The organism is Mucilaginibacter angelicae (genome assembly GCF_042434235.1).
GTDB classification, from domain to species: Bacteria; Bacteroidota; Bacteroidia; order Sphingobacteriales; family Sphingobacteriaceae; genus Mucilaginibacter; species Mucilaginibacter angelicae.
Genome location: NZ_JBHLTS010000020.1, coordinates 1 through 57,671 on the forward strand (window position 1 = coordinate 1; position 57,671 = coordinate 57,671).

A 57,671-nucleotide genomic window follows, 5' to 3' on the forward strand; every position below is an offset into this window, starting at 1 on the left:
CCGATGATAAACACCCAACCTCAAGAACTCCTTCAAAAACATGTACACCCGACATATTATACGCCGCATTCCCTTCTTCCAACTGGCACAATACCCACAAACGCCGCTGCGCTGAAGACATCACATAACTCTCGCTCTCCCTTACTTTCGATATCTTTGTATATGTTTCATCACGTATCTGGTTAATGTATTTGATCAACTCCAACTTATTGCTCCGGATTAGATTTTTCAATCTATCGTCAATAAGTCCCTTTCGTGAATCAATAGCAAGGGTATCCCCTTCCACAGAAATATTAACATCCAAAGCCTGCAGTTCCAGAATCAAATTTTTAACGGTATCCATATATGTATATATCGCCAATAATACAATCCACGCGTTAATTACCGAGGCACTATTTCGATAATTAATACCAATAAATCATATCTAATCCGGCTCAATTCAAAGTTTAAAGGTTATACAAAATCAAACTTAATTGCGCTAATCATCAGGTCTTATTATCGTTAATAAAGCCGATAACAAAACAAAAAGACAATACAAATGCTTAACAATGAATTAACTCATTGCAAATCATTCTTTAATTTCAGGAATATACTTTAACCGCAGAGTTTATCTGGAGAATTCATAGGTATAGGTAGTTTAGATGTTTATTTAAAACAATAATAAGAAAAAAAATAATAATAAATAAGAAAATATTTTTTTCTTATTTTATCTCAGGAAAAAGTTACCGATATATCATCAAATACTTATCTCATATTGTTTCGTACGAGTAAGGAACAGCTCATTGATCGAATTCTATTCCGGTTTCATCGATCAGTTTTTGCGGTATACTCCCCCGGTACTCAATGAGTTTTGGATCATTCAACTCCGTTTTAGTGATATTTTCAAAAACGAGCTTTTCAAAATAACCGCCCAAGTTGTCATTTACCTTTACAAAATCTTTTAGATCGACAAATGGAATGTTTCCGGTATCCATAGCATGTTGCCGTTTGTATCGGTCAACATTGACAGAAATGACGGCATAACAATCTTTTTTCCCGGCACAACGCTCCGTTTGGTTCTTGCTTAAAGCAAAACGTCCATTGTCATCCCATTTGGGCTTGACCTCAAGGTAATAAATCGGATTCCTGTCTTTATAGATGATGTTCGATAGGACTCTCTCCGGCTCCACTTAATTAAAAGCCCTCAGATTTTTTCTGAGGGCTTTTTTTGTGCCTATAGAAACCAGGCTCTTTATTTACAAATGAGCAGGTTTGGAGGGGCGGAAGTACAGGTGTTTGAAAGAAATAATGTGAGGGCTTGTGCGATTCCCCTCTTGAGAGAGCCTGTCCCGAAACTAATTCGGGAGGTGGAGGGGTCTGTTTAACAAAGCGACAATACATCCGGCGCTGCATCGCGCCGGTAAGGTGAATTTTTTATCAAAGCCAATTGATTTTGGAGCGATCAAAAACGTTTTCATTTCAAATTGATCGTTATCGGGAACTGAATATCGACTATAGCTATCATCTTCTTTCCACCTCCGTTATCAACATTAAATGATATATTGCAATGATGGCAGATTTTTTCATATTAATTAAAGACTGGGTAATTGCCTTAGGCGAAAAACATGAGGTTGACCCCTTATTGCTGGGCTGTCTTTATTTGGTCAGTAAAGTATGCTTCGTAATTTTTATTGGCTGGGTAATTAAAAACCTAAGGGCAAAAAGGGCTATCATGATGCCGTTGTTGCTGGCCGCTGTTAGTTTCAGCATACCTTACCTTTACCTGGTCATTGCCGGGCGCAATATCCCCGTTTGGGTATATGTATTTATTGTGCTCATGTTTATGTATGGCGGATATAACATCTGGAAAAAAGTTAAATTGATTTGAAAGCTAATATCCCGTACTAACAATTTTATATACACGAGTGGCCCCCCGCCCATGACAACGTTGATACTTTTAAAATGAATAACGCGGGGAAAACATTTCTTTATTAAAAAAAATTTTCGGATCGTCGCTTTTGTCGATTTTTCTTCGTATATTAAGTTATGGGCAAACCAATAGAAACCTTTAGTAAAAAGGAACGGGAAAAGAAAAAGTTTAAAAAGCAACTCGATAAGAAAGACAAGGCAGAAGACAGGAAGGCAAATTCAAACAAAGGAAAGAGCCTGGAAGATATGATGGCTTATATTGATGAAAACGGCAATATTACCACAACTCCGCCCGATCCGAATAAAAAGAAAACAATGAATGCCGAAGATATCCAGATCGGTATCCCCAGGCAGGAGTACCTCGCTCCTGCCGATCCGGTACGGAAAGGCATTGTTGCCTTTTACAATGAATCCAAAGGTTATGGATTTATCAAAGATTTGGCCACCCAGGAAAGCATCTTCGTACATGCCAATGGTTTAACGGAAGCCATCCAGGAGAATGACAAGGTAACCTTTGAAACCGAGCAGGGAGCTAAAGGCTTAAATGCGATTAAGGTGAAAAAGTAATAAATACCTGGTTAAAGCTATGTGCTTACCGAAAGAACGATTACTAAGTATTATCGCCTTTCCTGCAGCGGGTTATAGGCAACCAGGTATTGTAATTCATTAAGCCGAATATCTTTGAGGCTAAGGGATGCTGTGGCCGGCAACATTAGTTCGGCCTCTACCTGCGCCAGCATAGAAGCAAGTTTTTCGGCACCCGCTTTAACAGAAACGCTGGCATAGTATTGCTTTTCAATTGAGTTTTTATCAGCCTGGCTGGCCAACCTGACCTGCCATGGCTTTTCGGATTTAAAACCGTTTTCAGCTGCAATATTCCTAAGGTCGAAAAGGTATTCTTTTACTTCTTTACTGATAGCTACCTGCATTTTACTTCTTTTTGTTATTTGTTTATTAGCCCGGTGCTTTTTTTCGCCTGGTTCCGGGATATGTAAATAAAAAGCATCCGGCTTTAGGGCCGGATGCTTTTACCAATGTGATATTTGATGATTAGATTACTTTAACATTGATTGCATTAAGACCCTTACGGCCCTCTTCTACATCGTAAGATACCTGATCATTATCACGGATCTCATCAATTAAACCTGTAGCGTGAACGAAAATTTCGCTCCTGTTATCATTTTGTGAAATAAATCCAAAGCCTTTTGCGGCATTAAAAAATTTCACGGTACCTTCTTTTTGCATTATATCTTTTTTAATAAGTAGGCAAGATACAAATAAAATTCGTTATTTTATCTAAAATTTAAATTTATTAACAAAAAATTAAATTCTTAATAACTTGCGTGGGTATGCTACGCACCCGGCAAAGAGCGTGGCGTACTTGTGACTTTCACTTTCAAATTAAAAGTCACGGGTACCTGGCCCACAATAGCCAGTGCTGCAATACTCACGCCGGTTGGGAGTTTGTTTAAGTTATTGGTTTGATAGGGTTGCTACGTTCCCGGTCATTTTTACTGGCCAGCTTTTTTTTCCTGTCGTTAAGGAGGCTAACTATGGCAAATATAAATACGGCCAACATTGCCAGGATCTCTTTGGCGTCTCTTTTGACAATGCCGTCCACCATGCAAATGGGGCCAAGCACTGCCATGCAAATAAGGGTCGGTTTTCTCGGCAAAAGGATGGCCATGATAAATAATTTAAAAGGTTACCAAAATCGGGGTGTATAATAGCTTACTGTACAGCAAGGTCTGCTTCAATATTTATTTCATTATCAGCTTTTACCTTGTCCCAAACGTGCATTTTTACGTGATAGGTTTCCCCGGCTACCATAGGTCTTGCAATGGTGATATCTCCGCGCAGTTCGGTAGCGTTTGCAGGCGGATGGCCCTGATCGCCGGCAAACAGGTCGTCGGCCTTAAGCACAGGTGTTCCCTTTTTATCGGTCACCAACAGCATCATTCCCGGAAAAACCTTGTTGTCCTTAAGCTGATAATTGTTTACGCCAAGCGCAACTATAGCTATACGGGTATTTATTTGTACTTTATTGTCGGTCATACGTTTATTCGCCGGATCAATCAATAAAACGTCCTGCACAATAAAGCCATTGTAGCTGAATGATAAACCGGTGCGGAAGTCTTTTTTGGTGCCTTTACTATAGTTGCATCCGGGAAATAGTACGCAGCTTAGTATCACTATAAACGGTATCGATAAGGTTTTTTGTAGGTTTTTCATAAGCGTGTAAACATATTTGTTTTGAAACTCGCCAAACATGATCGCCACAGTTAGCAAGGCTGGCACAATTGCCTCACAAAGAAACATAGCCCATCCGAAAGCTACTTTCGCGTATGTTGCAAATACTTTCGAATTTGTTACATTTTTACCAGTAGCAACGGTTTTGCTTAAGAACTATAAGAGCATGTTTAAAACGGTTCAACATGATTCTTATAGTGGATAAATGTACCACTGCGACGATTATATTATTAAAAACCTAAACTAATGTGTATGTAGCGTCCTCAACGAGCTTGGCGTACCTGTAACTTTCACTACCAGTAGGCTGAGAAGTCACGAGTACTCTGCCCACAATATCCGTCGCTGCATACGCGCCAGTTAGGATGAGCTTTTAATACTTTCCCCACCAGTTTTATCGAATAGTTGCCTAACGCATCGGTAATTTGTATGTTTGGCAAAAGATTTTTTTCTTTATTTAAAACTTAAACTTTTTCACGCTACTCCATTCAATGAAAAATTTCCATTGCCGCTTTTTGATCTTGCTTACATTGATCTGCTCATGCAAAAAAAATCCGAAAGAAGAACCATCACCAAATATAACCTTAAACATTATTCAACAAACACAATCAGCCCTGTTTTCCGGCCGAATAGATAATTTATTACTAAGTAATGTAAAAGAAACTGGCTTTATCTGGTCCGCTAAACCAGATCCGGCAGCAGGCTTAGCCAGTGTTTTTCTTTACAAGAATGACTCCCCCGCCCTTCAGTTCGAATATAATGTACTATCAGGTCTTACCAAAGATTCTACTTATTATGTAAAGGCTTTTTACGTCGACAATGCAAACACTTATCACTACAGCCAGCAAACTCCATTCAAGTCAAACGGAACCAAACAACCAGGATTAACATATCTAACAAAAACCTATACCTGGGGCGATGAAGTGGAGCTGACAATGGATGCACTCAACAATAGCGACTTGAACAGTATCAACATCATCATCAATAAAACCACCATCATCCACCCTACCCGGATAAGTAATACTAAAATCTATTTTAACGTAACAAATGACATAACGAACGGGTTCAACCTGCTATCCGTCGCAGTACTCGGCCAGGAAAGTAACATGATCGGCCTATCATTAACCCCTCCTGTAATTACGCCGACAGACGACGTCAATTTGATAGTTGGCAAAACGCTCACCATAAACGGCCAGTTTTTCAACCCGGTCCTTTCTAAAAACATGGTGTCCATTGGAGCAAGCAAGCTAAACGTGGTATCGGCAACGGCAAACAAACTCGTAGTGGAATATAACAGCGCAACAATCTCACAGTCAGGGACTCTATCAGTTCAAACTGGCGTTAACCTGGCTGCTTATTCAACCGCCGATTATTTTATCTATAAATATCTGAGACCAAAAAAATCATTCCCCGGAGAGGCAAGGGAAAACTCGGTAGCAGTAACATTGAATGGTAATATTTACACAGGGCTTGGTAAAAGCAGGGCCACTAATCAATCATTAAAAGATTGGTGGAAGTACGATCCGGCTGCAGATGTTTGGACAAGAGTTGCCGACTGTCCGCAACGTGCACTTGCTGTACGCGTATTTTCCATAAAGAACAAAGCCTATATCGGCCTTGGGCTTTTTGATGATTATCCCTCTAATGCGTTTTATGCCTACAATCCCGCCAGTGACACCTGGACTATGATCAATTCGTTTCCGGGAACACAAACCCTTTACGGAGCTTACTTTAATTCCGCTCAATACGGTTATATCGTAGGTGGCGAACAGAGAACACCCTCTGCCTTTATTCAGGTCAATGACGTGTGGAGGTTTGATCCCGCAAACAACAGCTGGAAAAAACTCAGCCCATTTCCCGGCCAGGCGCGCGAAATGGCCAGCGGCTTTACGATAAACAATAAAGCATACATAGTCGGCGGAGTTGTTCAGGCACCATTCGCAACTTCAAAAGAAGCATGGTCCTTTGACATGACCACCGAAACATGGAAACAGATCGCGAGCATACCATACGAAGCCGGAAGTAACGGACAGTTCCTGTTCGGTTTGAACAACAAAGGCTATGTTGGCGGCGGCAATACCAATGATACCGACGGCGTCAGCTCATTCGTTTATGAATATGACCCTGCTACCGATACCTGGACGAAAAAGGAACAAATATTAAATGCAATAAGGTATGGGACAGCTTATACAACTATAGCCAATACCGGATACGTTATCTGCGGTTGGTCGAACACTTATCCATATAGCGAAGGTTCGCAATCTTTCTTTGAATTTATCCCATAAGTAAAACATGGGATAATTAATGCTTAATTTTGGCAGCAAACGGCTATTGATGATCATGCAGCCTGATGAGGAGTATCTTGGGCGAATTAGGGATCTGTTTTTAAGTATTTCCTCTAAACACCAAGACTGGCCCCATTGCTGGTGCACGCGTGTCGCGTGTACCTTGTTCGTTTGGTTTTGAAATGATATTTAACGAACTTGTAACTTCCCCCAACTGGCGCGAGTATGCAGCGTTGGCCAAAAAGCGTGGAGTACTCGTAACTTTTTACTCGCGTCTCGTCGTTTGACCTTCTCTAATTAAACAACAAACAAAGCTGAGCAAAGCAGCACAGGCTTCGTTAAACGCTAACAAAGCCCGTACTTTTTAATGAAACCAGCAAACGGGCGGAACACTGATTGCCGTACAGGTCACCCATTACCGCACCATAGGAAGATATTTCTCCCTGTTTTCAATAATCACCCAGATAAGCACCGCCCAAAGCACGAGCACCATGGGCAATCCCGAAGATAAAGAGATAACGGTTAACAAAATGCCAACCATAACCGGGAAAATGATCACCGCACCTAAAGCCCTGGAACGGGGAATAATCACCAGGATGCCCCCGATGATCTCGGCTGTACCTACAAGTGGCATCAGCCATTTGATCTGCATAATAGCGCCGAACATGGCCATGGCGGTTTTCGGCATGTCTTTAGGTACGGGCATGTAATTCAAAAACTTGTTCAGGCCGGCATTGATAAACATCAGCCCGAATAACAGGCATACAATGAACAGGATTGTCTTTTTCATCATTTATGTGGTTTAATTGTTTTTAAGTTAATAACAGCAGTCTTACACCTTCACCTTTTTCCAGTTCCCTTTTTTGAAATAATACCAGGAAACCAGGGCTAAAAGCGCTTCGGCGGCCGGCACCGCGGTAATTGCACCTGCCGAATGCATACCAAAGCCTTTGGCGAGTAAATAAGCTAAAGGCACCTGGAAAAGCCAGAAGCAACCGAAATTGATCCAGGTAGGCGTTTTGGTATCGCCGGCCCCGTTTAAGGCCTGGCTCATAACCATGGCTATGGCATAAAATATAAATCCCGAACCGATGATCCTGAGCGCCGTACTCCCGAAATTCAAAATAATAGGTTCGGTTGTAAATATGCTTATGATGGGGCGGGCGAAAAACAGGAACAGCAGCATAACGAAACTCATCAATATGGCATTATAGCGCGCTGTAAGCAACACGCTTTGAGCAGCTCTGTCAACACGGCCTGCACCTAAATTTTGCCCAACTAAGGTTGCGGCAGCATTACTTAATCCCCAGCAGGGTAAAATAAAGAAAACGAAATTCCGGAAAGCGATCTGGTAGCCGGCCGAGGCTGCTGTGCCACCGGTTTCCGCAACCAACCTTGTCAGGATGATCCAGCTGCCACTTGCAATGATAAATTGAAAAGTTGCAGGCCAGGCAACAGTGATGATAGTCTTTACAATCGCAGGATCCCAATTAAAGTGAGCCCAACGAAACTTCAGAATGCCGCTGCCTTTAAACAGGTGGTATACCTGGAAAGTCACCCCGCAACTCCGTCCAATTACGGTGGCCATGGCAGCACCTTTTAATCCGAAAAAGTGAATAAAAACCGGACAAAGAATAATGTTGATGGCGCTTGCGATCCAAAGGCTTTTCATCGCCATGGCAGCATCACCCGCACCGCGAAAAATTCCGTTGATCAGAAACAACAGGATAATAACCAGGCTGCTGCCCAGCATGATCCGGGTAAAAATAGCGCCGTCCCTAACCACTTCTTCGCTTGCACCCATCAACTTTAAGATCTCAGGTGCACATAAAACTCCGGCCAGGCTAACCAAAATAGTGGTGATCAGACAGATTACCAGCGACTGGGCGCCGGCATGGGCCGCAGCTTCAGGTTTCTTTTCGCCGATCCTTCGCGCTACTATTGCTGTTGCAGCGGTGCTTAAACCGATGGCGATGGAATAGACAATAGTAATCACCGACTCTGTTAAACCTACCGTGGCTATAGCATTTTGCCCAAGTTTACCTACAAAGAACATATCCACGACCGCAAAAACGCTTTCCAGGCTTAATTCCAGGATCATTGGAATAGCCAATAAAAAGATGGCTTTCGGAATACTGCCTTGCGTATAATCCTGTTGCTCGCCATTAAGGGAAAGCTTAATGGCGTTCCAGAGTTTCGAACTTGTGATCTGTATTGTACTCATCGTTATTTACTTATTTAAAAATTTTGTACGGTTGCCTGTTTACTTTGTTGTTTTTAGTAACACGATCCTAATTGATCATAAACTAAATCAACGATACAAAGATGTGATGCATGCAGGTAATTCGCAGCGTGCAAAAGCGACAATCCCGGGGGTAATTCGCGACAAAATTATTTCGGCAGCATGTCTTAGTGCACAACATCCAAACTGATGCGGATAAAGGGCGTGAGTATGCAGCGCCTACTAAGGGCGTGGCGTACTCGTGACTTTCACAACTGTATCGTCCTAAAAAAGTTTACAAATATTTCTTATAAACGGGCTTACCATCAAAACTTCCACCTTCAGCATATATTTCCTATCTTCATGTCAAATACTCATTTAAACCACATGACTAAACCTGTCTTTGCCCGACTGATAATCCCAGTCCTGCTGCTGTTTTTTGGGGTTTTACTACTGTTTTCAGGCTGCAAAAAGGATGCGGCCAAAAAGCAGGCTGGCCCTGCCTGCTATGATTATATGACGATAGACTCGAACATGAGCTTCCCTGAGGCGGCTTATGCCAATTATTACTATTACAACAGCCTGCACCAGTTGATAAGACATGTGGTTACCAGCGGAGGCGCCGTTGCCTGGAGCGATACTTTTGCCTACGATCATGGGCATGTGGTGAAGTCGTGGATGTCGCTGGGCAGCAACAGTTTCGCTAATTATTACACCCGTAACGAGTATGACTATAACGATACGCTGATGAACGCCAGCCGGTATTACCTGGGTAATAAACTTATAGTACACAGCGCATACACTTACGACACCAAAGGGCGGCTGGCCAGCTACGCTCAATATTCGGACAATACCTCCCTGCAAACCGATGGCAACTATATTGATAATTTGGTGTACGACGACAACGACAATTTAACCGAACTTACCGACCAGTACGGTAACGTAAAAGCGCGCTACGGTAATTACGACGACAAGCCCAACGTAAACTACAGGATGCCCTACGACTGGGCCTATGATATATTCAGTTATTTCAATCCTTTCTCTAAGCATAACGTCGGCGTTCAGCATTTCTACATCTATAATGCCTATAGCGGTAAAACGGATACCAGCAACCATACTTTTACCTACACTTACGCCAATGGCAAGGTTGCGACAGAAATTATCGACGGAAGCGTTTTAATGAAGCTGAGTTCGTTGTGTAAATAAGATTTGTCATGTGTTGGGTATTATAGTCGTACTATAAAGCAGCGCCGACAAAGAGCGTGGCGTACTCGTGGCTTTCACGTACCCGACATAATAGATTCAGGAACGGCCAACGAAACTATCCGGCCATAAGCAGCCATCCTCACCAACTCAGACAGCGAAGTAAAAAAGTGATTTTCCCCTATATTTTCGCATCTTAAATTGCAAACATCAGCCTCAGCCTGATTATCTTACGGGATTATTAGGATTGACTGAATGACCCGAACGCTTTTACTCTTTTTACTGGCCCTGTTACCCATGGGCGGCTTTGCACAGCAGTTTACGCTGATAGTTATTAAAGAAAATGCCCAACCCGCCGATGGTGCCACCGTTAAACTGATCCATGCTAACCGGAAGGTCAGCGTGATCATAAGTAATGCCAGCGGCCAGGCCCGGTTTGATAATATCCCGCAGGGAACATTTAGCTTTTCAGTAACTTATACCGGTTATCGGCCTCAAACCACGCGCAGCTACACTATTTCAGGGAATATAAAGCAGGATACCGTCCGTATGCAACCCGTCAGCACGGTACTGAACGAGGTGAACATCACTGCCAAAACACCGCCGGTGGAGGTAAAGCAGGGGAAAGTGATCGTCAACGTAGAAGCCTCGGTAACTAACGTAGGCGCTACGGTATTGGAGGTGCTGGAGAAATCGCCGGGTGTGATGGTTGACCGTAATGGCGGCATCTCTTTACAAGGCAAGCCAGGGGTGCTGGTGATGATAGATGGTAAGCCTACCTATCTCTCCGGCGCCGATCTCAACAACCTGCTCAGCAGCATGAGCTCCACCCAGGTTTCGCAGATTGAGCTAATTGCCAATCCCACCGCACGGTATGATGCCAATGGAAATGCGGGGATCATCAATATTAAAACCAAAAAGAACCGGCAAAAGGGCTTTAACGGATCGGTTTCGGCCACGGTGGCGCAGGGTGTTTACTTCAAAACCAATAATACCCTGGCGCTCAATTATCGCGCAGGGCGCATCAGCACTTTCTTCAATTACAATATCAGCGATCAGAAATATCTTACCAACCTGTACGCGCTGCGCAAATACACCAACGCGGGCGGGGCAACCACTTCAACACTGGAGCAGCCCTCACACTTCACCGGCACACTGCTGAATAATACTGCCAAAGCAGGGCTGGATTATGACGTTTCGCCCCAAACTACGCTTGGCATTGTGCTTGGCGGAACCATGATCCACCGCAAGGGTAACAACACGGCTTCGGCGCGCTGGCTTAACTCAACCGGCGCGGCAGATTCAGTTATCGCTACCGATAATGCCAACAACAGCCGGTTTAAAAACGGGCAGGTAAGCCTGAGCCTTCGCCATACCATCAGCAAAACCCAGGATATCAGCGCCGATGCCGACTGGCTGCACTACAACATTGCCAGCGACCAGAATTTTAACAACCGCCTGCAAACCACCGGCGGCTACAACGAATTAACGCGCGCCAGCATCCCCACGGGCATCACCATATTCTCGGGCAAGGCCGACTACACGCTCAAAACAAAAAACGATGCCCAATGGCAACTGGGCTGGAAGTCGGTACACAGCAGTACCGATAATGCCGCTGCTTATCAAAACTTCAGCTCAGACCAATGGACCGACGACCTGACCCGCAGTAACCATTTCCTTTATAGTGAAAACATCCATGCGGCCTACGCACTGTTGGAGCGCAAGTACAAGGCTATCAGCTACCAGGCAGGCCTGCGTTATGAGCATACCGATTATCATGCACATCAACTGGGCAACGTGCTGCAAAAGGACTCGGCTTTCTCGCGCAACTATGGCAGCTTTTTCCCCAGTGGTTATTTCAGTTACCAGGCTGATACCGCCAACAACTTCACGCTAACGGTAAGCCGCCGTATTGATCGCCCGGCTTATCAAACGCTCAACCCCTTCTATTTCATCATCAACAAGTACACCTATCAAACCGGCAACCCGTACATCCTGCCGCAATACAGCTGGAACCTGGAGCTGAGCCATCAATACAAAAACCTGCTTACTACTACAGTGTCATACAGTAACATCAACAACTACTTTTCGCAGATATTTTTGAGTGACCCTGCACAAGCGGGCATTCTGTTGTATACACAGGGTAATGTGGGTCGCACGTACATCATTGGCGTATCCGAAGCCATCACAGCATCACCTACCAACTGGTGGACGCTCACAGCACAGGCGCTGTACAATTATAAAAAGCTGAGTGGCTTTAACGGCAATCATTACACATCGGATATTAACCAGCTTAACCTCAATGCCAGCAACCAGTTCACCATTGGCAAGCGTTTTACCGGAGAGCTATCAGGCTTTTACACTACCCGTGCCCGAAACGATGTGCAGGAACGGCTGTACCCTACCGGGCAAATGTCGGCCGGCCTGGGCATGTCGGTATTTAAAAAGAAGGCTAACCTGAAGTTGAGTATGCGCGATGTATTTTACACCAGCGCTATGGAAGGCTTAACGCAGTTCCCTAACGCCACCGAATATTTTAAGATTAAGCGCGATAGCCGCGTAGTGGTGCTTGCGTTCACTTATCGCTTCGGCAAAACCTACAAAACGGTTAAGCGCGATAATGGTGCCGCTGATGAAATGCAGCGGGTAGGAAATGGATAAGGAATAAGACTATCGCAGGCCACCCTGTTCTTCATAAATATCCTTAAACCATCATTGGCGCGTTGCGCATGGAGTATTTTGTTGCCTCCGGCTTAAGCCCTGAATACCGTAAAAAAAAATCGGAGATGTATCGTTAACCGGATTTTTCACGTAATTATATCAGAATCTATTACCTAAATTAAAAGTCATGAAAAAATTCCTTATCATCTCCCTCTTACTATTTATCATCAATGTGGGTTGCAAAAAAGAAAATGTCGGCGGCGGCGGCCTTTGTGCCTGTTCACCGGCAAGGGGGCCGGAATTGAACTTAGTCATCAAAAATAACGCAGGTGATGACCTTTTAAATGATAAGACCACAGGAGCGTATATAAAAACCCAGATCGCCGTGTACCGGAAGGATGGAAATAGCAAGATCATTCCTATGGATTTCGCGATCCGGCCTGCGTTTTCTTATGGCGATCAAAAATTCGGCTTCAACTCTTTATACCTTGGCAACCTGAACTTTTTGCAAAAAACACCGGCTGAGGTTGTTTACCTTAAACTGGGCGAAAAAGAAGCTCAGGAACTTCACATCCAACTCAATCAAGGTAAATATGCGGTAGAAAAATTACTGATCGGTCAGAAAGAAGCCGTGAAAGACTCCGGCGCTGTAGCAAACTACGCTGATATTTTCTATTTAACTGATTAACTATTTGACATCCCATAGCACAAGCCGCTTTATAAGTCAGTCCATGAATTTGCATGCGGGAGACGCATGTGATGCGTCTCTACATTTTAAAACAATTAGATTTAAGCGGCCTTTAAAGAAATGTAACCCGCTGGCCTGATTCAGCCCATGCATCAATTCCTCCCAATAAGGGACGGATGCGTTTTAAGCCAACTTTACGTAATTTCTCTGCATATCTTGCGGCAGTTATTTCATTCGGGCACGAGCAGTAAATAACAATCTCTTTATGTTCTGCGTACCGGTCGGCAATATCATTCAAACTGCTTTCATCGATGGGGACTGAGCCCGGTATAAACCCATTTTTTGTGCGCTGATCTATCGGACGTGCATCAAGGATCACAGGACTCGATTCCCCATCCAACAATTCAATCAAATCATTCACAGTTAGCCTATCCGTTTCAAACTGTTTGATAAGGGTATAACGCCGAAGCCATTTGAACAAAAGGTATAAGCCGAATAAAACGACGACAAATAAACCTCCCAGCTTACCATAATGACTTAATGCAGAGATCAAACCGTCAACTTCATGCCGAAAAACTGCACCCAGCGTTACTGCCGCACCAATATAAATAAGTGCTGCGATGGATGAAAAGAAAACAAATAATGTTACCTGCATTGCATAAACTCCCGCAACAACGGGTGCAAGTGTCGACAGGCCCGGAACAAATTTCAAAATAGTTAACGCAGGGGCGCCGTAGCGTTCAAAAATATCGCCGGTGCTGCGAACACAGGTATCCGGTGAAATAGAAATTTTACATAATTTCCCAAGGATACCCGTTCCGTATCTCTTCCCTGCAAAATATAATATGACGTCACCTGTTAAGGTACCCAGCGTTCCTGTTAAAATTAGTATGATGATATTCGCTTCGGTTGGAGGCGTAACGGCTGTAGTTACGATCAGCACTGCAAACGCAGGTAATGGTAACCCTACGCTCTGTAAAAGAGTGATAAGAAATACCAGCCAGAGCCCATAGGTTTGTATTAAGTCAACTAATGCATTCATACTTCAATTGCAGCTAAGATATGATACTTAATTTGATTGATCGGTCCGATTTTGCTGATTAACCATTATTTGACATCAAAAGTACGAACAGTAGCGTTAAGCAAATATTAAACAACTTGTGTTAATGGGACTATATTAGAACAGATCCTTTTAGATATTTGCCTGGAAACTGACTTGTAGTGCATAACCGGGAATTACATTGCATGTAGATCACAAGGCACAGCCTTGCGGCGGCGAAAAACGCTTGCGGTGGCGAGGGAAATTAATCATTAACTTTAACCTCACTTATCATGTTCTTAAAAAAGTCAAAAATTTTGTTATCGAGATAGAAAAAATCTATGAACCAAATTCCATCTCTGCATGAAAGGATAAAAGTCTCCTCATCGGTAATTTTTAACCAAACAATATTGACATCTTCTTCGTCAAAAAAAAATTCAAAATCATTATCCAAATCCATCCTCCCATCCCTAAATAAATGATATTTGATAAACCAATAATCTGCTTGGAAACCTATTGAAAATTTATCATACGGCTCTACTTCTAAATCTTCAAAAACGACTAATTTATTTGCCAGTGCTCTCAGCCTTTTAAAAACATTCAAACTACTAATACTTTGATTTACAATATAATTATATTTAGGCTCCTGGGCTTCTTTTTCCATTTTTATAGTACGTGTGTTTATATGAATTTGATTTATTGGGTTTATTATGAGTTATACAGATTTTTTTCTCCCTTTGTTGTCAAACGTTGTTCTCTGCGCATAGTGCCGGGATTCATCTCGTCTTAACTGTGTATGATGAGTTCCTCGTGCTTCTTCGTCAATTTTAGTATTACCAGCTTTCGTTTTGGTTGTTTTGAGCGTTTCGCCTTTCTCATTAACCTGCATATAAACTTCTTTTTCGATCTTAGTAGCAACTTTCTCTTCACCGACTACTGCCTCTTCAATAACTTTTACATCCTTGGCGATTTTTTCTTCTTCAGCCAATTTTCCAAGCCCCGGTATTATACCGGCGAAACTCACGGCAGCACCGTGTTGATTTTATTCGGTATTTGCATATTCAATACTTAGCAAACAGACCACAAGGCACAGCCTTGCGGCAATGAAAAACGCTTGCGGTAACGGGGGCCTTGTTGCTTAAGATAATACTCTAATGTTTTTTAACATTCATTTGATATCCCTGTATGGGATCAGGCGTATAGACCTCAACATAAATAGGTAGTCCTGAACAGATATTTAACGTACCTTGTAATGATGGGTCCATTAGCATTGGTTCAATTTGTTTTTTAGAAGCGACGAACTTTATCTTCTGACAATGCAAACCAACCTTTGAAAACAAAGAGTTATTACGCAGGTCACCGCTACATAAGAATACAGCATTTTTCATTTTTAACATTGCTGTATAACTCGTGTCTTTTGTTCCATGCCATTGATCTATAAAGATTTCTAAGTACCAATATTTCTTACGGTTGCTAATATGCAATCCATAGAACGATACCCCTTGCTTGTAGTACTTACTATTAGACTTAACAATAGCTTGAAGTAAATTCCCTAAACAATTCTGTACTGATACTTCAGAAACGTTTTTATAGACAGCTATGCTATCAGTATTTAGCATATGTCGTCTTCCAATTTGTTGACCATATAAGCTCGTATTTAGAATAAGTGCAATAACTGACATTAATATAATGACTCCTGATTTCATGTATGTCTAAGTTAGTTATTCCTTGGAGTTATTTTAATCTCATCTAAACTTACCGGCTCATTATGCCCAACAGGCTAAGGATAAAGAGCATAGCCAAAATGAAAACACCAAACCCCGCTGAATCCGTTTGCAAGATCCCTGCAGGTTATAAGTTCTTAAAGTAAAGCAACGCGGGGATATTTTAATTATCTTTACTATACAATCTGTCTCATAACCAATAATAATACATTTTCACTCAACTCATTCTACAGTCATGAAAATCAAAAAAAAGCTTCTTTTGGGATTCGGCCTTTTGTTTATCGTTGTGCTGATTTTTGGTGCTACCTCTGTTTACTATATTGAAGTAATATCCGAAACTTCAAATGTTACCCTGAAAAACAATTATAAAACATTAACATTTACCCGCGAAATGCGCTCTGTTTTAGATGAAAATGATTTACCATTACCGTCCGGCGCGTCGGGCGTATTTAATCAGGCACTTCAGAAACAGGAAAATAATATTACAGAGCCGGGTGAAAAAGCGGCAACTTCCAGTTTGCGACAGGCCTTTACTTTGCTCATTGAGCCCTCATCAGGTTTAAATCAAAAGCAACAGGCAGAACGAACTGCACGCCTGCAGTTGAAAAAGATCGAGGAGCTAAACATGCGTGCAATTGAGTTTAAAAATGGATATACTCATTTAACAGTAAACAAAGCAACCTTATATCTTGGGACCATGGTATTTATTACCTTTTTTATCCTTTTTATATTAATTGTTAATTTCCCCGGATTTATACTGAACCCGCTTCGCGAACTGGCAGACGGTCTTGATCAGGTTAGTAAAAGAAATTATGGCACCCGGCTTAAATTTAGTGCAAGTGATGAGTTTACCCAATTGGCCGAGGCATTTAATACAATGGCTGAGAACCTTGGCGATCAGGAAAACGCCGATCTTACTAAAATAATCGCAGCAGAATTGCGGATAAAAATATTGATTGAGGAAATACAGAACGCAGTGTTAGGAATCAATGAAAAACAGGAAATCCTGTTTATTAATCATGAAGCTAAGAGAATCCTAAACCTTGGCGAAAAGTCGCTTATCGGTCAATCTGTTTTGGAGTTAAGCAAAAACAACCCTTTGCTAAAAACAATCCTGGAGAATGATGATGTTGAAGACCCTTTAAAAATCAACCAGCATAGCAATGGATCATATTTTCAACAAAAGAGCCTCGAAGTTGTAGTGCCCAATTTAAAAACAGATCTTGACTCATTACAAGTTGCGGGCTATTCTGCCGGAAAGATTCACTTTTTAAAAAAAGTAAACAGCTAAGCCAAATCAGTAGTATATCATTCCTTGTTGGTTTTCCATAATGGTTTCTTTGCAATTCCTGATTTGTCCGGAATCAGCAAAAATCTGTTTACAGGTGCCCATCGCCATAATTAAGCAACAAGCATTACCAGTATTTAAACAATTGCTTAAATACTGGTAATAAATATTATACTTACATTTTCATGCCGGCCATATTATCGCTTCCATTTTTAAAAACAGCCTCGCTATTTAGCAAATAAGCCCCCTTAGTTACCACAATATCCCCGGCATTTAAGCCCGAAAGAACAGACGTATAACTTTGATTACCATTGCCCGGTTTGATCATCCTGGCAGAAAAACTACCGTCCGGGTTTTTAACCCACACCTGGCTACCTTTTCCATCGGTTAAAATAGCTGAAACAGGTACCGCTAAAGTATGGTTGTTACCACCGGCAATTGCAATGTAGGCCAGCATCCCCGGGCGGATCAATCCTTGCGGGTTGGGTATACTGATCCTGATCAAATTGATTTTTGAGGCATTGGACAATTCCGGGTTGATAAATTCAACCTTGCCATTAATGACCTGTCCGCCCAAATCCGGAAAGGAAACGCTTACCCGGTCATTTTCTTTATAGCTGTTTGTTTCACTGGCATACAATTGCGCTTCTACCCATAAACTGTTTAAGGCTTGTGTTTTTAATACAGGCATACCTTCGCTAACGTAATCACCTTCATGTACCAGTATTTCGCTAACTGTTCCACCAACTTTACTCAATATGGTTGTTGTTGCAGACACTTTGCCGGAAGCCGCTATACTCCTGATCTGTGCAGGCGAAAGGCCCCAAAGTTGTAGTTTATTTTCGGCAGCACTGATGAGCTGCTGATAATCCACATCGGGGTTATGCAGCACTTTTTGCTGCTGTTTGGCCAGCAAATATTCCTTTTCGGCTTCCTGCAGATCTTCGCTGTAGATCGAATAAACCGGCTGGCCGACCGATATTTTCTCGCCGGTTGTTCTGACAAACAATTGCTGTATCCTGCCTGCCAGTCTTGCACTCAACTCTTCCGATTTATTATCGTCGGTGGTAACTGTTCCGGTCAATGTTTTTTCATTGCCGGTATTTTCTTCCCTTACCGTATCGGTTTGTATACCTGCCAGTTGAATCTGTGTGGCTGTCAGCCTGATCTTACTCGCAACCATATCCATATCATTACCGGTCATTTCTACTTTGATCAGTTTCATACCGCAGATCGGGCAATTGCCCGGATGGTCTTCGTGGATCTGCGGATGCATAGAACAGGTATAATAAGCTTTATTCATTGCCTTAGCAGCAGTACCGGTAGTTTTCGGTTTTTGGGTGCAGGCTGTAAAAAGTATGGCGATCAGCACAACAAAAGCTAAGAAACCGGCTGCGTTTAATCTTAAAAAATATTTCTTATTCATGGCCTTGCGTTTTAATAAAACTTTCGCTGTCTGTTAAATATTGTGCGTTGGATGCCAGGCTATCCGTTACAGATAAACCTTTTGTAATTTGTATTTCGTTGCGGTTTGTAGCCCCTGTGCTTACCTGGTGAGCCTCGTATGATGCACCGTTTTTTAGCCATACAATTCGGGTTCGTCCCAAATCAACCAGTGCAGATCGAGGGATCCATAAACCATTTGTACTGCCACTTTGTATGGTAGCCTTGATGATACTGTTCACTTTCAGCCCGTGATCCATATTATCGATATAAACCCGGATGCTGGTTGTTTTATCACCTTCCTGTAAAGTTGGCTCTATAAAATTAACCTTGCCCGTGATGGTCTTACCCGGTAGGTCCGGCAACGTGATCGTAACAGCCTGATTTAATTTCAATCCGGCTAAATCAGAGCGATCAATTTTTATAATTGCCCAAAGTTTGTGTGGATCTACTACGTTAAACAAAGTTTGTCCTTTTTCAACATACATACCCTCTTTTACAGATAGCGGCAGGTTACTTGCAAAACCGGAAGGCGCTTGTACCGGTGCTGCGCCTGCCATCTGGCTATGGGGCGTATCATGCACGTGCCCCTCGTAAGCGCTATAGACCGGCAAACTGTAAAAAGCCTTCCCGGTTTTAATTACCTGGTTAACCTGTTCAGAGGTCATGCCCAGTAATAACAATTTCTGTCTTGCGGCATTGATTAACCCAGCCTCTTGTGCCGAGTTTTTTGCCAGGTAGATCAAATCTTGCTGGGCAGTAACCATATCCGGGCTATAGATATCAAAGATGCGCTGCCCCCTATGAATTTCCTGGAAAGCATATTTGATGTACAACTTTTCAATGCGGCCCGAAAAACGGGAAGCAATATTATTAAAAGTCCGCGTATCAAAATCAAGGTAACCCTGGGCCTGGATAGTTGTTGGTATTTCCTTTTGCTCAGGCACAATAGCATTAACAGTTGACAGTACCGAAGAATTAACCGGTTGCAAAACGGTATTTAAGCTGATACCGGAGCCTTCACTGGCCTGGCCTGATTTTTTCACAAGCGCCATGCCACAAACCGGACAGCTGCCCGGATGATCTTCCAGGATCTGAGGGTGCATTGGGCAGGTATATTTTACATCAGTTTTAACCTGTGCCTTAGCCGGCTCCTTTTTCTGATCAGAACAGGCAACGAAAAACAACATGCCTGATATCAGGCCAATCGTTATGATTTTAATACTTTTCATTTGTTCTGGTTGTTTGGTGATAATGCTGTGATTTCATTTTCCCGCTCATAGGCAACCTGTAAGGTTAAAAGCTCCTGCAAACGATCTAAGGCATTCATTCTGGATGTTTGCAGGTCCTTAATAACAATTAACACAGATGGCAAATCGCCGGTATTCTGATCATAGGCCAGTAATGCCGTTTTATAACCATTCTGCAGGGCCGGAATAATATGCTGCTGATAATTGCTCATCTGCTTTTTCTTACTCAGCATATCTGTTCTTATTCCGGCCAGTTGCCCTTCGGCCTGGTTCAGCACATCCATTTTTCTCTGCTGTAACTCCTGTACTTCATAGCGGATGCCTTTCAGGTTAGCCTTATATTCTTTAGAGGCCCAGGGAACGATAGGGATCGTGACAGATGCCATTAAGATATATTGGTTAGCATAACCGCCATAGCTGAGCATATGTGCGGTCTGAATTCCGAAGTCGGGCTTGCGCTTGCTGTATTCAACCTTGGCATTTAATTGCTGCAACTCAATATTCCGGTTAAGGCTTTTGATGTCGCTCCGGGTATTGGCCAGTGCCGCGGTATCGGTCAGCGCCGTTTCATAATTAGTTAACACAATGGTGGTATCCACGGTAAAAGCGGTTTGCTTATCCCGGTTCATCAGCGTATTGAGCATGATATTCCGCTGGCTGATCTCGCTGTTTAATTGATCACGGGTATTGTCCAGCTCGTACAGATCTGCTTTGGCTTTGTAAATATTACTCAGTTTTTCCTTGCCATAGGTCAACCGGATATTGGCATCTTTGAGCATATACTCCAGCAGGCTTTGCGTATGCTGTAATAGCGCCAGTTTTTTTTCCAGCACTACCCGTTCATAATAATATTGCTTTGCCTGTGCAATCAGTTGATTCTTAAGATAGTTCTTATCCTCGGCTGTTACTTTGGAGATCCCCTTCATGTAATCTTCTTTGGCCTTCAGCTTTGCCGGATTGGTAAACATTTGTTCGGCCTGGATCATGAATGAACCACCATTGGGGCTAAATTGATAAGGTACCTGGTATTGGCCCGCGCTGATCTTCGGCGCATCCAGGCTTTTTGCCCCTGTTGCGTAGGCATCCTGCGCACTAACTTTTGCATCATAAGCCTGCAATGCCGGGTTGCCGGCTACACGGGCTATAACGCTATCCAATGGCAGGCGCTGTGCCTGCGCTTTTTGAGATAGGTATGCAAAACAGGTGATCAGCATAGCTATAATATGATATTTCGTTTTCATGTTTTTACTCCTTTACTTCTAATACTTCCAGCTTGCCATATTTTTTTAATTCGTACTCCTTTACCATCAAAAAGATGAGCGGGGTAACCAGTAAAATATGTGTGGAAGAAGTTAAAACCCCGCCTATCATCGGCAATACGATGGGCAGCATTACGTCACTGCCTGTCCCGGTTGCCCAAAGCACCGGCACCAGGCCAAACAGGGCGACACAAACCGTCATGAGCTTTGGCCGTAAGCGTTTCACCGCGCCATTCATCACATAAATCCGCAGATCTTCTTTCGTAATGTTTTCTTTGGAATTGCCTTTTAAGGCGATCAGCTGCTGCATGGCATCATTGAGGTAAATAACCATTACAATACCGGTTTCTACCGCAATCCCAAACAGGGCGATAAAGCCAACCGCTACAGCAACCGATAAATGCACGCCAAAAAAATACACCATATAAGCGCCGCCAATCAAGGCAAAAGGAATAGAGATCAGGCTGAAAAATGCTTCGCGGATGGAATGAAAGGCAAAATACAAACAGGCAAAAATAATGAGCAGTACAATAGGTAATACCAGTTTTAAGGTATGTTCAGCACGGATCAGGTTTTCATACTGCCCGCTCCATTCAATAAAATAGCCTTTGGGTAATGATTTAACCATGGTGTTCAATCTCTCCTGTGCTTCCTTAACTGTACTGCCCAAATCCCGGTCACGTACATTGAACAACACTGTTCCCCTTAACAAGGCATTTTCTGATTGTACCATAGCCGGGCCATCACTAATTTTTATATCAGCAACGGATGATAAAGGGATCGGGCCATTGTTAGGGGTTTGTACCAGCGTTCTTTTGATTGCGTCAAGATTATTGCGGTAATCCTGTGCCAACCGTGCGTTCACACTGAACCGCTGCCGGCCTTCTACCGTAGTGGTCAGGTTCATACCGCCCAGTGCGCTTTCCACCACTTCGTTCACATCATCTACGCTCAGGCCGTATCTGCCTATAGCTTCTTTATTAACCTGGATATCCAGGTATTTGCCGCCGGTAATCGGGTCAACGTATAAATCCTTTACCCCGTTAATGCCTTGTAACGCCTGTTTCATCTGGCCGGATAAGGAATAGATCGTATCCAGGTTCTGTCCGTATACTTTCAAACCTACATCGGTACGGATGCCTGTGGAAAGCATATTGATACGGTTGATGATGGGTTGGGTCCAGCCGTTCACCACGCCGGGTATTTGTAGTTTCGCATTCAGTTCATTGATAATATCTTCCTTTTTGATCCCCTTGCGCCATTCGCTTTTTGGTTTTAACAGGATAATGGTTTCTGTCATACTGATCGGCGAATTATCGGTAGCGGTATTGGCGCGACCAGCTTTACCCAAAACATTTTTTACTTCGGGAACACTTTTGATGATCTTATCCTGTACCTGTAAAAGCTGCTTGGCTTGCGCATTGGATACATCCGGCTGGGTAACCGGCATAAACAGGATTGTCCCTTCATCTAAAGGCGGCATAAATTCACTGCCCAAACTTAACAGCAAGGGTATACTGATCAATAAAGCAATTAGGTTGATCCCGATAGTTGTTTTACGCCAGGTAACGCACCAGTTAAGGATTGGCCGGTATAATTTTTCCAATGTATTGGTTAATGGGTTTCGGTCGTCTGTTCGCAATTTCCCTTTCAGGAAAAAAGAGATCAGCACCGGTGCCAGTGTTACCGCCAGGATAGCATCTATAGCCAGTATAAATGTCTTTGTCCAGGCCAGCGGGCCAAACAATTTACCTTCCTGCCCCTCCAGCAAAAACACCGGGAGGAATGAAGCCACGATAATGAGTGTGGAAAAGAACACCCCACGGCCCACCTGCTTGCAGGAGGCTTCTATAATTTTTATTCGTTCTGCTGTGGTCATGATCTTTCTTTTTGTTGTTCGACGGATAGGTTCCGGTGCGAGTTTTCTACCATGACAATGCCATTATCTACGATTACCCCGATAGCCAGTGCAATACCTGTAAGTGACATGATGTTAGAGCTGATACCAAAGGCATTAAGCAGGATAAAGCTGGCTGCTATGGTGATCGGGATCTGTATGATAATGCTTAAGGCGCTGCGCCAGCTGAAGAGGAACAGGATCACAATAATGGATACCGTGATCATTTCTTCGATCAATGTATGTTTTACAGAACCTACCGCGCTTTCGATGAGTTCACTCCGGTCATAAGCGATCTTGAATTTTACGCCTTGCGGCAAACCTTTTTGAATGTCGGCCATTTTGTCTTTCACCGCATGGATCACCTTATCAGCATTCTCACCGTAGCGCATCACCACGATACCACCAACGGCTTCGCCATTGCCATTCTGATCAAAAATACCAAGTCGCTCATCGCCGCCCATTTGTACGGTAGCTATATCTTTAATCTTTACCGGTATGGTATTGATCACACCGACCGGAATGTTTTCTACATCCGATAAGGTCTTGATATAACCCAGGCCTCTAACGATATAGCCGGTTCCGTTCATTTCAAATTTGCGGCCGCCTACATCATTATTATTGCTTTTTACTGCTTTTAAAACCTGCGACAAGGGGATATTATAGTAATTAAGCTTATGCGGATCAATATTAACCTGGTATTGTTTTTCAAAGCCGCCGAATGAGGCTACTTCGCTTACGCCAGGTACGGTTTGCAATCCCAGTTTTACATACCAGTCCTGCAAGGCGCGTTGCTCGCCCAGGTCCATACTTTTGGCATCCAGTGTATACCATAAAATATGGCCAACACCTGTACCATCAGGTCCTAAGGTTGGGGTGATCCCTTGCGGTAATAGCCGCTGGGCGTAGTTCAATCTTTCCAGTACCCGGCTTCGGGCCCAGTACACATCGGCTTTATCGTCAAAAACGATATAAACAAAGCTCATTCCGAACATAGAGGTAGCCCGGATTGCTTTCACTTTGGGGATCCCCTGCAGGTTACTTACCAGCGGATAGGTCACCTGGTCTTCCATGATCTGCGGACTGCGGCCCTGCCATTCGGTAAATACGATCACCTGGTTTTCCGAGAGATCGGGTATGGCATCAATGGGGTTTTCCTTAATCGCGTAGGCTCCCCATCCAAAAAGGGCAGCGGCGATAAGTAAAACAATATACCTGTTTTTTAAAGACAGGGAGATAAGTTGATTAATCATCGTAACAAGTTTTTAATAAGCCCGGAATGTATGCTCCGGGCTTAAATAAATTACATTTTCATTTTCATAGAATCTGTTTTCTTTTTAGCTGGTTCTTTTTTAACCAGGGTCATGCCGCATTTTGGGCATTTGCCTGGTTTATCACTCAGCACATCCGGGTGCATGGGGCAGGTATACTGCACCTTTGCGGGCTTAACCTTTTTAGTTTTGGTGGTGTCGGATAATGCATTGGGGGTATGTGCTGCAAAAACAGTTGCGGTTGAAAACAGGATGGCAACAGCCATTAACATTGCTTTTTTCATGAGTTTTAACTTATTATTTATGATTTGATGATTAATTACACATTTTATAATCAGGCGGGATCTACAGTTGACAGATAATAATTGATCCTGTACTGTTGATGAATAGCATCGTATACCAACAGGTCGCTGTCTGTTCTAAACCGGGCATCCAGAACATCAAAATGCTTTCCGCTCCTGTATATCTTTTTTAAATTTTCAAGGGTAAGCAGGTAAACCTGATCAGAGCCTTTTACACTGAAATAATGGGTAACAATAGGTTTAAAAAGATTGAGCTTGTTGCCCGGGCGCTGGCGTTCGTAGATAATAATTGCGCCCCTTTCCAGGACTTTATAATCGGAAATACGGAGATTTTTTAAGGCGACCAGTGAATCCTGAGCTGATGGGCTAAATTGAGTGTTAAAACTACGGGCTTGCACCAATGATTTTGATAAAATAAGGGCAAACAAAATGATTGAAAATTTGAAAGTTTTCATTTTAAAAAATATAAATATGTGGTTGCTGAAATTGCTCAGCAATACATTGATGGATAGAAAATATTAATAAATAGAATAGCCTAATTGGCCGGGATGGCAATTACGCAAATGGCGGAGAGAATACCGGAGGGTATTAAATTCTGTAGTTGGAGTAGAGGATGTAAAGCGGATTACGCCGGACAGGCGGGGCCTGGCTATTGTAAGCGCATACTTCTTTTAAAGTAATTCTTTCCAGCGAAGCAGGAATGAAAAATACTGGTATAATTAAAGCAAATGAGTTTTTAAAGGTCAAATCGGTTTTAGCCGAAAAATGATTGTCCTTTACTTTAATATTTGTTTCAATGGTTTTACAGCAATCATTATTACCAGCCTTGCTGTCCATTTTGGATGAGGAAGCAGCAGACAGGGATACATCGGCTAATTTACCACAGCAGTAAAACTTGTTTATGGTAACCCCATAAACAGATACTGAGTAAATCAGGGCGAGTAATATAACTGCTATCTTTTTCACGATGCTAAATTAAGGCAATTCCCCGATTCATTTTTATATAATTATGGTAAAATTTTATGGAATTATGGAAAATGCTATCTATTCATTTTCTGCTATTTTTTTAAAGCTTTGAACCTGCCCGGTGTTATACCGGTAACGCTCTTATATGAAATAGCTCAATAAAGATGCCGGGAATGCATTCAGAGCGTTTCTGTGGTTTATTGAATAGCCAAAAAGCATTATAGTTTTAATTGCTTTTGCAGCCTCTTTTCGCTAACCGCTATGTTGAATACCGCCGATAATACAAGCGCTTTCCAAACAGTGGGGTTCAACAGCAGCATCAATTTGTGATATACCCTGCTATCCTCCCCCATTTCACCGCATTTAATCATACCCTTATTATAAATACTTGTTTTCCAGTCGCCCAATGCATTTATGCAATCGAAATACTTAAATTGATAATTAAAGGATAATTTATGGTCATTTTTTAGAATTTAAACACAAATAACAATTTAAATTATTTCAATAAAAACAAGCAATTACAATATAAAAAAATAATAATTAAATCAATTTAATATAAAATACAAATCAAAAAATCAATTTTATATCATTTATCGTAAATCTTATTTAGGTTGTGCAATCGATTGTATTTTATAATAATTTTACGGTTACCCAATTAACCAATACTGCCGATCCGTCGGCTGCAATCTTTAACCAGCAAACCAATGAAACCAATATGAAAGCTTTACACGGTGGCCATAACAATCTCCATCAATCCACAGATGGACCGCCCACTACCCCTTGTATCCATTTAGAGTGTGAAAATTTTAATCAAACCCAATTATGAAAAAAAACCGACTTTTTATTAACTGGAGAACGCTGCTTTTACTGATCTGCATCAGCACGCTCTCTATGTCACTTTACGCACAGGACAAAAAGCTTAGTGGCAAGGTAACCGACGATAAGGGCTCAGCATTGATCGGTGCAACTGTAAAATTAAAATCAGGCCGTTCGGCAACATCAACCGATGCTAACGGCAAGTTTTCTATTAATGTGCCCGCCAATGAAACGGCTATCATCGTAACTTATCTTGGTTATGTCGACCAGGAAGTGCCCGTTAATCCATCAAGCGAAAACATCGTTGTAAAACTTTCAACCAATTCGCGCAGCCTTAATGATGTTATTGTGGTGGGTTACGGCACACAGCGCAAAAAGGACGTTACCGGTTCCGTGGCTTCCATAAGTGCCGCAAATTTGCAGGAAGTACCTGCCCCTAACGTTGTTGACCAGCTTAAAGGCCGTGTTGCCGGTTTGGATATTACCAGTGTAAGCACAACGCCGGGCGCAGTTGGCCAGATCCGCTTGCGTGGCGAACGTTCATTTGCAACGTCAAACTCAACTGCCAATAACCAGAACGGTCCGCTGTTTGTGGTTGACGGCATCCCGTTCATCGGCGGCAGCCTTAATGACATTAACCAGGACGATATTGTAAGCGTGGATGTATTAAAAGATGCATCTGCAGCAGCTATTTATGGTTCAAGAGCATCGGGCGGTGTAATTATTATTACTACCAAGCGGGGCAAAACCGGCAAAGCCATTGTAAGTTACGATGGTTATTATGGTATAAGCCATATTACCAAAGAGTATGATTTTATGAACGGCCCGCAATATGCTGCCTTTAAACGCGAATCAATTGCCGGTAATTCAAGTGCAACATCACCTAATACAACCGCCTATCCCTTTACCACGGCCGAGCTTGCAGGCATTGATAAAGGTACCAGTACCGACTGGCAGAAATTCATTTTCAGAAACGGTTTTACTACCGATAACCAGCTGAATATATCAGGCGGTAATGAGACTACCCAGTTTTCCATCAGCTCGGGATATCATAAGGAGAAAGGGATTCAATATGGTCAGGATTTTGATCGCGGTTCATTAAGGGCAGCTATTGACCATACTGTAAGCAGCCGGATTAAGGTTGGGTTAACTACTTTTCAAACATTAACACATACCAACGGAGCTAATTTATTTCCTTTATATAACGCGGTAACCATAAGCCCCTTAACTTCGCCATATAACGCAGATGGCTCAATTAACCTACTGCCTATGACCGGCTCTGTGGATCAGCCAAATAGGGTCAATCCTTTAACTATCCAAAACAAGTACATTCAAAACACCAACAGGAAGCTATACTCATTCAATACTTTATACGGCGAGATCAAGATCATTGATGGTTTAAAATACCGCTTTAATGCAGCCTTAACTTACGGCCAAAACCAGGGTAATAACTATTTGCCTGTAAATACAGCATACAACACGGCTACATCGCCAACGCAAACCAACGAAAGCGTGGCCAACTCCGAAAATTACACCTGGCTGCTTGAAAACATCCTGACCTACGATAAGGTATTTGCGCAAAAACATCATATCACTTTCACCGGTTTATACAGCACCGAAAAAGACCATAGCCAGGGCCTGCAGGTATATGGCGTAGGTATGCCTGCAGATTACCTGCAGAGCTACAACCTTTTCCTGGCTAACCAGATCAACTTTTCGGCAACCAACCAGCCAACTTTTTCAGATCGTGGTTTAATATCATACATGGCCCGCGTAAACTATGCCTTTAACGACAGGTACCTGCTAACTGCCACTGTACGCACAGACGGTTCATCAGTGCTCGATTCTAAACACAGGTATTATACCTACCCGGCATTTGCCTTAGGTTGGAATATCGACCGCGAAGACTTTATGAAAGGTGCTGAATTTGTAAGCTCGTTGAAATTAAGGGCCGGTTACGGTGTAACTGCCGATCAGAATGTGAGCCCTTACCAGATTCTTGGTAACCTGAGCAGCAATGCCTATAATTTTGGTTCAAACGGGCAAAACGGTTACCTGGTAACCAACCTTTCAAGCTCGTTGAAATTTGAGCATACCAACAACTATAACCTTGGTCTGGATTTTGGTTTGTTTAATGACCGCCTTACCGGTTCTATTGATGTTTACAAGCAAAAAACATTTGATATTTTGCAGGTGCAATCACTACCGCCAAGTAATGGTGCAGGCTCTACCACTGTTAACGCCGGTAATTCAAAAGGCAAGGGCTTAGAGGTTTCCTTAAGCAGCATCAACATCAGGAATGCTGCCGGTTTTAACTGGAGCACCGATTTCAATATAGCTTTTGCCCGCAACTCTATAGTTTCATTACATGATAACCTGCAGGCCGATATTACCAACGGTTGGTTTGTGGGGCAGCCATTTAATGTAATTTATGATTATAAGAAAATAGGCATCTGGCAAACCAGCGAAGCCTCGCAAGCTGCTGTTTACGGGCAGCGTCCGGGCCAGATAAAAGTGCAGGACGTTAACAACGATGGCAAAATAAACGCCAGCGACCTTCAGATCCTTGGCAGTTACCAGCCTAACTATACTGCCGGTTTAACAAACAGGTTCAGCTACAAAGGTTTCGACCTGTCATTTGTAACATTTGCGCGGATGGGCCAGAAAGTGGCTGTTACCTATCTTGGTTCTGACTCCGGCGCACAAGGGTATCCTTTCTTTAACCAGGGCCGTGTAAACCAGCTAAATGTAAACTATTGGACCCCCACCAACCCAAGCAATGATTTCCCTCGTCCTGATGCTAACCTGAGCGGTGCAACCTACGCCTCTACCCTGCAATACCGCGACGGCTCATTCATTAAAATGCGCAGCATTAATTTAGGTTATACATTTTCGGGAGAATCGATAAAGAAAGCCGGTATCCGGTCGCTGCATGTTTATGCAACCTGTACCAATCCGTTCATCATTTACTCGCCACTGGTTAAAAGCGGCTTAGCTGTCGATCCTGAAGGTAACGGTTACGGTAACCAATTGGCAGGTGCATCAAGTTTTTCAACCGATGCCTTAGGCCGTGCGGTTACAGTAGGCTTAAATAACCCAATGCCGCGCACATTTCAACTGGGTGTAAACGCAAAGTTTTAGTCATAAACAAATAAGATAGATAGCGATATGAAATCATATAAAAAAATAGCTGTTGTACTTACAACCCTGGGGGTTATAGGTGTATCGGGCTGCAAAAAAATATTGGATCAAAGCCCTAAAGCAAACGTTACACCCGATGTGCTTGCATCGGCAGGCGGCGTGGTTGGCGGTATTACCGGTGTTTACTCCGATTTACGGAACCTGTGGGGAACCGAAGGTTTCTTATACTACACCAATTTAGGTGTGGACGAAACCCTGGCCGGCGGCGGCGCCTCAAACGGCGGGGTTGCCTTTGCCACGTACAAGAATTATACAAATAACGTTTCGGACGTTTATAATGCACTGGGCGGCGTATTCAATATCGCTTACCAGGATATCAATACCCTTAACGGGGTACTGCAATACGGTGTAGCAGCTTTTCCAGATGCACCTACCCGTACGGCTTACCTGGCCCAGGCCAAGTTCCTGAGGGCCTTGTATTATTTCCACCTGGTTCAAACATTTGGTTCGGTGCCATTGCATACTACATTTATCAATACCGCTACCCTGTCTGATTCGCGTGCACCCGTGGCCGATGTTTATAATCAAATTATTAAAGATTTGACAGAAGCATCTGCCGAGCTGCAAAATAAACCCGGCGAAAATGGATCGCCTTTTGCCGGTCATGCGGCCACCAAGGCCAGTGCACTGTACCTGCTTTCAAAAGCTTATTTAACCAGGGGATGGTCAAGCGCTGCTCAGTCTGGCGATTTTCAAAGTGCGCTGACTACCGCACAAACGCTTATCAGCACTAAAGCAACCTATGGTGTCGATCTGTACCAGAATTATGCTGATGCTTATGCGCCAGCCAATGATGCAACCAACAAAGAAGATCTGTTTGCGATAGAGCATAGCACTGATACCAAATATGGTGATTTTACACCGGGAGCATCGGGAGGTAAAATCAATGGCTGGGCTTATTTCTTCAGGCCCAACTATCCAACGGTAAATGCTAACTATCCTGCATCAGGCGGCTCGGGCGTAATGACGCGTGATATTGCCAATGGCAGGCCGTTCTTCCGTGTGCGTCCTAATTATGATTACGTGAACAACGTGGCCTTTGCCGACAGAAGCAATGATTACCGTTACTGGAACACCTTCCAAACAACCTGGATAGCCAATACTGCCAATATCACTACCCCACGCGGGTCGCTTACTGTAGGTACGGATACCGCTATATGGATGCCGCCTTATGATCCCGGGGCCGATAAAAGGGCTTCATTTAAAGGGGTGATATTTTTGCCGCCAAGCGTAGCTGCTGCTACCACCGGTGCCAACGCATCTACTAATACCTTTTTCCCTGCACTAAAAAAGTTTGATGATCCCAACAGGCCAAGTGTAAACGATCCCTCTTCGCGCCCGGTGGTATTGTTCAGGTTTTCGGAAATTTATCTCATTGCCGCCGAAGCAGCCTATAAGCTGAATGATTTAACTACCGCCGCCAATATGATCAATGTGTTAAGGACCCGCGCTGCCTACCGCACAACTGGTATGCCAGCTAATGCTGTTGCCAATATGCAGATTACCCCGGCACAGGTAACCCTTGATTTTATTTTAGATGAGCGCACCCGCGAACTTTACGGCGAATCATTAAGATGGTGGGACTTAACCCGTACACAATCGCTGATCCGCAGGGTAAAACTATACAATGCTGAAGCGGCGCCAAACATCCAGGATTTTATGACCTTGAGGCCGATACCTCAAACCGAGATCAACCTGGTAACCCAGGGCCCACCAATTCCGCAAAACCCGGGTTTTTAACAATAAGGGCAAATGCTTTACAAATGGGGTTATGCACAATAACATAACCTCATTTGTAATTTAATGGAGCAGCACGGCTATATTTATGCAATAAAGGATATATGTCATCCTATAAAAACCTGATACGATGAATGCCAATCTGAAACTATTGTTTTTTTTACCTGTATGGCATTTATTCTGTCTTTTGATGGCGTTGCCCTTGCCCGGCAAATTCCATCGTTATCAAAAGGCAAGCTTACTGGCAGGTAGTTAAATTTCAATAAACCCATCAAACAGCCAACATGAAAAAGATTTTTAGCGTATTTATATTTTCAATAACAATGGTATGTATTGAGCCGGTAAAAAATTACGCACAGGCACCCGGCCAAAAAAGTTATATAGTTAACAAGGCTGCAACCGGCTCCTTCCCGCTTTCGGCAGCGGGTAAGCCTGCCCCCATATTTGTTAGCGCGGATGAATTTCCAGGAGTAAAAAGAGCTATAAAGAGTTTAACCAATGATATTAAATCGGTTACACAAGCTGCACCACTTTTAACTGAAGGACCAGGCAAGGGCAAACAGATAGTGCTAATAGGCACACTTGGCAAAAATGAGCAGATAGACCAGTTAGTTAAACAGAAAAAGATTGATGTTACCGCTATAGCCGGGAAATGGGAAGCCCACCTCATGCAGGTTGTACAAAGCCCCTTTCCCGGTGTTGAGCGTGCGCTGATAATTGCAGGGAGTGATAAAAGAGGCACCATTTACGGGGTATATGACCTATCGGCACAGATAGGGGTTTCGCCATGGTATTGGTGGGCCGATGTACCTGTAAAGCCGCAAAGCAACCTCTATATTTTGCCCGGCCGCTATACCGATGGCGAACCGGCAGTGAAGTACAGGGGAATATTCATTAATGACGAAGCCCCTGCGTTTTCGGGATGGACGAAGGAGAAATTTGGCGGGGTGAACCACCTCATGTATGAGAAAATGTTCGAGCTGATATTAAGGCTCAAAGGAAATTATTTGTGGCCTGCCATGTGGGGCAATGCTTTTAATGATGATGATAAACTGAACCCGGTACTGGCCGATGAATATGGCATAGTAATGGGCACATCGCACCATGAACCTATGGACAGGGCACAGCAGGAATGGAAACGCTACGGCAGCGGCGAGTGGAATTATGACAAGAACAAGGAGGTATTAAAAGCCTTCTGGAAAAAAGGCATAGAAAATATGGGATCGAAAGAAACCATTGTTACCGTTGGGATGCGGGGCGACGGCGATATGCCAATGACCGAGGGCAGCAATATTGCCCTGCTCGAAAACATTGTAAAAGACCAGCGCCAGATCCTGAGCGAGGTTACCGGTAAAGCCGCCGATAAAACCCCGCAAATGTGGGCTTTATATAAAGAAGTACAGGATTACTACGATAAAGGCATGCGTGTACCCGATGATATTACATTGCTGCTGTGCGATGATAACTGGGGCAATATCCGTAAACTGCCCGCTCTTACTGAAAAACCGCGTAAGGGAGGCTACGGGATCTATTATCATTTTGACTATGTTGGCGGTCCACGTAATTATAAATGGTTAAATACCAACCCCATATCCAAAGCCTGGGAGCAAATGCATTTGGCTTACGAATACGGCGCGCGCCAGGTATGGGTTGTTAATGTTGGCGATCTGAAACCGATGGAGTTCCCGATCAGCTTTTTCCTGGATTATGCATGGAACCCCGGTAAATGGCCGGCAAAGCGCCTGCAGGAATATACCGAATTATGGGCTAAGCAGCAGTTCGGCGAAACTTACGCCAAAGAGATCGCCCGTATTTTATCAGCCTATACCCTATTTAACGGCAGGCGAAAACCCGAGCTGTTGGATCAGAACACCTATAGCCTAACCAATTACCGCGAGTTTGAAACCGTTGTTCAGCAATATAACCAGTTAAAAGCAGATGCAGAAAAGTTAGCCGGCAAACTGCCTGTTCAATACAAAGATGCTTATTATGAACTGGTTTTGCACCCCGTACAGGCCTGTGCCAATTTAAATGAGATGTATTTTGAGGCGGCCAAAAACAAACTGTATGCTGCCCAGGGCCGTGCTGCCGCCAACACCTCAGCTTTAAAGGTTAAGCAGTTGTTTGAAAAAGATAAGGAGATCTCGCATTACTATAACACGGAACTGGCAGGCGGTAAGTGGAACCATATGATGGATCAAACGCATATTGGATACACCTACTGGCAGCAGCCACCGGTTGATGTAATGCCAGCGGTAACTGAAATTACACTGCCGGATGCAGCACAGATGGGTGTAGCGGTTGAAGGTTCGGAAAAAGCCGCCTTGGCCGGTGGAGCAGCAAGCCTTCCGGAGTTTTATCCGTGGATTAGCGGCGGGCATTATATTGAAATTTTCAACAAGGGTAAAACTGCATTTGATTATTCAATTGAATCTCCTGCGGGTTATGTAATTATCCATCCCAAAGCAGGTAAAGTTGCAGAACAGGAAAGGATCTGGATCAGCATTGACTGGAGTAAAGCCCCCCTTAAAATTTCACATGTGCCGGTAATAGTTTCCGGCCCTGATGGCAAAGTAACAATAGATCTAACTGTTAACAATACCGCCAAAACCGCTGGTGTGTTTAATGAACATAACGGTTATATAGCCATTGAAGCCCCGCATTACCAAAAAGCAGTGGCAACCAAGCCTTTGTCATGGTTGGTTATACCCGGCTACGGACGCACATTGGCCGGGGTTACCCCCTGGCCGGTAACCGCTAAAAAGGCAGAGCCGGGAGCAAATAGTCCACACCTGGAATATACTGTGAATCTAACAGACACCGGTCATATTGCGCTGCAGGCTTATGTATCGCCAACGCTTGATTTTAAGCATAAAGGTGGTTTGTTTTATGCCATTTCTGTAGATAATGAACAGCCGCAGCAAGTTAACATCACTACTGCTGTTGATAGCGAGGCCTGGCAAAAAGCGGTAAGCGACAATGTACGGATCCTTATAACTAAACATTACATAACCAAGCCCGGCATCCACATCATAAAATACTGGATGGTTGACCCTGGTGTTGTTTTGCAGAAAATTGTTGTTGATGCAGGTGGCCTGAAACCGAGCTATTTAGGCCCACCGGAACAAAATTAAGTTTTAACAAAAAAAAGTTTTTTAATTCCCCTCTTGAGAGGGGGCGCGGAGGACAGAGCGTTAGCAGGGGTGTGTTTATGCGATTGGCTTATCAAAGCAGAAACACACCCCTCCGCCCCTCTCAAGAGGGGAATCGCACAATCCCGTACTTTTTTACCTCTGAGGTTAATCGAAATACGCTAATCAATCAACATTACCATCCCCGTTCCGGAGCGACGATTCGCGGATTATTAATTCTGATCTTAATATCAGGCTGTGGGTTTCCTGCAGATCATATTTATCAACGAGGTGATTGATCATCAGTTTGGCAGCAACTTCGCCCATTTCATAACCCTTATAATTTACGGTTGTGAGGTTGGGTTCAATTACGCATGACGTAGGATCATTATTAAATCCCGCAACCGCTATATCGTTTGGTATATTGATCCCTTCTTTTTTGAGGGCCTGCATACAACTCACGGCACAGATATCATTGGCCACGAACAAACCATCGGGCAAGGGCGACATTTTTAAAATTTCAGCGGCTGCTTCGGTACCGGCTTTGCTGCTCAGGTCATTTATAATTACCAGGCCATTATCAAACTCACGGTTATTTTCTTCCAGAGCCCTTTTATAGCCCCGAAAGCGCTCTGAATAAACATTTCGCAATTGGTTACCTGTGATATGGACTATCCTTTTGCAGCCTTGTTTGATAAGATGACCGGTAATATCGTAAGCGGCTTTATAGTTATCGATATAGATCTGCGGGCATGATTCATGATCAAAAACCCGGTCGAAAAATATAACCGGGATGTTCCGCTTGATGAATGGCTCAAAATGATCAAAGTTGGCGGTATCATAGGCCACAGAAACCAGCAAACCGTCAACACGGCTATTGAGCATCGCCCTGGCGTTACTTGCCTCTTTTTGCATACTCTCAAGCGATTGACTGATGAACAGGTTATAGTTATTGTTGTTAACTACCTTTTCAATGCCTGCAAGTACATCGGCCATGAAACTACTGTTAAGCCGCGGCACTATCACACCAATAACATTGCTTTGCTTTTTGCGAAGATTGCTTGCAAATGAATTGGACCGGTAACCCATTTCTTCAGCTGTTTTAATGATCAGCTTTTTGGTGGCTTTGCTAACCCGTGGATGGTCCTTAAGCCCCCTGCTCACAGTGGCGGCCGAAACATTAAGCCTGGCCGCAATATCATAAATGGTTATTTCTTTCTCACCTTCAGGCATGTGATATTTTTTATCAGTTTCAGAGCTTAAATATAAAAATTTAATACTGATTAAGAGCGAAATGAGCAATCGATTGCACATGCAGATCACATTTATTTAAATGGATCGGGGTTGGGTTTAAAATTAAAGGCTGCCATTTCGGGCAGCCTTTAATTTTTTATTAAGCGCTAAGCATTTCCTGGTATACCGGATAGTCATTGTAACCACGGGCATCACCACCGTAAAAAGTATCACGGTCGTAAGCATTCAGCTCAAGGCTATTTTGAAAACGGTAAACCAGGTCGGGGTTGGCAATGAAATGCCTTCCGTAAGCAACCAGGTCGGCAGTGCCTTTTTCAATAATGGAGTTGCCTTTTTCAAAATCAAAGCCGCCTGCTGCAATGATGGTTCCTTTAAAGATCTTACGCAAATGCTGGGCAGCAACAGGATCCAGGCCTTCCTCTACCTCAACAGCGCCTTTAATACGTGGTTCAATAATGTGTAAATAAGCCAAACCAAATTTGTTCAGCTGTTCCGCTGCATAACTGAACAGGGCAATAGGGTCACTGTCATGCATGGAAGCAAAAGTACCGCTCGGGCCTACACGTACACCTACCCTATCGGCTCCCCAAACGGATGCCAGAGCCTCAACAACTTCCAGCATAAAACGTACCCTGTTCTGTATCGAACCGCCGTAGATATCGGTACGTTTATTTGAGCCGTCCTGTAAAAACTGGTCGACCAGGTAGCCGTTGGCACCGTGAAGTTCCACGCCGTCAAAGCCAGCTTCTTTAGCCCTGATTGCCGCCTGGCGATATTCTTCTACCCTGGCTTTAACTTCGTCAGTTGTCATTTCGCGGGCAATATCAGCAGGTAACCAGCCAGTTGGGGTATAAACAAAATCCTCAACTTTAACTGCCGAAGCTCCTATCGGGTCGGCATTGCCGGGTTGTAAGCTTTTGTGCGATTGGCGGCCGACGTGAAATAACTGATCAAAAATGATCCCGCCTTTAGCATGTACGGATGCAGTTACCTTTTTCCAGCCTTCTACCTGTTCATCGGTATAAATACCGGGCGCGCCATAGTAACCATGGCCGGTTTCAGAAATCACGGTACCTTCTGCAACAATGTACCCGCCCTGGGTGGCACGTTGTGTATAGTATTCAACCATCAGGTCGTTAGGAATAAAACGATCATCAGAAGTACGCATGCGGGTAAGCGGGGCCATAACCACGCGGTGCGAAAGTTTATATGGTCCTAATTGAACCGGGGTAAAAAGCTTAGTTTCATTTGCAGCTGTTGCTGCGTTGTTTGCAGTTTGCATTATATTGATATTAATTACGTTATTTAAAATATTGCTCAAACAACTTTTACTGTTTGATTTGATAAATCAAAGATCGGGCTCAATGCAATGCAGAAAAAGATACAGTCGGCAACAAAAAAACAATATCAGTTGGCCGGTTTATGTTAGTTAATTGCAATACTATTGGCCATGGTAGCATGCTTGCCCGGATAAGCCTTATATTTGAGAATAGCATCTCATCATGGCCATCAAATCATTCCGGTACGAGCAGGTAATCAATAAAATTGAAGAAACAATTACCGGCCTTCAACTGCAGCCCGGCGACAAGCTCCCCTCGGTACGTAAGGTGAGCGGCGAGCTGAAAGTAAGCCTTACCACTGTAAACCAGGCCTATGCCATATTGGAGGCAAAAGGCTCCATCATATCGCGCCCCGGCTCGGGTTTTTATATCAATACGGTCAGCAAAAACGTACTGACCACCAGGCGTTTTATTCCTCTGCCCGAAAATGTGGAGGTAAGCAGCATGGCAGCAGCCATGATGAAGAATACCAATAAATACAGCGTAATTAATTTTTCGTCGCTTTCGCCGATAAACGAGTACCTGCCTATAACCAGGATCAACAAGGCCATGCAGGCTTCCATGAAGGAGGACAGCAACATATACCAGTACACCTTTCTGGAAGGGCACCCGCGTTTGAGAAAACAGATAGCCCTGCAATCGTTTGATTGGGATAAGAGTATTAAACAGGATGAGATCCTGATCACCAACGGATGTATGGAGGCCATTAACCTTTGCCTTGATGCTATTACCAAATCCGATGATATTGTTGCCGTCGAATCACCTGTTTATGCCGGGATCCTGCAGTGCCTGGAGAGCAAAGGATTAAAAGCTTTGGGCATTAATATGGATCCGGTTACCGGGCTCGACCTCGATGACCTCGAAAACGCACTGAATAATAACAAGGTTGCCGCCTGCATTTTCATGCCTGTATGTCAAAACCCTTACGGCTGCTCCATGCCTGAGGAAAACAAGATCAGGCTGGTAAAAATACTGGGCGAACGGGGTATTCCCTTAATTGAGGATGATGCATTGGGTGAACTTTATTTTGAAAAATCGAGGCCATTACCGGCAAAGGCCTACGATACTTATGATAATGTACTTTTTTGTTCGTCGTTTTCAAAATCATTGATGCCGGGTTTCAGAATTGGCTGGGTAGCTGCGGGAAAATATCTGGCCGAAATTGAAAAGCTTAAATTTGCCGAAAACATCTCTACCAATGGACTGCTGCAGGATGCCATAGCTCGCTTCCTGGAAAGCGGCAACTATCAAACACACATCAAAAGATTGCGCCAGTTTGCAAAAAAACAAGCCTGCCAATACAGAAATGCTATTCTAAAATATTTTCCTGAAGAAACAAAAATAACTGAGCCGGTGGGTGGTTACAGCTTATGGGTTGAACTACCCGAAAATGTGAATGCGCTGACCCTTCAACGCGAGGCCCTTAAATTCGGCATCGGTTTTTGCCCGGGACAGATCTTTTCGGCTTCCAATCATTTTCAGAATTTTATGCGGATAAACTGCTGCCCCATGTGGACCACCCGTATTGATGACGCTTTTAAAACTTTAGGAAAGCTGGTAAGGTCAATTGGGAACCGGCAGGTTTAATAATTTAAGACTTACGAAGTTTTAAAACTTCGTAAGTCTGGATCCTACAACTCGTCGATAGGTGCCTGATATTAAAAGTCGGCATCAAGCACAACCCTGTAGTTTGCTTTACCCGAGTTTAAGTGGGCAATGGCTTCGTTTACTTTGCTCATCGGGAAATGCTCAACCATAGGGCTGATGTTGTGGTGCGCAGCAAAACGCAGCATTTTATCCAATACTCCTCTTGAGCCACCCGGCGATGCGGAAACAGATTTTTGAATCCCCAGTAAAGAGATCACCGACACCGGGATTGGTTCGTAAATAATACCTACAAAATGCAGCCTCCCTTTTGGCCCCAGCATTTCAATGATCTTATCCCAATCTAAGGGCACAGCAACCGTAATGATGATCAGGTCGAATTTTCCTTTTAACGCCCCCCATTCGGCAGTATCACGGCTGGACACGATATAATCTGCTCCCAGTTTTTTTGTCTCTTCGGTTTTTGAGGCAGACGACGAAAAAGCAGTTACCTCAGCACCCCAGGCATGGCAAAATTGAACCGATAAATGCCCAAGGCCGCCAATCCCGAATACCCCTATCCTATCAGTAGGCTTTATGCCAAACTCCATCAGGGGGCTAAATACGGTAATACCGGCACAAAACATCGGGCCGGCATCTGCTGCGTTTACCTCTTCAGGAATAGGGACAGTCCAGATCCAGTGCGCACGCACACGTTCGGCAAAACCACCATGATGCCCCCATATGGTAGCCTTTACGGTGGTGCACAGGTTTTGGTCCCCGTCTAAACAAGGGCCGCAATGGCCACAGCTTTCGTTTGTCCAGCCTATGCCTACGGTTTGGCCAATGCTCAATCCTTTGCTTTTGGCCACATCTCCTAACGCCACTATTTTGCCCGTTATTTCATGGCCCGGTACAAGCGGAAAAGGAATGGTGCCCCATTCATTGTTGATAAAGGCTAAATCAGTATGACATAAGCCGCAATATTCTACCGCTACTTCTACTTCTTCGGCACCAAGAAGGCCCGCTTCGTAGCTAAAAGGTTGTAATTGGGCACCCGGTTCCATAGCTGCCCATGCTTTAATTGTCGACATCATGATGAATGTTTATTGGTTGTTAATTGGTTGATTTTAAAGTCCCCCGGTACAAGTGAAAAAATCAATACCTGCATTTTATTGATCTCCTGGAAATGCCACTTTTACGCCATCGAATAACAAGCTTACTATCAGATAATTAATTTAACCAAGATAAGCATTTGGCATTTCATATCGTAAATTTCAGCAACTGATTTCGATTTATTCCTGATATCGTTCAAGCAAATCCAAAATACAATGAAAAACAGTTGTGAGATCTTAGAAGCTGTTTAAAATTGGTAAATATAGTTTACAGGTAGATAAAACTTCATTGCCGTTGGTTTTAACCAACGGAACAATGAATAGCGATAAGAGGGCTTCAGCCCAAATCCGCTTGCATAATTAGGCTAAAGCCAAGACCTTTCAACTTATTTACCGTTGGTTAAAACCAACGGCAATGAATATTTTGCATTTTTAAACAGCTTCTTACAAAGTCAGGTACAGAAAAATTGAACTTACTGTAAAATAAGGCACCACGTAAAAGGGATCCCCTTTTGGAAATCCCTTTTTATTGAAAAACTATATAGCGGTTAATTATAAATCAAATACCAACATTCTATCCTTTTGCCTGGTTAATCTCGTTAACAGCATTCTCCGCAGCACTTGCTGATGAAATATCATTAATTTTTTTCCGGGCTTCTTCAATTTGTTGCAATGCGGCAATAAGCTTAGGAGCGATACCATACCGTTTGAAATTTACAGCAAGATCCCTGATGGCCTTAATACCCTGCAATACATGTTGTTTGTTTTCCAGTTTGCCTATCATTTGCGGCAGCGAGCCCCGTGCAAGGTCAAATTTCACCTGCACCGATCCTTTTTCGAGCGCATTGATCACATATGGCCATTCCTTATCCGAACCATTGGCAGCATAAACATTAACAATGGCTTGTCCTAATTTCCCTTTGTCATCAGCTTCCATGCTTTTGGCAGTTTGGAAGGCTGTTTCGGGTTCTACACTATTTAATGCAGTAAGTGCTGCGCCTTTAACGGTATATGACGGGCTGGAAAGTGACGTTTTATAAATATCAAGATAATCTTTGGATTTGGTTTTCCCTAAAACGCCTATAGCGGCAGCCCTTACAGGGTAGTTTTTATCATGCAGCGCAATATCGGCCAGGATTGGCAAAGCAGCTTTTGATACTTCAGCACTATCCATTTTGAGCGCCCTGATCGCTTTTATCTGCAGGCCATGATATTTATCTTTTAATGCAGCAAGAACAATTTCCATACCCTCCTTTGAAGTCTGCTGATCAATGGCCGCATTCAACGCCTCTAACCGATCAAGGAAAAGCGGTGCATGATGATATTGAAAGTCAAATTCAGTTAAGTCCTTATGGTCGGTCTTTTTAGTAAGGAGTACTTTATCAGCATCAACATTAACCAGGTCAGGCTTTACATCGCAATTAAAGCTCAGTGTATCGTTTTTTTGTGTAAGCCAAACTTGTTTTCTTATAACTTTCCCTCCGGCATACAGATCCACAGCTATCGGCAGGCGGAACGTTTGGCCTTCCTGCTTTTGGCTGATAAATATTTTTTGCTGATGACCGGCCGCATTCCATTGATAAGTGATATCCAGCACCGGGTGACCTGCGCCGTAATACCATTGGTTAAAAAACCAGTTCATGTCCTTTCCGGATATTTCTTCCATGGCCAGTCGAAGATCATGTACCTCACCATTTTTAAACCCACGGGTTTTCAAATAAAGCCCTAATCCTTTAAAAAAGGCATCATCGCCCAGGTAATTACGAAGCATGCTTAGCACTAAGCCACCTTTATCGTAAATATTTGCGCCGTTGATCCCCTCCTCATCCGTGTACACAAAGGGTGTTAAAGCCTGTTTATAAGCAGTGCCATTATTCAGATAAGCCTGCAATTCGTCGTAGCGTTTGGCATCCCCGTCATCTTTGCCGTATTTCTTTTCGTTCCAATATTTCTCGCCAAAAACAGCGAAGGATTCATTAAGCGTTTCGTTGCTCCAGCTTTCGCAGGTAACCAGGTCGCCAAACCATTGATGAAACAGCTCGTGAGCAATTGTTGTTCCGCCTGAACCGTTAGGGTCGTCGATCAGGTCCCATGGCGATTTCTGTACGTATTCACCATGTAAAGTGGCCGAGCTATTTTCCATAGCACCAAGCGGATAATCCCTAACAACCACCTGGCTGTATTTTTCCCATGGAAAATCAACACCTAATGCTTTTGAGTAAAACTCGATCATCTCCGGCGTTTGCCCAAAAAGCTGTTTAGCATAAGGGGCATAAGCCGGTTCCAGGTAATAGGAAACCTCTTTATTGCGCCATTTATCTTTATAGAGCTTAAAATCACCTATCGCCATCATAAACAAATAAGGGCAATGCGGCAGCGACTGTTTCCAGGTATCGGTACGTGTACCATCGGCATTGATTTTTTGGCTGATAAGTAAACCGTTTGATAACGTAGTATATTTTGCAGGCACCGTCATGCTTACCTGTTCGGTTGTTTTCTGATCAGGTTTATCAATGGTTGGGAACCAGCAGGATGAACTTTCAGCCTCACCCTGTGTCCAGATCTGGGTTGGTTTTCCCGGCTCTTTACCTAAAGGATTTACAAAATATAAGCCCTTACCGTCAAGTTTAAAGCCGGGCTTATCGTGCAGTTCGTTAGGTTTAGCTGTATAATCAATAAACAGGGTGTAATGTTCCTTTTCGGTATATGTTCTGTTTAACTGGATAGCTAAAGAAAGACTATCTTCATAACGATAGTGAAGGGGAATAACCTTCCCGTTCTCAACAATACCAATGGTTTTAATGTCCATCCCCTTGGCATCAAGCCTTACAGAATCTGTTGGATAAAAATGCGGCTTCAGGGTAACCCACTCCTTCCCGTTTAAGTAAGATTTCTGATAATCAAACTTTACATCAAGCCGGGTATCAATCAGATCATTGATTTTTGGGGCTGAAGCATGATAATAAGGTTCGTTGGGAGCATGATGATTAAGTTGAGCTATTGCCGAAGTAGATATCCCGACAGTAAACATCAACCCTAAAAATGAAGATAAGTATATTTTTTTCATTTAATAAAACGTTTTACCAACCGCTAATATACGTATCTGTATGGAGAAACTACCTTCAAACAAAATGAAAACAACTTACTATTCAGACAGGGAATGCGTTTGTTTTGTGTTGTTGATTTCTGTGCTGCAAACTTTTTTCCCCGCCGGAGCATTTTTTTCACTAAAGTAAATCTCCAAAGTACCTGACACACACAACCGTTTAATACAGCTACAGTATGATATTCAAATCGTTGGCATTTTCAATTTGTCATTTGATTGTGATTATTCGGCTTAAACTTGTTATAACACAGCACATTTTCTGTTTAAAGGCCATGTATCCAAATAATTACAAAACATTTTAGCACGATGGCCTATTTTTGCCTTAGTTAATCAGCACTGTGAAAAGGTATAATCAAACCATAAAACAATATATAGTACTATCACTCTTAGTGATATACCAATTTGTTGGCTGGGTTCACCTTGCTTATCTGCCACGTTTAAATTACGCCAGTAGTGTTCATACTGCCTCAAGTATCGACTTTCTGCATAAGAACACCAATGCAAACTTACCACGGGTTCAGTTTCAAAGAAGTTTCCATTCAGTTGATGAAAGCCGTAAAAGCTTAACAGCTCCTTCAAGACTTCTTATCCTGTTTTTTGCGTTTTTGCTTACAAGTGCAATAGCGTTAACCTCTGTTAAAAAACCAAACAGTGTGTTGGCTTCGGTATACTCACATACCCCGTCTTCTTATCTCAACCTGCGTACGCTCAGGATCTGAGCATTATTCATCTTTTGAATTTGCTGATCAGGTGCTCACCGGCATCAAGGCATCAGTAATGTTCTGTCAATTTTTTTTGCCTTTTTCCCGGCATTGAAATTCTGCAGCGTTCAAATTCTTTTTTCATCCTAAAAATTTAATCAGAATGGCTGTTTAAGGTCATTCTCTATAACAACAACCTGTTTTTGCCATGACGCGCATACCAATAAATATTTATGGCTTAAAGCCGTTTTTATTTGCAGGCTTACTTTCCTTATCATTAACTGCCGCAGCGCAAAATAATAATAAGAAGAAGCAAATCCCTGTACCTGAAACCGTTCCGGATACCAGCACGATAGGTTTCCCTATTATTCCAAATGCTACCGACGCCGGTAAAAACGGCGGCGAGTATTTAACACTAAAACAATGTATTGATTATGCATTGGTACATCAGCCTGCCTTAAACAAAGCACTGATAAACACGGATATTACCCGTACCACCAATTCCATCAACTTAGCGGCCTGGCTGCCGCAGGTTAATGCCAACGGCAATTTGATCCACTATATTCAGCAATCAAATGCAAACATCTCCACCGGGGTAGGTACAAGTACCGGCACCACCACAGCCGGCGGCGGCTCAGGTACGGTGCGCAGCAGCTATTCCAATACTTTTATTCCTGAGTTAGCTGTATCACAGGCTATTTTAAGTCCAAGCCTGTTATATGCAGCTAAAAGCGCTCCCTTGCTGGTAAAACAAGCGCAGCAGCTTACCGATAGTACCAAGATATTTTTGGTTTCGGCAGTTAGCAAATCCTTTTATAATGTATTGCTTACCCTACAGCAAATTAATGTTTTAAAGGAGGATACCGCCAGGCTGGGTAAAAACCTGCGGGATACCTATCACCAGTACAAAGGCGGAATTGTTGACGAAACCGATTACCTGCAGGCCACCATCACGCTCAATAACTCTGTTGCCCAGTTAAAGCAGGCCAACGAAAATATCATCCCGCAATATGCTGCCTTAAAACAATTAATGGGTTACGAGCCCGAAAAGAATTTTAATGTAAGCATTGATACTGCCCAAATGATGGCCGATATCCAGATTGACACCACCCGGCAACTGGAATATGAAAAGCGGATAGAATACAAGCAAGTGCAAACACGCAAGGATCTGCAGGTGCAGCTTACTAACTATTACAAATACGCTTATTTGCCAACCATATCGGGCTTTTTTAATTACAGCTTGCAATATGCCAACAACAACTTTTCAAACATACTGTCAAAGTCGTACCCCAGCTCTATTGTTGGTGTATCACTCAGCATCCCCATATTTACAGGATTTGCCCGGTTGCATAATGTGCACAAATCGCAATTACAGGAGCAACTGATCCATTGGGACGAGGTTGACCTTAAATCGCAGCTGTACAAGGAATATACCTCCGGGTTGGCCAGCTACAAAAGCAATCTGTTCGGTTTTAACGTTCAACGTAAAAATGTGGCCATGGCCCGGCGGGTTTATTTTGTAGTTAACCTGCAATATAAACAGGGCGTTGTAGCCTACCTTAATGTGATCACCGCAGAATCAAACCTGATCACAGCCGAAATCAATTACACTAACTCGCTTTTCCAGCTGCTCTCGAGCAAAATTGACCTGGAAAAAGCGATGGGAGATATCACCTATTAATACCCAAAAAACCAAACCATGAAGCGCGTATTTTTAAATGCCATTTTTATAAGTATTGTAGTTTTTGCAGCCTGCAAAAAGAAACAACCGCCACAAAACACCGAGGTGCCTGTAAACCTGTATAAGGTAAAGGCCAAAAAGGTGTTGTACTATGACCAGTACCCCTCTACAACTGCGGCACTAAGCCAGGTAACTTTATTGCCACAAGTGCAGGGTGCCATTACAGGTATATTTTTCACCGAAGGCTCACAGGTAAAAAAGGGACAAAAGCTATATGAGATTGATAAAAGGATCTACCAGGATAGTTATGATGCCGCCGTTGCTAACCGCAAAGTTACCCAGGGCACCCTTTTACAGGCCCAGCAGGATGCCGACCGTTACGAATATTTAAATAAGTATAATGCCGTTGCCAAGCAACTTTATGACCACGCCGTGATCACACTGGAAAATGCCAAAAGCCAGGTTCAATCGGCAGATCAAGCTGTAAAAACGGCTAAAACCAATTTAAACTATGCCGAGGTATATGCTCCTTTTGATGGCACTATTGGTCTTAGCCAGGTTAAATTGGGCAATGTTGTTACAGCGGGTACTACCATATTAAACACTATATCAACCAATGACCCAATGGCTGTTGATTTTGTGATCAACGAAAAGCAATTGCCCAAATTTGAGCGGCTGCAGCAAATCAAACATGAGCCAACCGACTCGCTCTTCACCATTTTATTAGCTGATAATTCGCTTTACCCTGTAAACGGAAAAATCTCGGTGATTGACCGGGCAGTAAATTCACAAACAGGCGCTATCACTATCAGGCTGGTATTCCCGAATCCTAAGGGGATGTTAAGGGTTGGCATGAGCTGCGTTGTTCGTGTACATAACCAGGAACCAGGGCCGCAAATTGTGGTGCCGGGTAAAGCGGTGGTTGAGCAAATGGGCGAATACTTTGTATACACCGCCAAAGACAGCCTGATGAATAACCCTAAGGCAGGTGCCGATTCGGCCAAAAACAAGATAAAGAAACTGGTTGCATTGCAGAAAAAGGTGCAGGTGGGTGAAACAATAGGTGCCAACATGATCATCAAAAGCGGCATCAATGATGGAGAACGTGTTATTGTTGATGGCGTTCAATTACTGCACGATGGTTCAAAAATAACCACCGCCAATAAAGTTGGGCCATCTGCCGGAGGCAAAGGCTCCCGTTAGTGGCAACGTTAAAGCACAAACTGAAACTTTAGACGAAGACATCTTATGATCGCTAATACATTTATAAAAAGACCTGTAACAGCTATCGTGATATCAATCGTGCTGATCATTACCGGTACCGTGAGTATCCTCATGCTGCCTATAGACCAGTACCCTGATATTACGCCGCCTGTTGTACAGGTTAACGGGCAGTTTACCGGGGCCGATGCGCAAACGGTTGAACAAACCGTAGCCACGCCCATTGAAGAGCAGGTGAACGGAACGCCCGGCATGGAATACATGCAAAGCAACAATACCAATAACGGGCAAATGAGCATGAACGTAACCTTTAAAATGGGTACGGATATTGACGTTGCCGCGCTTGATGTTCAAAACAGGGTTAGTATTGCTACCCCCCTATTGCCGGCCGTAGTAAGCAGGTTGGGGTTAACTGTACGCGCTGTAAACCCAAGCATGCTGATGATGGTGGCTATTTACGCGCCTAAAGGCACGCATAATATTACGTTTTTAGATAACTACACCAACATATTTATCCAGGACGCGCTTTTGCGTGTACCGGGTGTGGGCAGCATCAACCGTTTTACGGATGACTTCAGTATGCGTATCTGGATGAACCCGGATAAAATGGCTGCCTACAGTTTAACCCCACAGGATGTAATTACAGCGCTCAATGCTCAAAATGTGCAGGTAGCAGCGGGAACGGCGGGTGTACCGCCACAGGCCTCCAGCCAAACTTATGAGCTGGGTATTTTAGTGAACGGCAGGTTAAGCAAGGTATCCGAATTTGAAAAGATCATCGTAAAAACCATCCCGGCCAGCGGTCAGCTGGTTTACCTTAAGGATGTGGCAAGGGTTGAGCTGGGAAAATTCACCTTCTCCAGCAACTCATTTGTTGATGGGCATAAGGCTTCCTATCTTCAAATTTACCAGGCACCGGGCAGCAACGCGCTCGAAACTGCTAATGGGGTATACGCGGCCCTTGCCAAGTTAAAAACCAACTTCCCATCAGATGTAGAATACCGGGTGCCGTTTGAGTCGGTTACTGTGGTAAAAGTTTCTATGGAAGATGTAGTAGGTACCCTTTTGAAAACATTGGGGCTGGTGGCCGTGGTGGTATTCCTATTTCTGCAAAACTGGCGGTCAACACTGATCCCTGTCCTGGCTATCCCGGTATCCATTTTCGGTACATTTTGCTTTTTTATCCCGCTGGGCTTTACCATCAATACCTTAACCATGTTTGGTTTTGTACTGGCCATAGGTATTGTGGTTGATGATGCCATTATTGTGGTGGAGGCGGTACAGCATTATATTGATAACGAGGGCATGTCGGCCAAGGAGGCTACTTACCAGGCCATGAAAGATATTTCGGCGCCGGTTATCGCTATTGCGCTGATTTTGGCGGCGGTGTTTGTACCGGTAGGTTTTATCCCGGGCATTGTTGGGCGCTTATATCAGCAGTTTGCCATTACCATAGCCATATCGGTAATGATCTCGGCATTTATTGCTCTTTCGCTAACGCCGGCATTGTGTACCCTGTTACTAAAACCATCTCATATTGATGGTGAGGCAAAAGGCATCAACAAATTATTTTTCAAATTCAACAGCTGGTTTGAGCGCGTAACAGCCAGTTATACCGAAGGTGTGCGAAAGAGTATCAAAGCATCACGCTTTGTAGTGATCATACTACTTTGTATCTGCGTAGGCACTTACTTTTTGTTCCAGGCTAAACCATCAGGCTTTATTCCATCAGAGGATGACGGCAATTTATATGTGACCTTTCAGTTACCACCGGCATCTTCCACAGCACGATCTGTTGAGGTGATGTCGAAACTAATGAAAGTTATCGGTTCAACACCGGGAGTGGCGCATTTTGCAGCACTATCCGGATTGAATGTGGTAACCAATGCCAGCAATTCAAATAACGGCACCATTTATTGCCAGCTTGCCCCCTGGGATGAACGCAGCAAGGAAACCGAACAGGTGCCGGGCATCATAGGTGAACTGCAAAAACGGATTACCGACGCAGGGATCAAGGATGCCAATGTAGAAGTGATCCAACCCTCGCCCCTGCCGGGCATTGGAACAACCGTAGGTTTCAGCCTGCAGATTGAGCAACGCAGCACTACCGACAATTTGCAGGCCTTTCAAAAAGTGGTAGATAACTTTGTAACCGAAGCCAATAAAAACCCGGTTATATCCAAAGCATTCACTTTTTACACCTCGCATACGCCTAACTACAGTTTAACTGTTGATCGCGAAAAATGCGAAAAACTGGGTGTTAACGTCGCTGATGTTTTCACAACCATCCAGGCCTACATGGGTAGTCTCTATATCAACGACTTTACTACCTATAACCGCACCTTCCACGTGGTGGTGCAGGCCGATACGGCTTTCCGTAAAGTTGTGGCCAATATGGATAAATATTATGTGCGCAATCAAGCTGGCGATATGGTGCCTTTAGGTACCCTGATGAGCTATAAACCTGTTGATGCGCCGCCGCTTATCTCCCATTTTAACATTTTCCGCACAGCAGAGGTAGATGGATCAGCAGCAGAAGGTCATAGCAGCGGCGAGGCCATTGCAGCCATGCAGGAACTGGCAAAAAGAGTTTTACCGGAAGGGTACGATTACGAGTTTTCGGGACTGAGCTATGAGGAGATCAAGGCGGGGTCAACCACCATTTACATCTTCCTCTTTTCCATCACCTTTGTATTCCTGTTTTTGGCAGCCTTGTATGAAAGCTGGTCGGTACCGTTCTCCGTGCTTTTAGCTGTGCCGATAGGTGCCATGGGTGCTATTCTTGCACTGGTACTGGTGCCAAGTTTAACCAATAACGTGTACGCGCAAATCGGGTTGATTACGCTCATCGGGCTCGCGGCCAAAAACGCCATTTTGATTGTGGAGTTTGCCAAGGTAAGGGTTGATATGGGTGAGGAACTCATCCAATCGACATTGGAGGCGGTAAGCCTACGTTTGCGGCCGATCATCATGACTTCCCTTGCATTTGTTTTGGGTGTACTTCCACTTGTACTGGCAACCGGTGCAGGTGCTGTAGCCCGCAGAACAATAGGCTTTACAGTTTTAGGGGGGATGATTGCGGCATCAACACTGGCAATTTTTATTGTGCCGGTGCTGTTTGTGCTCATCACCCGCTTCTCCTACGGTAAAGAAAAACTGGAATACCTGCAGGCGCACAAGGAAGACCTGAAAGAAAAAGCTAAAAAAGTAGAGGCTCAGAGCATTGATCCTGAACTGGAATATGAGATTGAAAAATCCCGTGCATTACATAAAGCTAACTAAGGATGATTTCAAATACATTTATCAAAAGGCCCGTAACCGCCATAGTGATCTCGCTGGTGCTGATGATTGCCGGGGTGATCTGCCTGTTTAACCTCGCGGTTGATCAGTACCCCAATATCTCGCCGCCAAGTGTATCGGTTAACGGGTCGTATACCGGTGCCGATGCCCAAACTGTGGAGCAAAATATCGCTACACCTATTGAGGAACAGGTAAACGGTACACCCGGCATGGAGTACATGACCAGCACCAGCACCAATAGCGGTAGTATGGGTATCAGGGTAACTTTTAATATAGGTACCAATGTACACATAGCGGCACTTAACGTGCAAAACCGTGTTGGTATTGCCGCCCCCCTGCTGCCATCGGTAGTGAGTAAATTAGGACTTACCGTACGTGCCAGTAACCCAGATCAGCTGATGCTGGTGGCCATTTATTCGCCAAAGCATAGCCATAGCATTACCTTCCTGGATAATTACACAAGTACCTTTATCCAGGATGCTATATTACGCGTTCCTGGTGTTGGCGACGTGAGTGCCCGTACTGATAATTTCAGTATGAGGATTTGGATGAACCCCGATAAAATGGCATCCTACAGCCTGACACCGGCCGATGTAACAGCAGCCTTAAATGCGCAAAACGTTTATGTAGCTGCCGGTTCTGTTGGTGCCCCTCCGCAGGATGCCTCCCAAACCTACGAAACCGGAATTTTGGTTAACGGCATGCTCAGCAAGGTGAAGGATTATGAAAATATAGTGGTGAAAAGTATTCCAGGAACCAGTCAGCTGGTGCACCTTAAAGATGTGGCCAGGGTTGAGCTGGGCAAATTCACCTTCTCCAGTAACGCGTTTGTGGATGGTAACCGGGCTTCCACCATCCAGATCTACCAATCGCCGGGAAGTAACGCCCTGCAAACTGCCGAAAACGTATATGCTGCTTTAGCCAAATTAAAAAAATCGTTCCCCAAGGATGTTGATTACGTGGTGCCTTTTGAATCGGTAACCATTATCAAAGTGTCGATGGATGAAGTAGTAGGTACACTGATCAAAGCACTGATTTTGGTGGCTATTGTGGTATTCCTTTTCCTCCAAAACTGGCGCTCAACACTCATCCCGATATTGGCTATCCCGGTATCTATACTGGCTACGTTCATTTTCTTCATTCCATTGGGCTTTACTGTTAATACATTAACCATGTTTGGCTTTGTACTGGCCATTGGGATTGTGGTGGATGATGCCATTATTGTGGTGGAAGCGGTGCAGCATTATATTGATGAGCAGCACATGTCGCCCAAGGAGGCTACCTATCATGCTATGAAGGAGATCTCCGCGCCTGTTATCGCCATCGCGCTCATCCTGGCATCGGTATTTGTGCCGGTTGGCTTTATCCCCGGCATTGTCGGGCGTTTATACCAGCAGTTTGCCATTACTATTGCCATATCGGTGATGCTTTCGGCATTTATCGCTTTGTCCTTAACCCCCGCACTTTGTACGTTGTTATTAAAGCCTACCAAGCCCGTAACGGATAAATCAAATTTGCTCGACCGTTTTTTCCGGGGATTTAACCGCGCGTTTGAAAAGATTACCTTCAAGTACACAAATGGCGTACACCGTAGCATTAAAGGTGCAAGATATATCGTGATTATATTGGTATGTATCTGCGTTGGTACTTACCTGCTTTTCAAAATAAAACCTTCGGGTTTTGTACCGGCGGAAGATGGCGGCCGGTTATACGTAACCTATCAATTGCCCGAGGCTTCCTCCACCATTCAGTCTGTTAATGTGATGAACAAGCTGATGAAAATTGTGGCTTCAACACCGGGTATCATGCATTATACAGCTATCTCGGGGTTCAACATCTTAAATGGTGGCGCCAACTCCAATAACGGCTCCATGTTTTGCATGCTCACACCATGGGATGACCGCACTACACCGGATACCCGGGTGCCGGGACTTATGGATGTCATTAAAAAGAAGATTGCTAAAGCCGGCATCAAAAATGCCAATGTGGTAGTTGCACAGCCGCCGCCTATCAGGGGTATTGGCCAGGCTGCAGGCTTCAGCATGCAGATTGAGCAGGGTAACTCTACCGATGATATTTACACCTTTGAAAAAGTGGTTAAAAAGTTTGTAGCAGCAGCAAAAGCAACGCCTGCAACGGCAGGTGCCTACAGCTATTTTTCGGCACATACGCCAAGCTATCAGCTTAATGTCGACAGGGAAAAGTGCGAAAAGCTGGGCATCAATATTTCAGATGTTTTTTCAACTATGCAGGCCTATATGGGCAGCTTATTTGTGAATAACTTCACCCTCTATAACAGGACTTACCACGTGGTTGTACAGGCGGATACGGCCTACCGGGCGCTAATCTCAAACATGAACAAGTATTATGTGCGCAACTCTGCCGGCCAGATGCTTCCGTTAAGCGCTGTGATCAGCTATAAGCCGATAGTAGCAGCCCCGCTGATCACCCACTTTAATATCTTCCGCTCGGCCGAAGTTGACGGTTCTATCCCACCCGGATACAGCAGCGGCCAGGCCATTGAAGCTTTGAAGGAGTTAGCATCCAAAACTTTGCCGCGCGGCTATACTTATGAATTTTCGGGATTGAGTTATGAAGAATTAAAGGCCGGATCAACCACGGTATATATCTTCCTTTTCTCCATCGTATTCGTATTCCTGTTTTTGGCGGCTTTGTACGAAAGCTGGTCGGTACCGTTTTCGGTGATGCTGGCTGTTCCGATAAGTGCGTTTGGCGCTATCCTGGCGCTTACCATGGTACCAACGATAACCAATAATGTTTACGCACAGATTGGGCTTATTACTTTAATTGGTCTTTCTGCCAAAAATGCCATCCTGATTGTGGAATTTGCCAAGATCAGGGTCGACCGTGGCGAGGAACTTTTGAAATCCACTCTCGAAGCCGTACGCCTCAGGTTACGGCCTATCATCATGACTTCGCTCGCATTTATCCTGGGTGTATTGCCGCTGGTGTTGGCAACCGGTGCCGGTGCCGAATCCCGGAATACCATAGGCGTAACTGTTTTAGGGGGGATGATAGCCTCATCAACCATTTCCATATTTATTGTGCCGGTGCTTTTTGTGTTGTTTACCCGTTTCTCCTATGGTAAAAAACAACTGGATTATCTGCAGGCACACCATGAAGAACTGATGGAAAAAGCGAGGAAAGTAGAAGCCCAAAATATCGACCCCGAACTGGAATATGATATTGCTGAGGCACATGCACAGCATAACGAATACAAAGCTTCGGTAAAACAAAATAACAAATAGCAATCATGAAAAATACAGAACTGCTATCGCAAAATTTAAGGTTGATCAATCACCTTTATACCAGGAACCTTACCCGGGAACTGTCTTCTATCGAGGCGAACCATCATTTTGAGGTGCTGCTTACATTGGCTAAACAACAAAAGCCAATCACTCAAAATCAATTAGCCGAATTGTTGCACATCGATAAATCGCGGGTTGCACATATCATTTTTTCGATGGAAGAAAGTAAGATAGTGCTGGTAAAAACCAACCCGGCCGACAGGCGGCAACATCTCATTTCGCTCTCTCAAAACGCGCTGAAAGTTATCCCATACATCGAACAAAAGGTGATGGAGATCAATGAACTGGCAAACACGGGCATCAGCGAAGAAAAACTGATGGTTTTTACAGAAGTAGCCGAAGCAATGATGCAAAATTTAACAAAGAAAAAACAAACTAAAAATCCTACTGAGAACGATCAGTTACCCGATCCCGATAATGACTGAAACAGAACTACAAAGCCGCTTTACGAAAGTAGAGCGGCTTTGTAATTTGAAAGTGTTTAAATTCCCTCCCTCGGGAGGGGTGCGCTTGGAGTGTGTGATCGCAGGGAGAGGTTTATGCGCCATTTCAAACTAATAAACCAGTCGATGAAACCCCTCCCTACACCCTCCCAAGGGAGGGAATCGCACAATTCCACGCTTTTTTATTCTTCCAAATGCCCGTGATGATCACAGCCCTGCTATATGCAGAATAGATTTCCAATAGCGAACATCTTTATATTAATCCCCAAAACAGCGATATTAGATACCGACTTATTAATCCTATGAACCAGCTCATTAACTTTTTCTGGACGATCCTCGGTTTTGCAGCAGTGCTGGTCTACTGGGTTTCGGCAGGCTTATCCGCCTGGTTTTACATCTTTATTGTACTAAGCATTATTCCGGCGTTTCTTTCTCAAAAAATATTCGCAGGGCTCCAACTTAGCAATAGCACAGAACTTTACGAGCGTTTAGGGGTCAGGTTCATTCGTAAATTTGTTCAGCAGGGCGATATTGCCAATCGCCTGGTCAGGAAAAATGATCCGGCTTACCAGGTAATCCGGATAAAAGCAAATCCTGAAGGCTACCTCAAAACCATTATGATGTACGAGCGGTATCATTTCATTTGCCTTATTTTCTTCCTGCTCACAAGCGGCATGGCACTGGTTGAGGGCCGCTACATACAAGCCCTGATCATTATGATAAGCAACATGTTCTATAACTTCTATCCCATTTTGCTGCAGCAGTATAACCGGATCAGGATATTGAGATCCAGTAAAAAATTCAAGAACCCGATAAGTTAACATAGAGCTCGCAAAGCCACCATACCAGTATGGCAATTATCAAACCTATCAGACAACTGCTTATTGGGCTTTACATCCCGTAAACTGCAGAAACTGCAATGAACACGCGGTAATCTCAAAGCCCTGCCACAAAACATGGCAGCAAGTTTTTTAATTCATTATTTTAACCTTTACGAATAACATTAACGATGATTGCTGTATTTTGCTGCAAAATTTTCTTTTTAACGGCCGCCTGAAATGAACTTCACCCCAAAAATCACAAACCGGTTTACTTATATCATTCTGTTGTTGTTTCCATGGCCTGTTTTTGCCCAGGACCTGGTTAAATATGTACAGCCAATGGCAGGTACGGCCATCGCTACTACAGCCTCTGCGCTGAAGCATGGCCAGACGGCTGATACGAGGTTTGCCAATACCATTCCCGCGGTTACTTCCCCCTTCGGCATGACACAATGGACACCCGAGACGGAATCTGGTGAAACCAAGTGTATCCCCCCTTATTATTATAAAGACAGCATATTCAACGGCCTGCGCGGTTCACACTGGTTAAGCGGTTCATGCACGCAGGATTATGGCAGTTTTACTATTATGCCCATCACAGGCAAGCTAAAAACAACTAATTATAGTGCAGCATTTAAACATGCCGATGAACAATCGTCGCCGCACGTTTACAGCGTAAACCTTAAGCAATATCAACTGAAAGCCGCGGTAACCGCTACAGAGCGTTGCGCCATGATGCAATTTACCCTGGAGCAGGCCGACAGCCTTTATTTATTGATTAAAGCCAATAGTGATTACCACGAAGGCTTTGTAAAAGTGGATAAACAAACCGGCGAAATATCAGGCTATAATCCGGCTCACCGCATTTACCAGGGCTGGGGGAAAAGCGCAGGCTTCAGTGGTTTCTTTGTGATCAGGTTTGAACGAAGTTTAGGTAAAACGGGCACCTTTTCCGGAGATAGAATATTTACTGCGGATAGTATTAAAAACGATGCGGGTACCGGCATTTACGCCGGGTTCAAGCTCAATAAAGGCGAAAAGCTAATCATCAGGATAGGCACTTCGTTTACCAGCCTGGATGGGGCCCGCAAAAACCTGCAGGCCGAGATGCCCGGATTTGATTTTGACCGGGCTGTGGAAAACAGCAAATTAAAATGGGAAAAAGCTTTAGGGCAAATCAGTATATCAACCAGCAGCGAACGGGATAAGCGCATTTTTTATACATCGTTTTATCACGCCATGCAGCAGCCACGTCTTTTTAATGATGTTGATGGCAGGTACCCGCGATTTTCAGGTAATTACCAGATCGAAAAGTTATCAGGGGGTAATTATTATGATGATTTTTCGATGTGGGATATTTACCGGGCGCAGTTACCGCTGTTTGAGATCCTGAACCCGCCTTTGATCAATAACCTGGCAAAATCACTGATCCTGAAAGGCAAACAAGGCGGTTGGATGCCTATTTTCCCTTGCTGGAACAGCTATACATCTGAGATGATCGGCGATCATACAGCCTCGGTAGTCAGTTCGGCATACTTAAAAGGGATCACTGACTTTGATGCTGAGGATGCTTACCAGATTTTAAGGCGTAACGCTTTTGATGTGCCTGCCAACCGGGCCGACTATGTGGAAGGCAAAGGGCGCAGGGCATTGGATAGTTACCTGAAATATCAATACATCCCGGTTGAAGACAGTGTGTTGGATGCCTTTCATAAAATGGAACAGGTAAGCCGTACAATAGAATATGCCTATGATGATTACGCACTGGCGCAATTTGCTAAAGCTTTGAAAAAATCTGCCGACTATGCGGCTCTCAGCAAACGGGCAAAATATTATACCCATGTATTTGACCCGTCAACCGGATTTGTGCGCGGTAAACATGCCGATGGCAGCTGGGTATCCCCTTTTAATCCGGATAAAAAAGAAACCTATATTACAGAAGGTACCGCACGGCAATATACATTTTATGTACCGCAGGATGTACCCGGTTTGGCAAAGCTGATGGGTGGTACAAATAAACTCGAACAGTCTTTAGACAGCCTGTTTGTAAAAGGTGAGTACTGGCATGGCAATGAGCCAGGGCATCAGATCCCTTTTATGTATAATTATACTCCATCGCCGTGGAAAACACAGGCGGCAGTGCGCAAAATCTTAGCTGCCGAATACAGCGACGGACCCGGTGGTTTGGGTGGCAATGATGATGCAGGGCAAATGTCGGCCTGGTATATGTTTGCGGCTATGGGCTTTTACCCGGTAAACCCTGTATCGGGCGAATATCTGCTATGTTCACCTTTATTTGATAAGATTGCCATTACCCTTCAAAACGGCGGCAAGTTTGAAATCACCTGTCATAAAGCAAATCCGAAATCTATGTATATCCACACAGTAAAATTAAATGGTAAAACAATGCCCGATAATTTTATCCGTTACAGGGATATTATGGCCGGCGGCAGGTTGGAAATTTTTATGCAGGACAAACCGGATACGAATTGAGCCTCCCACCCGCACCATCAACCCTCAGGGATGTAAATAATTACAACAGCTGCTAATTAGTTGGGATACACGGCACACAGAAACAAGCTACTGAAAATCATAGCCAGTAGCCATAATTTCCAATTGCCTGACGGGAGCACCAATTTAAATTCAAACCTTTTCTTTAACAAGGTAAACAGGCAGAAGTGGCAACTCTTGCGGAACGTTGATATCATTGCTCCGTTTGAACCCGTAGCTTTCAAAAAAATCCAGATAGGGGTTATTTTCATATTCGCTTATCCAAATTACCTGCTGCATAGTTGAAATTGAAAGGCATTTTTTAAATAACGATTCCCTGATTAAAGGATCATTATATTTCTCCAGCACGCTAAAATCAGCTATCCTCGCCAAAGTTTTACCGGCAAAAAACGCAGGTCTTGCACCTTTGGATGTTACTTTGGCATAACCGGCAGGCTCATCATTTACATAAACTATCAGGTATTGATTGGACATACTATTTAGCTCTATCACCAATACCTCTTTATTAAAGTTTGCATCGATATAATTTTCAAGCTCCTGATCAGTGACCCTTCCTGCAAATTTTTCTCTTGCAGTGGCTTCGGTTATAAAAGATAAAATATCAATCCCCTGTTGATTTCCAATGGTGAATTTTGTTGTGATTTCAGCTGCCATTTTTTAATATATGTTTTATGCAGATTGAAGGAGTATTACTCATTTTCGTGGGCGCTACTCATTCCCTTCATTAC

At 43.7% G+C, this 57,671-nt stretch carries 44 protein-coding genes; 19 read left to right on the top strand and 25 right to left on the bottom strand.

Annotation, left to right across the window (positions count from 1 at the left end; genetic code table 11):
* The coding region (locus tag ACFFGT_RS08350; RefSeq protein ID WP_377022062.1) for a TubC N-terminal docking domain-related protein at positions 1-343 on the bottom strand (343 nt) is incomplete at its 3' end.
* 436 nt (positions 344-779) lie between these two features.
* The gene (locus tag ACFFGT_RS08355; protein ID WP_377022063.1) at positions 780-1,169 is read right to left on the bottom strand and encodes a hypothetical protein; all 390 of its coding nucleotides are present in this window, start codon (positions 1,167-1,169) and stop codon (positions 780-782) included.
* A gap of 377 nt (positions 1,170-1,546) precedes the next feature.
* Here ACFFGT_RS08355 and ACFFGT_RS08360 point away from each other — a divergent pair, with 377 nt between their 5' ends.
* Complete coding sequence (locus ACFFGT_RS08360; RefSeq protein WP_377022064.1) at positions 1,547-1,867, top strand: hypothetical protein; 321 nt, start codon at positions 1,547-1,549, stop codon at positions 1,865-1,867.
* 158 nt (positions 1,868-2,025) lie between these two features.
* Positions 2,026-2,475 (top strand): cold-shock protein, encoded by a 450-nt coding sequence (locus ACFFGT_RS08365; RefSeq protein WP_377022065.1) that lies wholly within the window; start codon positions 2,026-2,028, stop codon positions 2,473-2,475.
* Between the two features lie 50 nt (positions 2,476-2,525).
* Here ACFFGT_RS08365 and ACFFGT_RS08370 read toward each other — a convergent pair whose 3' ends face one another.
* The 4 genes from ACFFGT_RS08370 to ACFFGT_RS08385 all read right to left on the bottom strand — a co-directional run bounded on the left by ACFFGT_RS08370 (position 2,526) and on the right by ACFFGT_RS08385 (position 4,140).
* The gene (locus ACFFGT_RS08370; protein WP_121226782.1) at positions 2,526-2,837 is read right to left on the bottom strand and encodes a hypothetical protein; all 312 of its coding nucleotides are present in this window, start codon (positions 2,835-2,837) and stop codon (positions 2,526-2,528) included.
* A 121-nt stretch (positions 2,838-2,958) separates the two neighbouring features.
* Positions 2,959-3,153, bottom strand: coding sequence for a cold-shock protein (locus ACFFGT_RS08375; protein WP_377022066.1), 195 nt, complete (start codon positions 3,151-3,153; stop codon positions 2,959-2,961).
* Positions 3,154-3,376: 223 nt separating this feature from the next.
* A complete protein-coding gene (locus tag ACFFGT_RS08380; RefSeq protein WP_377022067.1) occupies positions 3,377-3,595 on the bottom strand; it encodes a hypothetical protein in 219 nt (72 codons plus the stop codon).
* Positions 3,596-3,639: 44 nt separating this feature from the next.
* Positions 3,640-4,140 carry a hypothetical protein gene (locus ACFFGT_RS08385; protein ID WP_377022068.1) on the bottom strand — a complete coding sequence of 167 codons (501 nt, stop codon included), beginning with the start codon at positions 4,138-4,140 and terminating at the stop codon, positions 3,640-3,642.
* Between the two features lie 506 nt (positions 4,141-4,646).
* Here ACFFGT_RS08385 and ACFFGT_RS08390 point away from each other — a divergent pair.
* A complete protein-coding gene (locus ACFFGT_RS08390; RefSeq protein WP_377022069.1) occupies positions 4,647-6,440 on the top strand; it encodes a Kelch repeat-containing protein in 1,794 nt (597 codons plus the stop codon).
* A gap of 415 nt (positions 6,441-6,855) precedes the next feature.
* Here ACFFGT_RS08390 and ACFFGT_RS08395 read toward each other — a convergent pair whose 3' ends face one another.
* Both ACFFGT_RS08395 and ACFFGT_RS08400 read right to left on the bottom strand, forming a co-directional pair.
* Positions 6,856-7,233 (bottom strand): DoxX family membrane protein, encoded by a 378-nt coding sequence (locus ACFFGT_RS08395; protein WP_377022070.1) that lies wholly within the window; start codon positions 7,231-7,233, stop codon positions 6,856-6,858.
* A gap of 39 nt (positions 7,234-7,272) precedes the next feature.
* Positions 7,273-8,664, bottom strand: a complete 1,392-nt coding sequence (locus tag ACFFGT_RS08400) for an MATE family efflux transporter (protein ID WP_377022071.1) — start codon at positions 8,662-8,664, stop codon at positions 7,273-7,275.
* Between the two features lie 384 nt (positions 8,665-9,048).
* On the opposite strand from ACFFGT_RS08400, the gene ACFFGT_RS08405 reads away from it, so the two are divergent.
* The 3 genes from ACFFGT_RS08405 (at position 9,049) to ACFFGT_RS08415 (ending at position 13,213) form a co-directional block, all read left to right on the top strand.
* Entirely contained in the window at positions 9,049-9,867 is an 819-nt protein-coding gene (locus ACFFGT_RS08405) for a hypothetical protein (RefSeq protein ID WP_377022072.1), read from the top strand.
* A gap of 252 nt (positions 9,868-10,119) precedes the next feature.
* Positions 10,120-12,525: an outer membrane beta-barrel protein gene (locus ACFFGT_RS08410; protein ID WP_377022073.1), complete on the top strand. Its 2,406-nt coding sequence runs from the start codon at positions 10,120-10,122 to the stop codon at positions 12,523-12,525.
* Between the two features lie 187 nt (positions 12,526-12,712).
* Positions 12,713-13,213 (top strand): hypothetical protein, encoded by a 501-nt coding sequence (locus ACFFGT_RS08415; protein WP_377022074.1) that lies wholly within the window; start codon positions 12,713-12,715, stop codon positions 13,211-13,213.
* A gap of 112 nt (positions 13,214-13,325) precedes the next feature.
* Here ACFFGT_RS08415 and ACFFGT_RS08420 read toward each other — a convergent pair whose 3' ends face one another.
* From ACFFGT_RS08420 to ACFFGT_RS08435, 4 genes are all read right to left on the bottom strand, one after another.
* On the bottom strand, positions 13,326-14,255 hold the full coding sequence (locus ACFFGT_RS08420) for a DedA family protein/thiosulfate sulfurtransferase GlpE (protein ID WP_377022075.1): 930 nt from the start codon (positions 14,253-14,255) through the stop codon (positions 13,326-13,328).
* Positions 14,256-14,517: 262 nt separating this feature from the next.
* Positions 14,518-14,916, bottom strand: coding sequence for a hypothetical protein (locus tag ACFFGT_RS08425; protein WP_377022076.1), 399 nt, complete (start codon positions 14,914-14,916; stop codon positions 14,518-14,520).
* 51 nt (positions 14,917-14,967) lie between these two features.
* A complete protein-coding gene (locus ACFFGT_RS08430; protein WP_377022077.1) occupies positions 14,968-15,240 on the bottom strand; it encodes a hypothetical protein in 273 nt (90 codons plus the stop codon).
* 163 nt (positions 15,241-15,403) lie between these two features.
* Positions 15,404-15,958: a hypothetical protein gene (locus ACFFGT_RS08435; protein WP_377022078.1), complete on the bottom strand. Its 555-nt coding sequence runs from the start codon at positions 15,956-15,958 to the stop codon at positions 15,404-15,406.
* A gap of 253 nt (positions 15,959-16,211) precedes the next feature.
* Here ACFFGT_RS08435 and ACFFGT_RS08440 point away from each other — a divergent pair, with 253 nt between their 5' ends.
* On the top strand, positions 16,212-17,267 hold the full coding sequence (locus tag ACFFGT_RS08440; RefSeq protein ID WP_377022079.1) for a HAMP domain-containing protein: 1,056 nt from the start codon (positions 16,212-16,214) through the stop codon (positions 17,265-17,267).
* A 172-nt stretch (positions 17,268-17,439) separates the two neighbouring features.
* On the opposite strand, the gene ACFFGT_RS08445 is transcribed toward ACFFGT_RS08440, so the two are convergent.
* The 8 genes from ACFFGT_RS08445 to ACFFGT_RS08480 form a co-directional block, all read right to left on the bottom strand.
* Positions 17,440-18,690: an efflux RND transporter periplasmic adaptor subunit gene (locus ACFFGT_RS08445; protein ID WP_377022080.1), complete on the bottom strand. Its 1,251-nt coding sequence runs from the start codon at positions 18,688-18,690 to the stop codon at positions 17,440-17,442.
* Complete coding sequence (locus ACFFGT_RS08450; protein ID WP_377022081.1) at positions 18,683-19,939, bottom strand: heavy metal-binding domain-containing protein; 1,257 nt, start codon at positions 19,937-19,939, stop codon at positions 18,683-18,685. The genes ACFFGT_RS08445 and ACFFGT_RS08450 overlap by 8 nt, the downstream gene beginning before the upstream one ends.
* A complete protein-coding gene (locus ACFFGT_RS08455; RefSeq protein ID WP_377022082.1) occupies positions 19,936-21,198 on the bottom strand; it encodes a TolC family protein in 1,263 nt (420 codons plus the stop codon). Before ACFFGT_RS08455 ends, ACFFGT_RS08450 begins: the two co-directional genes overlap by 4 nt.
* 4 nt (positions 21,199-21,202) lie before the next feature.
* Complete coding sequence (locus ACFFGT_RS08460) at positions 21,203-23,095, bottom strand: efflux RND transporter permease subunit (protein WP_377022083.1); 1,893 nt, start codon at positions 23,093-23,095, stop codon at positions 21,203-21,205.
* Positions 23,092-24,366: an efflux RND transporter permease subunit gene (locus tag ACFFGT_RS08465; protein ID WP_377022084.1), complete on the bottom strand. Its 1,275-nt coding sequence runs from the start codon at positions 24,364-24,366 to the stop codon at positions 23,092-23,094. The genes ACFFGT_RS08460 and ACFFGT_RS08465 overlap by 4 nt, the downstream gene beginning before the upstream one ends.
* Positions 24,367-24,416: 50 nt before the next feature.
* On the bottom strand, positions 24,417-24,668 hold the full coding sequence (locus tag ACFFGT_RS08470) for a heavy metal-binding domain-containing protein (RefSeq protein WP_377022085.1): 252 nt from the start codon (positions 24,666-24,668) through the stop codon (positions 24,417-24,419).
* Positions 24,669-24,718: 50 nt separating this feature from the next.
* Positions 24,719-25,141 carry a hypothetical protein gene (locus ACFFGT_RS08475; protein ID WP_377022086.1) on the bottom strand — a complete coding sequence of 141 codons (423 nt, stop codon included), beginning with the start codon at positions 25,139-25,141 and terminating at the stop codon, positions 24,719-24,721.
* 133 nt (positions 25,142-25,274) lie between these two features.
* Positions 25,275-25,652, bottom strand: a complete 378-nt coding sequence (locus tag ACFFGT_RS08480; RefSeq protein WP_377022087.1) for an HYC_CC_PP family protein — start codon at positions 25,650-25,652, stop codon at positions 25,275-25,277.
* A gap of 822 nt (positions 25,653-26,474) precedes the next feature.
* On the opposite strand from ACFFGT_RS08480, the gene ACFFGT_RS08485 reads away from it, so the two are divergent.
* The 3 genes from ACFFGT_RS08485 (at position 26,475) to ACFFGT_RS08495 (ending at position 34,540) form a co-directional block, all read left to right on the top strand.
* Positions 26,475-29,609 carry a SusC/RagA family TonB-linked outer membrane protein gene (locus tag ACFFGT_RS08485; RefSeq protein WP_377022088.1) on the top strand — a complete coding sequence of 1,045 codons (3,135 nt, stop codon included), beginning with the start codon at positions 26,475-26,477 and terminating at the stop codon, positions 29,607-29,609.
* A gap of 27 nt (positions 29,610-29,636) precedes the next feature.
* Positions 29,637-31,409, top strand: coding sequence for a RagB/SusD family nutrient uptake outer membrane protein (locus ACFFGT_RS08490; RefSeq protein ID WP_377022089.1), 1,773 nt, complete (start codon positions 29,637-29,639; stop codon positions 31,407-31,409).
* Between the two features lie 281 nt (positions 31,410-31,690).
* Positions 31,691-34,540, top strand: coding sequence for a glycosyl hydrolase 115 family protein (locus tag ACFFGT_RS08495; RefSeq protein ID WP_377022090.1), 2,850 nt, complete (start codon positions 31,691-31,693; stop codon positions 34,538-34,540).
* A gap of 183 nt (positions 34,541-34,723) precedes the next feature.
* Here ACFFGT_RS08495 and ACFFGT_RS08500 read toward each other — a convergent pair whose 3' ends face one another.
* Positions 34,724-35,770, bottom strand: a complete 1,047-nt coding sequence (locus ACFFGT_RS08500) for a LacI family DNA-binding transcriptional regulator (protein WP_377022091.1) — start codon at positions 35,768-35,770, stop codon at positions 34,724-34,726.
* A 160-nt stretch (positions 35,771-35,930) separates the two neighbouring features.
* Positions 35,931-37,073, bottom strand: a complete 1,143-nt coding sequence (locus ACFFGT_RS08505; RefSeq protein ID WP_377022092.1) for an alkene reductase — start codon at positions 37,071-37,073, stop codon at positions 35,931-35,933.
* Between the two features lie 220 nt (positions 37,074-37,293).
* Between ACFFGT_RS08505 and ACFFGT_RS08510 the strand changes: the two genes are divergently transcribed.
* Complete coding sequence (locus ACFFGT_RS08510; RefSeq protein WP_377022093.1) at positions 37,294-38,718, top strand: aminotransferase-like domain-containing protein; 1,425 nt, start codon at positions 37,294-37,296, stop codon at positions 38,716-38,718.
* Positions 38,719-38,789: 71 nt separating this feature from the next.
* Here ACFFGT_RS08510 and ahr read toward each other — a convergent pair whose 3' ends face one another.
* Positions 38,790-39,812, bottom strand: a complete 1,023-nt coding sequence (ahr, locus tag ACFFGT_RS08515; RefSeq protein ID WP_377022094.1) for an NADPH-dependent aldehyde reductase Ahr — start codon at positions 39,810-39,812, stop codon at positions 38,790-38,792.
* Positions 39,813-40,404: 592 nt separating this feature from the next.
* Positions 40,405-42,897, bottom strand: coding sequence for a M1 family aminopeptidase (locus tag ACFFGT_RS08520; RefSeq protein WP_377022095.1), 2,493 nt, complete (start codon positions 42,895-42,897; stop codon positions 40,405-40,407).
* A gap of 377 nt (positions 42,898-43,274) precedes the next feature.
* On the opposite strand from ACFFGT_RS08520, the gene ACFFGT_RS08525 reads away from it, so the two are divergent.
* The 8 genes from ACFFGT_RS08525 to ACFFGT_RS08560 all read left to right on the top strand — a co-directional run bounded on the left by ACFFGT_RS08525 (position 43,275) and on the right by ACFFGT_RS08560 (position 56,925).
* Positions 43,275-43,655 carry a hypothetical protein gene (locus tag ACFFGT_RS08525; protein WP_377022096.1) on the top strand — a complete coding sequence of 127 codons (381 nt, stop codon included), beginning with the start codon at positions 43,275-43,277 and terminating at the stop codon, positions 43,653-43,655.
* 190 nt (positions 43,656-43,845) lie between these two features.
* Positions 43,846-45,318, top strand: a complete 1,473-nt coding sequence (locus ACFFGT_RS08530; protein WP_377022097.1) for a TolC family protein — start codon at positions 43,846-43,848, stop codon at positions 45,316-45,318.
* A gap of 18 nt (positions 45,319-45,336) precedes the next feature.
* Entirely contained in the window at positions 45,337-46,521 is a 1,185-nt protein-coding gene (locus ACFFGT_RS08535; protein WP_377022098.1) for an efflux RND transporter periplasmic adaptor subunit, read from the top strand.
* 45 nt (positions 46,522-46,566) lie between these two features.
* Positions 46,567-49,821 (top strand): efflux RND transporter permease subunit, encoded by a 3,255-nt coding sequence (locus ACFFGT_RS08540; RefSeq protein WP_377022099.1) that lies wholly within the window; start codon positions 46,567-46,569, stop codon positions 49,819-49,821.
* Between the two features lie 2 nt (positions 49,822-49,823).
* The gene (locus tag ACFFGT_RS08545) at positions 49,824-53,108 is read left to right on the top strand and encodes an efflux RND transporter permease subunit (protein ID WP_377022100.1); all 3,285 of its coding nucleotides are present in this window, start codon (positions 49,824-49,826) and stop codon (positions 53,106-53,108) included.
* A gap of 5 nt (positions 53,109-53,113) precedes the next feature.
* Positions 53,114-53,593 carry a MarR family winged helix-turn-helix transcriptional regulator gene (locus ACFFGT_RS08550; RefSeq protein ID WP_377022101.1) on the top strand — a complete coding sequence of 160 codons (480 nt, stop codon included), beginning with the start codon at positions 53,114-53,116 and terminating at the stop codon, positions 53,591-53,593.
* A 320-nt stretch (positions 53,594-53,913) separates the two neighbouring features.
* Positions 53,914-54,432 (top strand): glycosyl-4,4'-diaponeurosporenoate acyltransferase CrtO family protein, encoded by a 519-nt coding sequence (locus ACFFGT_RS08555; RefSeq protein ID WP_377022102.1) that lies wholly within the window; start codon positions 53,914-53,916, stop codon positions 54,430-54,432.
* 237 nt (positions 54,433-54,669) lie between these two features.
* Positions 54,670-56,925 carry a GH92 family glycosyl hydrolase gene (locus ACFFGT_RS08560; protein ID WP_377022103.1) on the top strand — a complete coding sequence of 752 codons (2,256 nt, stop codon included), beginning with the start codon at positions 54,670-54,672 and terminating at the stop codon, positions 56,923-56,925.
* Positions 56,926-57,075: 150 nt separating this feature from the next.
* On the opposite strand, the gene ACFFGT_RS08565 is transcribed toward ACFFGT_RS08560, so the two are convergent.
* Entirely contained in the window at positions 57,076-57,597 is a 522-nt protein-coding gene (locus ACFFGT_RS08565) for an N-acetyltransferase (RefSeq protein WP_377022104.1), read from the bottom strand.
* Positions 57,598-57,671: the final 74 nt, after the last annotated feature.

What these genes read in the sequence shown, in the direction of transcription:
- ACFFGT_RS08360 (WP_377022064.1), top strand. Translation starts at nt 1,547, where the DNA reads ATGATGGCAGATTTTTTCATATTAATTAAAGACTGGGTAATTGCCTTA.
- ACFFGT_RS08365 (WP_377022065.1), top strand. Translation starts at nt 2,026, where the DNA reads ATGGGCAAACCAATAGAAACCTTTAGTAAAAAGGAACGGGAAAAGAAA.
- ACFFGT_RS08370 (WP_121226782.1), bottom strand. Translation starts at nt 2,837, where the DNA reads ATGCAGGTAGCTATCAGTAAAGAAGTAAAAGAATACCTTTTCGACCTT.
- ACFFGT_RS08375 (WP_377022066.1), bottom strand. Translation starts at nt 3,153, where the DNA reads ATGCAAAAAGAAGGTACCGTGAAATTTTTTAATGCCGCAAAAGGCTTT.
- ACFFGT_RS08380 (WP_377022067.1), bottom strand. Translation starts at nt 3,595, where the DNA reads ATGGCCATCCTTTTGCCGAGAAAACCGACCCTTATTTGCATGGCAGTG.
- ACFFGT_RS08385 (WP_377022068.1), bottom strand. Translation starts at nt 4,140, where the DNA reads ATGAAAAACCTACAAAAAACCTTATCGATACCGTTTATAGTGATACTA.
- ACFFGT_RS08390 (WP_377022069.1), top strand. Translation starts at nt 4,647, where the DNA reads ATGAAAAATTTCCATTGCCGCTTTTTGATCTTGCTTACATTGATCTGC.
- ACFFGT_RS08395 (WP_377022070.1), bottom strand. Translation starts at nt 7,233, where the DNA reads ATGATGAAAAAGACAATCCTGTTCATTGTATGCCTGTTATTCGGGCTG.
- ACFFGT_RS08400 (WP_377022071.1), bottom strand. Translation starts at nt 8,664, where the DNA reads ATGAGTACAATACAGATCACAAGTTCGAAACTCTGGAACGCCATTAAG.
- ACFFGT_RS08405 (WP_377022072.1), top strand. Translation starts at nt 9,049, where the DNA reads ATGACTAAACCTGTCTTTGCCCGACTGATAATCCCAGTCCTGCTGCTG.
- ACFFGT_RS08410 (WP_377022073.1), top strand. Translation starts at nt 10,120, where the DNA reads ATGACCCGAACGCTTTTACTCTTTTTACTGGCCCTGTTACCCATGGGC.
- ACFFGT_RS08415 (WP_377022074.1), top strand. Translation starts at nt 12,713, where the DNA reads ATGAAAAAATTCCTTATCATCTCCCTCTTACTATTTATCATCAATGTG.
- ACFFGT_RS08420 (WP_377022075.1), bottom strand. Translation starts at nt 14,255, where the DNA reads ATGAATGCATTAGTTGACTTAATACAAACCTATGGGCTCTGGCTGGTA.
- ACFFGT_RS08425 (WP_377022076.1), bottom strand. Translation starts at nt 14,916, where the DNA reads ATGGAAAAAGAAGCCCAGGAGCCTAAATATAATTATATTGTAAATCAA.
- ACFFGT_RS08435 (WP_377022078.1), bottom strand. Translation starts at nt 15,958, where the DNA reads ATGAAATCAGGAGTCATTATATTAATGTCAGTTATTGCACTTATTCTA.
- ACFFGT_RS08440 (WP_377022079.1), top strand. Translation starts at nt 16,212, where the DNA reads ATGAAAATCAAAAAAAAGCTTCTTTTGGGATTCGGCCTTTTGTTTATC.
- ACFFGT_RS08445 (WP_377022080.1), bottom strand. Translation starts at nt 18,690, where the DNA reads ATGAATAAGAAATATTTTTTAAGATTAAACGCAGCCGGTTTCTTAGCT.
- ACFFGT_RS08450 (WP_377022081.1), bottom strand. Translation starts at nt 19,939, where the DNA reads ATGAAAAGTATTAAAATCATAACGATTGGCCTGATATCAGGCATGTTG.
- ACFFGT_RS08455 (WP_377022082.1), bottom strand. Translation starts at nt 21,198, where the DNA reads ATGAAAACGAAATATCATATTATAGCTATGCTGATCACCTGTTTTGCA.
- ACFFGT_RS08460 (WP_377022083.1), bottom strand. Translation starts at nt 23,095, where the DNA reads ATGACCACAGCAGAACGAATAAAAATTATAGAAGCCTCCTGCAAGCAG.
- ACFFGT_RS08465 (WP_377022084.1), bottom strand. Translation starts at nt 24,366, where the DNA reads ATGATTAATCAACTTATCTCCCTGTCTTTAAAAAACAGGTATATTGTT.
- ACFFGT_RS08470 (WP_377022085.1), bottom strand. Translation starts at nt 24,668, where the DNA reads ATGAAAAAAGCAATGTTAATGGCTGTTGCCATCCTGTTTTCAACCGCA.
- ACFFGT_RS08475 (WP_377022086.1), bottom strand. Translation starts at nt 25,141, where the DNA reads ATGAAAACTTTCAAATTTTCAATCATTTTGTTTGCCCTTATTTTATCA.
- ACFFGT_RS08485 (WP_377022088.1), top strand. Translation starts at nt 26,475, where the DNA reads ATGAAAAAAAACCGACTTTTTATTAACTGGAGAACGCTGCTTTTACTG.
- ACFFGT_RS08490 (WP_377022089.1), top strand. Translation starts at nt 29,637, where the DNA reads ATGAAATCATATAAAAAAATAGCTGTTGTACTTACAACCCTGGGGGTT.
- ACFFGT_RS08495 (WP_377022090.1), top strand. Translation starts at nt 31,691, where the DNA reads ATGAAAAAGATTTTTAGCGTATTTATATTTTCAATAACAATGGTATGT.
- ACFFGT_RS08500 (WP_377022091.1), bottom strand. Translation starts at nt 35,770, where the DNA reads ATGCCTGAAGGTGAGAAAGAAATAACCATTTATGATATTGCGGCCAGG.
- ACFFGT_RS08505 (WP_377022092.1), bottom strand. Translation starts at nt 37,073, where the DNA reads ATGCAAACTGCAAACAACGCAGCAACAGCTGCAAATGAAACTAAGCTT.
- ACFFGT_RS08510 (WP_377022093.1), top strand. Translation starts at nt 37,294, where the DNA reads ATGGCCATCAAATCATTCCGGTACGAGCAGGTAATCAATAAAATTGAA.
- ahr (WP_377022094.1), bottom strand. Translation starts at nt 39,812, where the DNA reads ATGATGTCGACAATTAAAGCATGGGCAGCTATGGAACCGGGTGCCCAA.
- ACFFGT_RS08520 (WP_377022095.1), bottom strand. Translation starts at nt 42,897, where the DNA reads ATGAAAAAAATATACTTATCTTCATTTTTAGGGTTGATGTTTACTGTC.
- ACFFGT_RS08530 (WP_377022097.1), top strand. Translation starts at nt 43,846, where the DNA reads ATGACGCGCATACCAATAAATATTTATGGCTTAAAGCCGTTTTTATTT.
- ACFFGT_RS08535 (WP_377022098.1), top strand. Translation starts at nt 45,337, where the DNA reads ATGAAGCGCGTATTTTTAAATGCCATTTTTATAAGTATTGTAGTTTTT.
- ACFFGT_RS08540 (WP_377022099.1), top strand. Translation starts at nt 46,567, where the DNA reads ATGATCGCTAATACATTTATAAAAAGACCTGTAACAGCTATCGTGATA.
- ACFFGT_RS08545 (WP_377022100.1), top strand. Translation starts at nt 49,824, where the DNA reads ATGATTTCAAATACATTTATCAAAAGGCCCGTAACCGCCATAGTGATC.
- ACFFGT_RS08550 (WP_377022101.1), top strand. Translation starts at nt 53,114, where the DNA reads ATGAAAAATACAGAACTGCTATCGCAAAATTTAAGGTTGATCAATCAC.
- ACFFGT_RS08555 (WP_377022102.1), top strand. Translation starts at nt 53,914, where the DNA reads ATGAACCAGCTCATTAACTTTTTCTGGACGATCCTCGGTTTTGCAGCA.
- ACFFGT_RS08560 (WP_377022103.1), top strand. Translation starts at nt 54,670, where the DNA reads ATGAACTTCACCCCAAAAATCACAAACCGGTTTACTTATATCATTCTG.
- ACFFGT_RS08565 (WP_377022104.1), bottom strand. Translation starts at nt 57,597, where the DNA reads ATGGCAGCTGAAATCACAACAAAATTCACCATTGGAAATCAACAGGGG.